General features: G+C 59.3%; 53 protein-coding genes (2 of these 53 only partly in view). 20 read left to right on the forward strand and 33 right to left on the reverse strand.

Annotation, left to right across the window (positions count from 1 at the left end; genetic code table 11):
* The 3 genes from I6E52_RS01150 to I6E52_RS01160 form a co-directional block, all read left to right on the forward strand.
* On the forward strand, positions 1-305 hold the 3' portion of the coding sequence (locus I6E52_RS01150) for a DNA polymerase Y family protein (protein WP_197154329.1). It extends 1,309 nt beyond the left edge of the window; 305 of the gene's 1,614 nt are visible here — the last part of the coding sequence; its start codon lies beyond the left edge, outside the window; it ends in the stop codon at positions 303-305.
* Positions 305-3,748, forward strand: a complete 3,444-nt coding sequence (locus tag I6E52_RS01155; protein WP_197154330.1) for an error-prone DNA polymerase — start codon at positions 305-307, stop codon at positions 3,746-3,748. Before I6E52_RS01150 ends, I6E52_RS01155 begins: the two co-directional genes overlap by 1 nt.
* Before the next feature lie 155 nt (positions 3,749-3,903).
* On the forward strand, positions 3,904-4,107 hold the full coding sequence (locus I6E52_RS01160; protein ID WP_100389010.1) for a cold-shock protein: 204 nt from the start codon (positions 3,904-3,906) through the stop codon (positions 4,105-4,107).
* Positions 4,108-4,276: 169 nt separating this feature from the next.
* On the opposite strand, the gene I6E52_RS01165 is transcribed toward I6E52_RS01160, so the two are convergent.
* The 3 genes from I6E52_RS01165 to I6E52_RS01175 all read right to left on the reverse strand — a co-directional run bounded on the left by I6E52_RS01165 (position 4,277) and on the right by I6E52_RS01175 (position 7,764).
* Complete coding sequence (locus I6E52_RS01165) at positions 4,277-6,043, reverse strand: DEAD/DEAH box helicase (RefSeq protein WP_197154331.1); 1,767 nt, start codon at positions 6,041-6,043, stop codon at positions 4,277-4,279.
* Between the two features lie 84 nt (positions 6,044-6,127).
* Entirely contained in the window at positions 6,128-7,375 is a 1,248-nt protein-coding gene (gene dinB / locus I6E52_RS01170; RefSeq protein ID WP_197154332.1) for a DNA polymerase IV, read from the reverse strand.
* 125 nt (positions 7,376-7,500) lie between these two features.
* Entirely contained in the window at positions 7,501-7,764 is a 264-nt protein-coding gene (locus tag I6E52_RS01175; RefSeq protein WP_197105618.1) for a GlsB/YeaQ/YmgE family stress response membrane protein, read from the reverse strand.
* A gap of 154 nt (positions 7,765-7,918) precedes the next feature.
* Between I6E52_RS01175 and I6E52_RS01180 the strand changes: the two genes are divergently transcribed.
* A complete protein-coding gene (locus I6E52_RS01180) occupies positions 7,919-8,680 on the forward strand; it encodes an SGNH/GDSL hydrolase family protein (RefSeq protein WP_197154333.1) in 762 nt (253 codons plus the stop codon).
* 106 nt (positions 8,681-8,786) lie between these two features.
* Here the strand turns inward: I6E52_RS01180 and I6E52_RS01185 are convergent, their stop codons facing one another.
* From I6E52_RS01185 to I6E52_RS01195, 3 genes are all read right to left on the reverse strand, one after another.
* Complete coding sequence (locus I6E52_RS01185; RefSeq protein WP_197124737.1) at positions 8,787-9,893, reverse strand: acyl-CoA desaturase; 1,107 nt, start codon at positions 9,891-9,893, stop codon at positions 8,787-8,789.
* 110 nt (positions 9,894-10,003) lie between these two features.
* Positions 10,004-11,230 (reverse strand): D-alanyl-D-alanine carboxypeptidase, encoded by a 1,227-nt coding sequence (locus I6E52_RS01190; RefSeq protein ID WP_307842308.1) that lies wholly within the window; start codon positions 11,228-11,230, stop codon positions 10,004-10,006.
* A gap of 34 nt (positions 11,231-11,264) precedes the next feature.
* Entirely contained in the window at positions 11,265-12,098 is an 834-nt protein-coding gene (locus I6E52_RS01195) for an RNA methyltransferase (protein ID WP_231601727.1), read from the reverse strand.
* Positions 12,099-12,150: 52 nt separating this feature from the next.
* Here I6E52_RS01195 and I6E52_RS01200 point away from each other — a divergent pair, with 52 nt between their 5' ends.
* Both I6E52_RS01200 and I6E52_RS01205 read left to right on the forward strand, forming a co-directional pair.
* Positions 12,151-12,981: a Sir2 family NAD-dependent protein deacetylase gene (locus I6E52_RS01200; protein WP_197154334.1), complete on the forward strand. Its 831-nt coding sequence runs from the start codon at positions 12,151-12,153 to the stop codon at positions 12,979-12,981.
* A 55-nt stretch (positions 12,982-13,036) separates the two neighbouring features.
* Positions 13,037-13,666: a histidine phosphatase family protein gene (locus I6E52_RS01205; RefSeq protein WP_197124733.1), complete on the forward strand. Its 630-nt coding sequence runs from the start codon at positions 13,037-13,039 to the stop codon at positions 13,664-13,666.
* A 7-nt stretch (positions 13,667-13,673) separates the two neighbouring features.
* On the opposite strand, the gene I6E52_RS01210 is transcribed toward I6E52_RS01205, so the two are convergent.
* Positions 13,674-14,759 (reverse strand): glycosyltransferase family 1 protein, encoded by a 1,086-nt coding sequence (locus I6E52_RS01210; RefSeq protein ID WP_197154336.1) that lies wholly within the window; start codon positions 14,757-14,759, stop codon positions 13,674-13,676.
* Positions 14,756-15,667, reverse strand: a complete 912-nt coding sequence (locus I6E52_RS01215; protein WP_197154338.1) for an alpha/beta fold hydrolase — start codon at positions 15,665-15,667, stop codon at positions 14,756-14,758. Before I6E52_RS01215 ends, I6E52_RS01210 begins: the two co-directional genes overlap by 4 nt.
* A 129-nt stretch (positions 15,668-15,796) precedes the next feature.
* Here I6E52_RS01215 and I6E52_RS01220 point away from each other — a divergent pair, with 129 nt between their 5' ends.
* Positions 15,797-16,495: an exonuclease domain-containing protein gene (locus I6E52_RS01220; protein ID WP_197154340.1), complete on the forward strand. Its 699-nt coding sequence runs from the start codon at positions 15,797-15,799 to the stop codon at positions 16,493-16,495.
* A gap of 189 nt (positions 16,496-16,684) precedes the next feature.
* Here the strand turns inward: I6E52_RS01220 and I6E52_RS01225 are convergent, their stop codons facing one another.
* Together I6E52_RS01225 and I6E52_RS01230 are read right to left on the reverse strand one after the other, a co-directional pair.
* Positions 16,685-16,936, reverse strand: coding sequence for a type B 50S ribosomal protein L31 (locus I6E52_RS01225; RefSeq protein WP_197105627.1), 252 nt, complete (start codon positions 16,934-16,936; stop codon positions 16,685-16,687).
* Positions 16,937-17,011: 75 nt separating this feature from the next.
* Entirely contained in the window at positions 17,012-17,794 is a 783-nt protein-coding gene (locus I6E52_RS01230) for an ABC transporter ATP-binding protein (protein WP_197124725.1), read from the reverse strand.
* A 130-nt stretch (positions 17,795-17,924) separates the two neighbouring features.
* Here I6E52_RS01230 and serB point away from each other — a divergent pair, with 130 nt between their 5' ends.
* Positions 17,925-18,563, forward strand: a complete 639-nt coding sequence (gene serB / locus I6E52_RS01235; protein WP_197154341.1) for a phosphoserine phosphatase SerB — start codon at positions 17,925-17,927, stop codon at positions 18,561-18,563.
* Between the two features lie 19 nt (positions 18,564-18,582).
* On the opposite strand, the gene I6E52_RS01240 is transcribed toward serB, so the two are convergent.
* The gene (locus I6E52_RS01240; RefSeq protein ID WP_197124721.1) at positions 18,583-19,305 is read right to left on the reverse strand and encodes a beta-ketoacyl-ACP reductase; all 723 of its coding nucleotides are present in this window, start codon (positions 19,303-19,305) and stop codon (positions 18,583-18,585) included.
* Between the two features lie 71 nt (positions 19,306-19,376).
* Here I6E52_RS01240 and I6E52_RS01245 point away from each other — a divergent pair, with 71 nt between their 5' ends.
* Both I6E52_RS01245 and I6E52_RS01250 read left to right on the forward strand, forming a co-directional pair.
* The gene (locus I6E52_RS01245) at positions 19,377-19,676 is read left to right on the forward strand and encodes a DUF3099 domain-containing protein (RefSeq protein WP_197154342.1); all 300 of its coding nucleotides are present in this window, start codon (positions 19,377-19,379) and stop codon (positions 19,674-19,676) included.
* Between the two features lie 235 nt (positions 19,677-19,911).
* Positions 19,912-20,748, forward strand: a complete 837-nt coding sequence (locus I6E52_RS01250) for an SURF1 family protein (RefSeq protein ID WP_197154343.1) — start codon at positions 19,912-19,914, stop codon at positions 20,746-20,748.
* Positions 20,749-20,812: 64 nt separating this feature from the next.
* Here the strand turns inward: I6E52_RS01250 and I6E52_RS01255 are convergent, their stop codons facing one another.
* The gene (locus I6E52_RS01255; protein ID WP_197105633.1) at positions 20,813-22,411 is read right to left on the reverse strand and encodes an ABC-F family ATP-binding cassette domain-containing protein; all 1,599 of its coding nucleotides are present in this window, start codon (positions 22,409-22,411) and stop codon (positions 20,813-20,815) included.
* 121 nt (positions 22,412-22,532) lie between these two features.
* Here I6E52_RS01255 and I6E52_RS01260 point away from each other — a divergent pair, with 121 nt between their 5' ends.
* Entirely contained in the window at positions 22,533-23,153 is a 621-nt protein-coding gene (locus I6E52_RS01260; protein WP_197154344.1) for a biotin transporter BioY, read from the forward strand.
* Positions 23,154-23,203: 50 nt separating this feature from the next.
* Here the strand turns inward: I6E52_RS01260 and I6E52_RS01265 are convergent, their stop codons facing one another.
* From I6E52_RS01265 to sufB, 5 genes are read right to left on the reverse strand one after another with little or no spacing between them, the layout of a single operon-like run.
* Positions 23,204-23,533 (reverse strand): metal-sulfur cluster assembly factor, encoded by a 330-nt coding sequence (locus I6E52_RS01265; protein ID WP_100388990.1) that lies wholly within the window; start codon positions 23,531-23,533, stop codon positions 23,204-23,206.
* 4 nt (positions 23,534-23,537) lie between these two features.
* The gene (sufC, locus tag I6E52_RS01270; protein WP_197124713.1) at positions 23,538-24,302 is read right to left on the reverse strand and encodes a Fe-S cluster assembly ATPase SufC; all 765 of its coding nucleotides are present in this window, start codon (positions 24,300-24,302) and stop codon (positions 23,538-23,540) included.
* A gap of 35 nt (positions 24,303-24,337) precedes the next feature.
* Entirely contained in the window at positions 24,338-24,673 is a 336-nt protein-coding gene (locus I6E52_RS01275; protein ID WP_197135538.1) for a non-heme iron oxygenase ferredoxin subunit, read from the reverse strand.
* Positions 24,670-25,857 (reverse strand): Fe-S cluster assembly protein SufD, encoded by a 1,188-nt coding sequence (sufD, locus tag I6E52_RS01280; protein ID WP_197154345.1) that lies wholly within the window; start codon positions 25,855-25,857, stop codon positions 24,670-24,672. The genes I6E52_RS01275 and sufD overlap by 4 nt, the downstream gene beginning before the upstream one ends.
* Positions 25,858-27,276 (reverse strand): Fe-S cluster assembly protein SufB, encoded by a 1,419-nt coding sequence (gene sufB / locus I6E52_RS01285; RefSeq protein ID WP_197124707.1) that lies wholly within the window; start codon positions 27,274-27,276, stop codon positions 25,858-25,860.
* A gap of 245 nt (positions 27,277-27,521) precedes the next feature.
* Between sufB and I6E52_RS01290 the strand changes: the two genes are divergently transcribed.
* Positions 27,522-28,457, forward strand: coding sequence for a heme A synthase (locus I6E52_RS01290; RefSeq protein WP_197154346.1), 936 nt, complete (start codon positions 27,522-27,524; stop codon positions 28,455-28,457).
* Between the two features lie 33 nt (positions 28,458-28,490).
* On the opposite strand, the gene I6E52_RS01295 is transcribed toward I6E52_RS01290, so the two are convergent.
* Entirely contained in the window at positions 28,491-29,411 is a 921-nt protein-coding gene (locus tag I6E52_RS01295) for a heme o synthase (RefSeq protein WP_197124704.1), read from the reverse strand.
* Positions 29,412-29,646: 235 nt separating this feature from the next.
* Between I6E52_RS01295 and tkt the strand changes: the two genes are divergently transcribed.
* The 6 genes from tkt to pgl are packed head-to-tail and all read left to right on the forward strand — an operon-like array spanning position 29,647 to position 37,820.
* On the forward strand, positions 29,647-31,740 hold the full coding sequence (gene tkt, locus I6E52_RS01300) for a transketolase (protein ID WP_197154348.1): 2,094 nt from the start codon (positions 29,647-29,649) through the stop codon (positions 31,738-31,740).
* Between the two features lie 24 nt (positions 31,741-31,764).
* Positions 31,765-32,877 carry a transaldolase gene (gene tal, locus I6E52_RS01305; protein WP_197154350.1) on the forward strand — a complete coding sequence of 371 codons (1,113 nt, stop codon included), beginning with the start codon at positions 31,765-31,767 and terminating at the stop codon, positions 32,875-32,877.
* Positions 32,874-34,472, forward strand: a complete 1,599-nt coding sequence (locus I6E52_RS01310; RefSeq protein WP_197154351.1) for a glucose-6-phosphate isomerase — start codon at positions 32,874-32,876, stop codon at positions 34,470-34,472. The genes tal and I6E52_RS01310 overlap by 4 nt, the downstream gene beginning before the upstream one ends.
* A 35-nt stretch (positions 34,473-34,507) precedes the next feature.
* Positions 34,508-36,049, forward strand: a complete 1,542-nt coding sequence (gene zwf / locus I6E52_RS01315) for a glucose-6-phosphate dehydrogenase (RefSeq protein ID WP_197154352.1) — start codon at positions 34,508-34,510, stop codon at positions 36,047-36,049.
* Positions 36,046-37,020 carry a glucose-6-phosphate dehydrogenase assembly protein OpcA gene (locus I6E52_RS01320; protein ID WP_197124695.1) on the forward strand — a complete coding sequence of 325 codons (975 nt, stop codon included), beginning with the start codon at positions 36,046-36,048 and terminating at the stop codon, positions 37,018-37,020. The genes zwf and I6E52_RS01320 overlap by 4 nt, the downstream gene beginning before the upstream one ends.
* Positions 37,017-37,820 carry a 6-phosphogluconolactonase gene (gene pgl / locus I6E52_RS01325; RefSeq protein ID WP_197154353.1) on the forward strand — a complete coding sequence of 268 codons (804 nt, stop codon included), beginning with the start codon at positions 37,017-37,019 and terminating at the stop codon, positions 37,818-37,820. Before I6E52_RS01320 ends, pgl begins: the two co-directional genes overlap by 4 nt.
* 115 nt (positions 37,821-37,935) lie before the next feature.
* Here the strand turns inward: pgl and I6E52_RS01330 are convergent, their stop codons facing one another.
* The 10 genes from I6E52_RS01330 to uvrA form a co-directional block, all read right to left on the reverse strand.
* A complete protein-coding gene (locus I6E52_RS01330; RefSeq protein ID WP_197124691.1) occupies positions 37,936-38,301 on the reverse strand; it encodes an RNA polymerase-binding protein RbpA in 366 nt (121 codons plus the stop codon).
* Between the two features lie 32 nt (positions 38,302-38,333).
* Positions 38,334-38,582 (reverse strand): preprotein translocase subunit SecG, encoded by a 249-nt coding sequence (secG, locus tag I6E52_RS01335; RefSeq protein WP_197124689.1) that lies wholly within the window; start codon positions 38,580-38,582, stop codon positions 38,334-38,336.
* 46 nt (positions 38,583-38,628) lie between these two features.
* The gene (gene tpiA / locus I6E52_RS01340) at positions 38,629-39,426 is read right to left on the reverse strand and encodes a triose-phosphate isomerase (protein WP_197154354.1); all 798 of its coding nucleotides are present in this window, start codon (positions 39,424-39,426) and stop codon (positions 38,629-38,631) included.
* Entirely contained in the window at positions 39,414-40,631 is a 1,218-nt protein-coding gene (gene pgk, locus I6E52_RS01345; protein ID WP_197154355.1) for a phosphoglycerate kinase, read from the reverse strand. Before pgk ends, tpiA begins: the two co-directional genes overlap by 13 nt.
* A gap of 12 nt (positions 40,632-40,643) precedes the next feature.
* Positions 40,644-41,651: a type I glyceraldehyde-3-phosphate dehydrogenase gene (gene gap / locus I6E52_RS01350; protein WP_197124684.1), complete on the reverse strand. Its 1,008-nt coding sequence runs from the start codon at positions 41,649-41,651 to the stop codon at positions 40,644-40,646.
* Between the two features lie 108 nt (positions 41,652-41,759).
* A complete protein-coding gene (locus tag I6E52_RS01355) occupies positions 41,760-42,386 on the reverse strand; it encodes a superoxide dismutase (RefSeq protein ID WP_197154356.1) in 627 nt (208 codons plus the stop codon).
* A 110-nt stretch (positions 42,387-42,496) separates the two neighbouring features.
* Positions 42,497-43,477, reverse strand: a complete 981-nt coding sequence (whiA, locus tag I6E52_RS01360) for a DNA-binding protein WhiA (protein WP_197154357.1) — start codon at positions 43,475-43,477, stop codon at positions 42,497-42,499.
* 45 nt (positions 43,478-43,522) lie between these two features.
* Positions 43,523-44,398, reverse strand: a complete 876-nt coding sequence (gene rapZ / locus I6E52_RS01365) for an RNase adapter RapZ (protein WP_197154360.1) — start codon at positions 44,396-44,398, stop codon at positions 43,523-43,525.
* Positions 44,399-44,419: 21 nt separating this feature from the next.
* Positions 44,420-46,369 carry an excinuclease ABC subunit UvrC gene (gene uvrC, locus I6E52_RS01370; protein WP_197154362.1) on the reverse strand — a complete coding sequence of 650 codons (1,950 nt, stop codon included), beginning with the start codon at positions 46,367-46,369 and terminating at the stop codon, positions 44,420-44,422.
* Positions 46,370-46,386: 17 nt separating this feature from the next.
* Complete coding sequence (gene uvrA / locus I6E52_RS01375; protein ID WP_197154364.1) at positions 46,387-49,260, reverse strand: excinuclease ABC subunit UvrA; 2,874 nt, start codon at positions 49,258-49,260, stop codon at positions 46,387-46,389.
* Positions 49,261-49,340: 80 nt separating this feature from the next.
* On the opposite strand from uvrA, the gene I6E52_RS01380 reads away from it, so the two are divergent.
* Entirely contained in the window at positions 49,341-50,486 is a 1,146-nt protein-coding gene (locus tag I6E52_RS01380) for a glycosyltransferase (protein ID WP_197154366.1), read from the forward strand.
* Here I6E52_RS01380 and uvrB read toward each other — a convergent pair.
* Positions 50,440-52,512 carry an excinuclease ABC subunit UvrB gene (uvrB, locus tag I6E52_RS01385; protein ID WP_197154369.1) on the reverse strand — a complete coding sequence of 691 codons (2,073 nt, stop codon included), beginning with the start codon at positions 52,510-52,512 and terminating at the stop codon, positions 50,440-50,442. The two genes, I6E52_RS01380 and uvrB, sit on opposite strands and share 47 nt — an antisense overlap.
* Before the next feature lie 60 nt (positions 52,513-52,572).
* The gene (coaE, locus tag I6E52_RS01390) at positions 52,573-53,190 is read right to left on the reverse strand and encodes a dephospho-CoA kinase (protein WP_197154371.1); all 618 of its coding nucleotides are present in this window, start codon (positions 53,188-53,190) and stop codon (positions 52,573-52,575) included.
* Between the two features lie 39 nt (positions 53,191-53,229).
* On the opposite strand from coaE, the gene I6E52_RS01395 reads away from it, so the two are divergent.
* Positions 53,230-53,820 (forward strand): DUF4126 domain-containing protein, encoded by a 591-nt coding sequence (locus I6E52_RS01395; protein WP_197154373.1) that lies wholly within the window; start codon positions 53,230-53,232, stop codon positions 53,818-53,820.
* A 150-nt stretch (positions 53,821-53,970) separates the two neighbouring features.
* Here I6E52_RS01395 and rpsA read toward each other — a convergent pair whose 3' ends face one another.
* The 3 genes from rpsA to I6E52_RS01410 form a co-directional block, all read right to left on the reverse strand.
* A complete protein-coding gene (gene rpsA / locus I6E52_RS01400) occupies positions 53,971-55,437 on the reverse strand; it encodes a 30S ribosomal protein S1 (protein ID WP_197124668.1) in 1,467 nt (488 codons plus the stop codon).
* 224 nt (positions 55,438-55,661) lie between these two features.
* Positions 55,662-57,374, reverse strand: a complete 1,713-nt coding sequence (locus tag I6E52_RS01405; protein WP_197154374.1) for a DUF885 domain-containing protein — start codon at positions 57,372-57,374, stop codon at positions 55,662-55,664.
* Between the two features lie 65 nt (positions 57,375-57,439).
* Positions 57,440-57,671 carry the 3' portion of an HPr family phosphocarrier protein gene (locus I6E52_RS01410; protein WP_197154375.1) on the reverse strand. The gene runs 38 nt beyond the window's last position, so 232 of the gene's 270 nt are visible here — the last part of the coding sequence; its start codon lies beyond the right edge, outside the window; its stop codon occupies positions 57,440-57,442.

Consider the following 57,671-nt stretch of genomic DNA (forward strand, 5'->3'; position numbering starts at 1 on the left):
CCGCTCCGCTGCCGGGAACAGTTTTCTCCACCCGTCACGCCGTGCATGTGTTTGCCGAAGATGGCACCACAGTGTCGGTGGATGAGCGTGGCCACGTTGCTGCACCGCCCGCCCAGTTTTCGACAAGCGATTCACGTTCACGCACTCTTACTGCGTGGGCAGGGCCGTGGCCACTCGCCGAACGATGGTGGGAGGCAGAATCCCCCGGGCGTTCGTGGCGCTTTCAGGCTGTTGACGACACCGGATGCGCGTGGCTGTTGGTGCTTGATGACGGCGGTTGGTGGGCTGAAGCGAGGTATGACTAATGGCGTGGTCTAACCCTCCCATCCCGTGGCGGCAGTTGGAGCGTACGCTGTCGGGTTTTGGTACCGTCACGCCGATTGGCGAAGCCGGTGACGGTCGAGCCATGTCGCTCGTTTCCAGCAAGCGCGCCCCCTACATCGCTCCCAGCGCGCCGCCGAATGACGTGGCGTCAGGAGCGAGCCTGGCCGCCACGGTCGTGCCGTATGCAGAGCTGCACGCCCATTCGAGTTTCAGCTTTCTCGATGGCGCGAGCATGCCCGAAAAGCTCGCAGAAGAAGCAGCGCGGCTGGGGCTGAGCGCTCTCGCCCTCACCGATCACGACGGGCTCTATGGCATTGTGCGCATGGCCGAAGCAGCCGCCGAGTTGGGATTACGCACCCTGTTTGGCGCCGAGCTCTCGCTCGGATTGAGCGGGCCCCAAAACGGCATAGCCGATCCCGAAGGCGATCACCTTCTCGTGCTTGCTCGAAAAGAGGAGGGCTACCACCGTCTTGCCTTGGCCATTACGCGAGCCCAACTGGCCGGTGGCGAAAAAGGTCGCCCGCGTTACAACCTCGATGAACTCGCTGAGCTGGCATCCGGACACTGGTTTGTGCTCACGGGCTGCCGCAAGGGAGTGGTTCGTCGCGCCCTCAGCGGCTCCGAGGGTAATAGCGCTCCCACGACGGAATCCATGCGTGCGGCAGGGGCAGAGCTTGATCGGCTCAGTGAACTGTTCGGGGCGGAAGCGGTGATCGTTGAACTCTTCGACCATGGTTACCCGCTCGACTCTGCTCTCAACGATGCTCTTGTCTTGCTGGCCGCCGAACGCGGACTGCGGGTGGTCGCGACGTCCAACGCTCACTATGCGACCCCTCGCCAGCATCACTTGCATTCAGCGATCTCAGCGGTGCGTGCTCGTCGCAGTCTCGACGAGATGGACGGGTGGCTTCCGGCTGCGGGCACAGCCCATTTGCGTTCGGGGGCTGAAATGGCTGTGCTTTTTGCGCGCTATCCCGAAGCAGTTGCTAACACCGTCGAGATCGCGGACGAGGCTGCGTTCGAGTTGAGGCAGGCGAAGCCGGCACTTCCCGATCAGGCTGTCCCCGAAGGGCACACCCCGGCGAGCTGGTTGCGAGAGCTGACGTGGGCAGGAGTGAAAGATCGCTCTATTGATCTGTCAGACGCCAACCGGGCGCGCATTCAGCGAGAACTCGATGTCATCGAAGAGAAAAACTTTGCCGGCTATTTTCTGATCGTGCACGACATTGTGGCCTTTGCGCGCGGGCGCGGCATTCTCTGTCAGGGGCGCGGGTCGGCCGCCAGCTCTGTGGTCTGTTACCTGCTCAAGATCACGGCGGTTGACCCTCTGCGTTACAAGCTCCCTTTCGAGCGCTTCATCTCAGCGATGCGAGAAGAGGAGCCAGACATCGATGTCGACTTCGACTCCGAGCGTCGTGAAGAAGTTATTCAATACGTATTCGAACGGTATGGGCGCGAGAATGCGGCGCAGGTCGCGAACGTGATTCAGTACCGTCCCCGGTTTGCCGTGCGCGATATGGCGAAAGCTCTCGGGCATAGCCCAGGGCAGCAAGATGCGTGGTCGAAACAGATGGAGCGCTGGGGCTCCGACGTCTCCGGAGTTGACCACGACATCCCCGATTCGGTCTTGGATCTTGCCCAACAGGTGATGAAATTTCCGCGGCACCTCGGCATCCACTCGGGTGGCATGGTGCTCACCCAACGGCCGGTCGGTGAGGTCGTTCCCATTGAGCACGCACGCAAAGACAAACGCACCGTGGTGCAGTGGGATAAAGACGACTGCGCCTGGATGGGGCTGGTCAAGTTCGACCTGTTGGGCCTCGGCATCCTGTCGGCGATGCAATACAGTTTCGATCTCGTTGATGAGGCCCTCGGCGAACGGTGGGATCTTGCGACCATCCCTGCCGAAGAGCAGGGCGTCTATGACCAACTGTGTCGAGCGGATGCCATCGGCGTCTTCCAAGTCGAGAGCCGTGCTCAGATGGGGTTGCTGCCGCGCCTTCAGCCGCGCGAGTTTTATCACCTCGTGGTCGAGATCGCGCTCGTGCGCCCCGGACCCATTCAGGGCGGTGCAGTGCACCCCTATGTTCGCCGCAAAATGGGTGCCGAACCGATCACCTACCTGCACCCCAACCTTGTAGAGCCTCTCGAACGCACCCTCGGCGTTCCCATTTTTCAAGAGCAACTCATGCAAATTGCGGTTGCGGTTGGCGGCTGTTCGGCTGACGACGCCGATCTTCTACGGCGCGCAATGGGCTCGAAGCGAGGAATTGAACGCATCGACAAGTTGCGCACCAAGCTGTATGCGGGAATGGCCAGCAACGGCATCGTTGACGCGGATGCCGACCGAATTTACGAAAGCATCCAAGCCTTTGCCGGGTTCGGCTTTGCTGAGAGCCACGCCTTGAGCTTCGGGCTGCTCGTGTATGCCAGTGCGTGGGTGCGGCTCCACTACCCCGCGGCGTTCTTGGCTGCGCTCCTGCGGGCGCAACCGATGGGTTTCTATTCGCCGCAATCATTGGTGGCGGATGCCCGCCGTCACGGTGTGGTCGTGCTTGGTCCTGACATCCAACGTTCGGGGGTCTTTGCCGGATTGGAAGCATTGGGCGATGGAGTCGCGGCTACGGGCACTGATCGTTGCCTCGATGCTGAACAGCCTCCTGTGGGACCGTTCGATCGTTCAGCACCCTTTGACACCGACGACCACCGCCGCGATGGAGCCTTTGCCGTGCGCCTGGGATTTGATGAAGTAAAAGGCGTCGGAACAGTGATTGCCGAGAAAATTGTGGCCGCCCGGAAGTCCGGCGAGTTCGTGTCGATGAATGATCTGGTTCGGCGGGTGGGTCTCACGACGAAACAATTGGAGGCTCTGGCAGCAGCGGGAACTTTCGACTCTCTCGAACTCACTCGTCGCGAAGCGATGTGGAATGCGGGTAACGCGGCACAGGATCGCGAGGAGTATCTCCCCCACAGTATGGTCACCGTTCAGCCGCCGCTCTTTTCAATGTCGAGCCCGGTGGATGACCTGATGGCCGACCTCTGGTCCACAGGAATTTCACCGGGCAGCCACCCGGTCGCCCACCTAAGGTCAGCCCTGAGTGCGCGGGGAATCCTGAGCGCAACCGACCTAATGACCGCTGAATCCGGGCGTCGTATCGAAATTGGGGGTGTTGTGACGCATCGTCAACGCCCCGCAACGGCCAGCGGAATCACCTTCATGAACATTGAAGATGAGACAGGTCTTATCAACGTGATTTGCAGTGTTGGAGTCTGGGGGCGCTACCGCCGAGTCGCTCGAGACAGTGCAGCGCTCATCGTTCGTGGTGTCCTCGAACGCTCCGTTGACGGCGTAATTAATGTTGTCGCAGACCGCTTTGAACCGCTTTCGGGGCTTCCCCGCACCCAATCTCGAGATCTCCACTAATGACGACTTCATTACCGTTATGTGTCTTTTTCGAAATAGATGACACATGCAGGGCTTTCCTGCTATAGCCTTATCCCATCGTTCATGTTCTAGACAAAGGCATGAATGCGGCCTCGACTGTCGGGGCCTGAGGAACGCTCCTGGAGGAGTTTTAAATGGCACTAGGTACCGTCAAGTGGTTCAACGCAGAAAAGGGCTTTGGCTTCATCGCCCCCGAGGACGGAAGTCCTGATGTGTTCGCCCACTACTCGGCCATCGCAACAAATGGCTACAAGTCGCTCGACGAGAACCAAAAGGTTGAGTTTGACATCACACAGGGACCCAAGGGTCCCCAGGCGGAGAACATCCGCCCCCTCTGATCTTGATAGTTCAGTAATGAGAACGCCCCCGGTCCTATACCGGGGGCGTTTTCTTGTTAAAAGACGGATGCACGGCTGCGCGCTTGAGGGTATGTGTGCGTGCAGCACCCGGCAGGCTGTGTGTTTCGCACGGTGAATCATAAAGCGCGTACGGCCCAGCTGTTGGCGACTAGTGCATGCCCTTGCGCAAGTAATCGATGCGGGTCTGCAATTGCGTCACCGTAGCCTGAGCGACCGCAGGACCGCCACAGACGCGACGCAACTCCGCGTGGATCAATCCGTGCGGTTCGTCAGAAAGCTTCGCTCTACGGCCCACGAGGTTGTTGAGCAGGGTCCGCTGCTCTTTGAGCGTGCGATACAGCGGCGGCGGCTGTTCTTCCTTGGGGCGACTCTCTGCGCGCTTTGACTGGCGCTTCTGGCGCTGCAGCAACAGTTCTCGTACTTGCTCAGGCTCGAGGATGCCGGGAAGCCCAATGAAGTCGAGCTCTTCGTCACTGCCCGGTTCGGCGGCGAAACCGAACTCTGCGCCGTCGAACAGCACGCGATCGAAGTTCGCTTCAGACTCGATGGCTTCCCACGTGAACTCGTCAGCAAGTTCATCGCTCGTCTTCTCTTCACGGTTCTCCGCATCGAGGAGGCTGTCATCGAGCAGATCATCAGGCGATTCCTTGCGATCGAGCGCGTGGTCACGTTCCTTCTCGAGCTTGCCGGCGAGATTCATGAGGTTGGGAACGCTCGGCAAAAAGATCGATGCTGTCTCACCGCGGCGACGAGTACGCACGAAACGACCGACAGCTTGGGCGAAGTACAACGGGGTGGATGCCGACGTTGCGTACACCCCGACGGCAAGGCGAGGAACGTCAACACCCTCCGACACCATGCGCACGGCCACCATCCACCGGCTATCGTTTTCGGCAAATTTTTCGATGCGCGACGATGACTCTTTCTCGTCGGAGAGCACAATCGTGGCGGACTCCCCCGTGATGTCTTTGATGAGCTTGGCGTAGGCCCGAGCCGCGAGTTGGTCGGTCGCGATGACGAGTCCTCCGGCATCGGGAACCGAATGTCGTACCTCGCTGAGGCGACGATCCGCAGCCCGCAGCACTGCCGGCATCCATTCGCCTTTGGGGTCAAGGGCGGTGCGCCAGGCTTGCGCGGTGACGTCTTTGGTGTCTCCTTCGCCGAGGCGAGCTTCCATCTCATCGCCCATGCGGGTGCGCCAGCGCATCTTGCCGGCATAGGCCATGAAAATAACGGGTCGAACAACACCGTCTTCGAGCGCACGACCATAGCCATAGCTGTAGTCGGTGACCGAAGTGCGGATGCCCTCATGGTTGGGCGCATAGGTCACGAATGGAATGGGCGCGGTATCGCTGCGGAACGGTGTACCCGTGAGTGAGAGCCGCCGAGTGGCACGACCGAAAGCCGTGTGGATGGCGTCGCCCCAGCTGAGAGCGTCGCCGCCGTGATGCACTTCGTCAAGGATCACGAGCGTGCGGGCAGAGTCGGTGATCTCTTGATGAAACGAGGCCTTCATGGCCACTTGCGCATAGGTCACAGCAACACCGTGGAAACGTCGACCGCCCCAGGCATCGCCGTTGGAGAACGACGGATTGACCCGAATTCCGACACGGTTGGCGGCATCCGCCCACTGGCGTTTGAGGTGATCGGTTGGCGCGACGACCGTGACGCGATCGATCTCCCGGCGAGCGAAAAGCTCAACAGCGAGACGGAGAGCGAAGGTGGTTTTGCCGGCGCCAGGTGTTGCAGCGGCAAGAAAGTCGCGGGGTTCTTTCTCGAAGTAAAGATCGAGGGCTTCTGCCTGCCAGGCCCGCAGCTTAGATGCGGTGCCTCGGGCGGCGCGCTCGGGGTACGACGGTGAGAGATGTTCCGCCGCGAAGGTGCCCACGGTGGGGCCAGGCAATGGAGTGCTCACTTGATAAGACTTTACCGTTCTCTACTGACAACCGAGTTCGTGACTGCTGTGTTTTGGCCGTGCGGGCAAAAACTTTGCGAACGACTAGTCACGTTGTCCGAGGCGGGGCCGTTCCGATCGCTGTGATCCCAAGAGGCGCGCTGGTCCTATCGCGCCGGTTCCGAAGCGAGCGGATGCCGCCTCCATAGCTTCTTCGGCGTCGCGCCACCCGTCGGTGGTGTCCCACAAACTCAGCTGCCCGCCGCCCGGTTCGACGAGTTGCTCGCCGCGCACGCCCACGAGACGCACCGGCCGACCTTCGCGAGCAAAGTCGGCATAGACATCTCTGACGGTCTCGTAGATGGTGCGGCCGAGGTCGGTGGGGTCGGGCAGCTTGCGCGAGCGAGTAATGGTGCTGAAGTCTTCGAACCGGATTTTCAGCACCACGGTGCTCGCTTCCATGCCGGCGCCACGCAAGCGTGCGGCGACCTTTGCGGAGAGCCGGAGCAGTTCGCGGCGGATCTCGTTGGCATCCAACACGTTGTATTCAAAGGTGGTCTCGTGGCCGATACTCTTCTCGGCGGCCCGTTCGACGACGCTGCGGGGATCGTTGCCCCAGGAGAGGTTGTGCAGCTTTACCGCGCCAGCCTCGCCGACCGCGCGCGTGAGGGTTTCCCGATCTGCGTGAGCAATATCGGCAATCGTGCTGAAACCGCGGTGCTGCAGTGATTCAGCCGTCTTGCCACCGACGCCCCAGAGGGCGGTGATGGGCAGCGGATGCAGGAATTCGATTGTCTTGTCGGCCGGGATGACGAGCAGTCCATCGGGCTTAGAGAGGCCAGATGCGACTTTCGCTACGTACTTCGAGGCTGCGGCGCCGACAGAACAGACGAGCCCTGTTTCCGCGAAGACTCGACGCCGCAGCAGTGCCGCCACCTCGAGGGGTGACCCGTAGATGGCCCGCGCTCCAGCAACATCCAGAAACGCTTCGTCGATGCCGAGTCGTTCTACCTTGGGGGTGAGTTGGTCGCAGATGTCGAAAACAATGGACGAAAAGTATTGATAGCGCTCGAAATGTGGCTCAAGCACGATGGCGTTGGGACACCGGCGCAGGGCGAGGGCCATGGGCATCGCTGAGTTCACGCCATACTTGCGGGCCTCGTAAGTAGCTGCGGTGACCACCGAGCGAACTGAGTTGTGCCCCACAATGACGGGTTTACCGATGAGCTCAGGGTGATCGAGGAGTTCGACGGAGGCGAAGAAGGCATCCATGTCAACGTGCAGGATCGTCGCGGTGCTGTCGTCGACTCCCGGTGCGGTCACATGTCGCGTGCGACCGTCTTGCTTACCCATAGCGCCATTGTCGCAGGTGCCTCTGACGATAACTGCGGAACACGACACGCTGCGGGGAGGAACCGCTGAACCCACAGAAAAGGGGCGGTGCACCGAAGTGCACCGCCCCTTTTACCCAAGAGTGTTTAGCGACGTGAGCCGCGCGTGATCAACCCGTAAAGGAAGAGCACGAGCACTGAGCCGCCAATGGCTACGAGCCACGTTTCGATGGAGAAGAACTCTTCGAGGCCAATGCCAAAGATGGCGCCTCCCACGAATCCTCCGACGAGTGCTCCAACAACACCGAGAAGAAGTGTTGCGAGCCAACCGCCGCCTTGCCGTCCGGGCAAAATAGCCTTTGCGATAGCTCCGGCGATGAGTCCCAGTACGATCCAGCCGATGATTCCCATTGTGTGTTCTCCAAACGGTGGTTAAGTGGTCTTCGGTGTGAAAACCAACAGAGAAAATACAACCACGTGCCCTATCCGGGGGTCAAAGTAATTCAGTTGGCTCACAGGAATCACCCGGGTATCGCACAGGCAAATTTTTAGACAGGCTAGACGTATGCAAGAACAACACCCGTGGAGCAGATACGTCGCTATCGGCGATTCCTTCACAGAGGGCATCGGCGACCCCGAACCCAATTCCCCCGGCGGCAATCGAGGCTGGGCCGACCGAGTCGCGGAAGTGTTGGGAGACCGTAAACCCGACTTTGCCTACGCGAACTTAGCTATCCGAGGCCGACTGCTTGACCAGATATCGAATGAACAGCTTGAGCCCGCGATGGAACTCAAAGCAGATCTCATCACTGTCTCAGCCGGCGGTAACGACATCATCCGGCCCGGTTCTGATCCCGACGAAGTCGCCCAGCGCGTCGACGCGCTCGTGGCACAACTGCGACGAGATGGCGCAACCGTGGTGCTTTTCACCGGACCCGACATCGGAATGACTCCCGTGCTCAATCGCATGCGCGGCAAGGTGGCGATCTACAACGAGAACATTCGTGCTGTCGCACAGCGCCATGATGCCGTTGTTGCTGACATGTGGTCCCTACGCGAGTTATCAGATCCGCGGATGTGGTCGCGAGATCGTCTTCACTTCTCCCCCGTTGGTCACCATACAGTCGCTCGCATGGTGCTCGATTCCCTGAACGTGGCGAATGAACTTGAGCCCTTCAATCCTGAGCCGCTTCCTCCACGTCGCTGGCGCGAGGCGCGCGTCGAGGACATTGGCTGGGCTCGCGAGCACTTGGTGCCATGGGTCTTGCGTCGAGTTCGCCACCAGTCGTCCGGAGACAACGTCACAGCCAAACGGCCCGGCTTCTAACGCGCTCAGCGGCACCACGGCCGCACTGAGGCTCTACATGGCTCACATACGCGAAGAGGGCCCCTGCCAATGCGGCAGGGGCCCTCTTCGTACGTTTCGCGGCTGACTATCCGGTGTAACCGGTGCGACCGGCTGCGGGGCAGTCAAAAGGATCTCCATCGGCACTGAGACCGACTTCGTTGAGGTGGCGAATCACGATGCCGTACGACGTGACGAGTCCGACCTCGGTGTACTTGATGTCCTTCGTCTTGCAGTACTCCTTCACCATTTCTGCAGCGAGAGGCAAATGCGGCCGCGGCATAGTGGGGAAAAGGTGGTGCTCGATCTGGAAATTGAGACCGCCCATGAAGTGGTTCATGAAGACACCACTACGAATGTTGCGGCTTGTCAGCACTTGACGGCGCAGGAAGTCAACCTTCGAGCCCTTGGGCAAGATCGGCATTCCCTTGTGATTGGGAGCGAATGACGCGCCCATGTAGAGCCCAAAGATTCCCATTTGAACGCCCAGGAAGGCAAATGCCATGCCGAGCGGGAGAAAGCTGAACACGACGGCGAGGTAGCCGATGTTACGTACGAGCAGAAGCGTGATCTCGAGCCAGCGCTTGTCGACCTTCTTCTTGAAGTTGAAGACCTCTTGGAAGGCGTGCGAATGAAGGTTGAAGCCCTCAAGCAAGAGCGCGGGGAAGAACAGGTAGCCCTGGCGTTTCGCCATGAACTTCGTAATCCCCTTGAGGCCGACAGTCTTTTCCTTCTGGAAAATAATGAAGTCAGTCTCGATATCAGGGTCTTTGTCGACCGTGTTGGGGTTCGCGTGGTGACGCGAGTGCTTGTTCATCCACCAGGCGTAGCTAATTCCGACGATGAGGTCGGACATGAGCCGCCCCAGCGTGTCATTGAGCTTGCTGGACTGAAAAACTTGGCGATGCGCCAGTTCGTGCGTAAGAAATGCGTATTGCGTAAAGATGATGCCCATCGCCGCGGCGATCAACAAGATGTACCACGTGCCGGCAAGCATCGCGAAACCAACCCAAGCGGCGGCCATAGCGACGGTAATCACGGCAAAAGTGATGATGTAGAAGCGTCTGTTGCGACGCAACAACCCTGCTTCGCGAACGGTGCGCAACAATGCTGCGAATTCGCTCATCGGGCTACCGACTCCGCGGGGCCCAGTCTTGATGATTCGTGTGGGATCGGCTGAGAGAGAACTACTCACGTGACCTCAGATGTTTTGAATGACTTCCCAGCCATTTGTCAATCGAGCAGGTGCTCCAGATGCACTCCACCTTATCGCGGCCTCCTGTGAGTGCCGTGTCTATTCCATAACTAAAACAAACTTTGTGGGTTGGTGAGCCTCCACCACGCCCCCGGGTCATCGATCTCCTCACTGAACACCAGAGGAATGTCGAAGGTTTCTGATCCGATCTGCACGTGGAGCGTGCCCGCATTTTCCCCGGATTCTGCAAGGCGCACAGGGACGGCCTCCACCGTGACAGAGATCTCATCTTCGCCCCACACGACCGCCTTCACGGTCGAGGCAGCCACCGCGGCCGACTCATCGCCCCACGGCGTGTCATAGTCAGCGAACTCCTCGCCGTCTGTTGCAACCGCTACCTCGGAGAACCCGGCAGTGGCATCCGCAATCAGCTCGCGGATCGCGGCGTTAATCGTGGGATGGTCTGGCCCACCCACGACCGCGCCCACGAGGGTGATGACTTCGTCGCCGACGGTCACGTCAGCGGAGAACAGCAGGCACGACCAGCCGACGACGAGGGTTCCTGTCTTGATTCCATCGACGCCATCGATTCCGAGGAGTGCGTTGCTGTTGCTCACTGCTCCGATGCCCGGAATCTCTGCGGACGACGTGGAAACAATGTCTGCGATGACCGGGTTTCCTATTGCCAGCCGCGCCAGTTCAGTGAGGTCAGCAGCCGTGCTTCGATTCGTATCTTGGATTCCGGAAGGCTCGGTGAGAGTCGTGTTCTCGAGCCCCTGTTCTTGAAGCCACACCGCAGCGGCCGCGACAAAAGCGTCTTCGGAGCCGAAAGCCCAGTTCGCTAGAGATTGCGCGTAATTATTTGCCGAAGGCAGCAGCACGACCGTCATAGCATCGCGCTGGGAGAGTTGGAGACCGTCATACACCGGTGATACTGACCCATACTGCGCGACCTGAGCGTTGTAGAAGTCCACGTCGGTTTGCCCGAAGGTAATCGTCGGGCCCGCTTCGTCCACCTCAAGCGGTTTGGCGTCGAGCACCACAAGGGCTGTAATAATTTTCGTGATCGACGCGATGGGAATCGGGTCAGTGCTGCCGGCTTGCGCGAGCACCCCGGGGCGGTCGAGTGCCCCAATCGCGGACGCCCCGTAGCTCGGCAAGGTCAGTTCGGGCTCAGCCGCTACCGGGGTTTCGACCGCAAGAACCTGGGCCGAAACTTCGTCAAGGGGCGCGAGAAGCGTCAGCGGCAAGTAGAACGCAGTTGCAAGCACAACACCGACAACAGAGAAGACGACGATACGGCGACGGCGAAAAATTTGGCGTTGAGTCAGCGGCACCGGATAACGCTAACAGGTGAATCTATGGTGGCGGCTAGCGTGCTCGAAGCATGTACATCCCCACCGCGCTAGCGGCAGCAACATTGAGCGAATCAACGCCGTGCATCATTGGAATCTTGACCACGGTGTCGGCGGCCTCGATCGTGCTGCGCGAGAGGCCATCTCCTTCAGTTCCCAAGATCAGGGCGACCTTCTCGGGGGCGTTAGCCGCAAAGGTGTCGAGGTCGACCGAGTCGTCGTTGAGAGCGAGAGCGGCCAAGTGGAATCCCGCCGCCTTCAGATCCGCGGCGTCGGCAGGCCAATTCTCGAGGCGGGTCCACGGCACTTGCAGCACTGTTCCCATGCTGACGCGTACACTGCGCCGGTAGAGCGGGTCGGCACAGCGTGGCGTAATGAGCACAGCATCCGCACCGAGCGCTGCAGCCGAACGAAAAATGGCACCGACGTTAGTGTGATCAACGATGTCTTCCAAGATGACGATGCGGCGTGCATCCGCCACCAGCTCAGCAACGCTGGGGAGCACCGGGCGGTGGATGGATGCCAGAGCCCCGCGGTGCAGATTGAACCCGGTGAGCTGTTCTAGTAGCGCTGACTCCCCCACGTAGACAGGAACCGGGGAATCCCCGAGTAGTTCTGCCACGTCATCGAGCCACTGTTCTAGCACGAGTACTGCGCGCGGCTGGTGTCCGGCTCTCAGCGCCCGCGCAATCACTTTGGATGATTCGGCAATGTAGAGGCCGCCGGCTGGTTCTGTACGGCGGCGCAGAGCGACATCCGTGAGGTTGGCGAAGTCGCTGAGGCGGGGATCGGAGAGATCGGTGACCCGGATGACGTTCACGGTGTGTTCCCAACTGTGCGGTTTCGCCATCAGGTGAATCTGAGATGGCAGTGGATGAGCCCGAAGTGCTTACGCTTGGAGAGTGAACACACTCCCGATCAGCAACGACATTGATCGTGCTGCCGAGCTTCTTCAGGGCAAGCTCATTAGCGTACTCACCGGCGCTGGGATTAGCACCGATTCAGGCATACCTGATTATCGCGGTGAAGGCGCCGCGGTGCGCAATCCGATGACCTTCCAACAGTTCCAAAGCTCGCCCGAATTTCGCCAACGCTATTGGGCAGGCAGTCATCTTGGCTGGAAACGTTTTGCCGCGTCGACTCCCAACCAGGGTCATGACGCTCTCGCGGAGTTCGAACGCCGCGGCATCAGCAACGGCATCGTGACTCAGAATGTCGACGGCTTGCACTTGCGCGCCGGCTCCACACGGGTTGTTGACGTCCACGGCAGCATCGACCGTGCGCGGTGCCTGCGGTGCGGACAGTACTTTGCTCGCACTCCCCTAGCCGCCCGCATCTCTGCGCTGAACCCGTGGCTCGAAGCAGATGACTCCCACACGCTCAACCCCGACGGCGATGCTGACGTGCACAACGTTGAGGACTTCGTGATTCCCGACTGCACCGTCTGCGGTGGCGTTCTGAAACCGGATGTCGTGTTCTTCGGCGAGTTCGTTCCGACCCGAAAGTTTCAACTTGGCGCGTCGCTCGTGGACCAGTCGGATGCCATGATCGTCGCCGGTTCGTCTCTCGTCGTCAATTCCGGCATCCGCCTCGTTGAGCGAGCGATGCGCAAGCAGATCCCGCTCGTCATCATCAATCGCGGAACGACCAAAGCCGATAAACGCGCCGACGTTAAGATCGATGGGGGCGCTTCCGCAGTTCTTGGTGAACTTGTCGAACGCCTAGCTGCTTAGCAGCGCAGATCGCCCGAGTGTTCTGTGCTGGTCATTGTGTTGTGAACGGAGCGTTGTGTTCATTTATCTTGTGCGACATGGAGAGACTGACTGGAATCTCGAACGTCGCATTCAGGGCAGTACTGACATTCCCCTCAACGAGACCGGGCGCGCGCAGGCACGCACCACGGGAGAACTCTTAGCCCGCCGGCAGTGGAACGGAATCTTTGCCAGCCCTCTTTCCCGGGCGATGGAAACCGCAGAAATTATCGCGGGCATTGTCGGGCTTGCCGCCCCTGAACCTGTAGCGGCGATTGTTGAACGAAACTATGGCGTCGCCGAAGGCTGCACCGATAGCGAAATTGATGCGCTGTATCCGGCTGACGTTGACGTTCCCGGCCGGGAACCGCGCGAGGCTGTCGCACAGCGTGTCGTTCCTGCCCTCGTGAGCCTTGCCGAGCAGCATCACGGTGAGTCGATCATTGTGGTGGCCCACGGTGGTGTCATTGCGACGGTGCTTGCGACAGTCGCTCCGGGGCATCCGCACGGACGAATCGCCAACGGCTCCGTGCATAGCTTCCGTCATGACGAAGGCACGCTGACGCTCATCGATTTCGATGACCCCATCGAAGAAGAATCAGAACGCCACGGCGGCGACGACTTCGATGAGCAAAACGCGTTAGCCCGACGCGAGAGCGGCGCGTAGGTCGCCGCTAGCGATTCTTCTTCGCTTCGCGGGCCGCAACGGCATCCTGAAGCACTTGGTAGAGCGTCGCGGCACCCTTCTCCCACGTGAACTCTGCTGACCGCGTGCGAGCGGCAGTCGAGCGCGCCTGCCATGTTGCGGGGTCCTCGAGCGCGTGTACTTCGCGAACCAGCTCGGCAGGCTTGTCTGGGTTGAAGAATCCGCCAGCGGGGCCGGAGATCTCACGGAAGATCGCAGTATCGCTGACGAGCACGGGCGTGCCAAGCACCATCGCCTCAACCTGAGGTAGGCCGAAGCCTTCATCACGGGATGCGGTTACGAGAGCGGTTGCCCGCGACAAAGTCTCCGAATAGACCTCGTCGCTTGCTCCGTTGTGGAAGATGAGGCTCGACTCTGGTGCGAGTGCCGTCAGCTCCGCCTTCGACCTCTCGTCGACTCGGCTCATGAGATGAAGGGTGTAGCCGGGCAAATCGTGGAGCGCCCGAGCAATGAGCCCCACATTCTTGTACGGCATGTAGGAGCCCATGTAGACGAGCTCCCGTGTCGTTGGTGCCGCCCGGGGCACGTAATCGGCTGGGCTATCGGTTCCCAGCGTGACGACGGCAATGGGATTGCGCGTGAGGTTGTGCTCCACCATCTGATCACGCGTCGTCTGGGAATCGGAGACGTGGGCATCTGCCCTGTTCAGAAGTGCCCGTTGGAACGCCCAGGTCAGATGATACGCACGCCACATCACACGCACTGCCCACGGCAGGTTGTGAGGCGGAGTGGGGTGCTTGTAGTAGATGAGATCGTGCACTGTCGTGACGAGAGCGTACTTGCGACCGAACGGGCCCATTGTTTGCATGGGAGTGAACACGACATCCGGCTTGAGCTTGTTGACCTGAAGAGCAACTAAGGGCTCCAGGATGCCGGTGGGTGACGACGCCATTTCCCAGGGCAGGTCTGGCAAAAGCTCGAGCTGGCGCTTATCGGAAACCAGCATGGTCACGGGGTGTAGTTTGCTTAGCTCCTCGACGAGGCGAGAACCATAGCGACTGATTCCATCGTGGCGGCCGATGCGCGTATAGCGACAATCGAAAACGATCTTCATGAGAGGGGCTCCGCAACTGTTCCCGCGTTCAGGAACCTAACAATCAGTTCGGCAGCTTCGCGCGGCCGTTCATAGTGGATGAGATGGCCAACGTCGTCGAAAATTTCGAGCTGTGAGTCGGCGAAGAGGGTGTGCAGTCGCTCCTGTGCTGGAACCGGGCTGATGGGGTCATTGCGAGCCCCGATCAAGAGCGTGGGAATGGTTATCTGCGGCGCGAACATGCTGACATCCGACCCGATCGATGCCTCGAAGGCTTCAAGCAGGCTGTCGCGATTGGCATAACTACTGAAGTGCGCATGGTGCTGTTGGTGAACCCAGCGCCGAAGTTCGGGGTCGTGAGTCTTCACCATGGCAAGACTCATCACCCGCACGACGAGCCAGTTGCTGAGCATCGGCGCACCGATCGCATGCGGCAGAGCCCGGGCGAGTTGATAAAACCAGAGTGTGATCGTGCTGAGCACGCCATTCGGGCCCGAGAGCGCCGGCGCCGCGATGGGATTGACGAGAATGAGCCGCGGCGTGACAAGGCCACGGGCAAGGGCGGCAGAGACGACAATCGATCCGAAGGAATGCCCGAGAATAATTGCGCGCCCGTCGAGGCCGAGTGCTTCGACGAAGCTCTGAAGCCAGAGCGCATACCCCTCGATGTCGTGTGCCCGACCGCTGAGCGGCTCGGAGGCGCCAAAACCCGGAATGTCGGGACTGATGATGCGGATGCCACGAAGGTGAGCGCAGACGGCCTCGAGGCCGTGATGGTCGCCCCGAAAGCCATGCACGAGAACCAGAACGGTCTCGGCGTCATCGGGGCCGTATTCCCAATAGTGGGTTGCAGCGCCGAGTACATCGACAACGGAGTGCCTCGCCGGGGTGGCGTCGAGCAGTGCTCCATAGGGCGATGCGGGTCTCATTCGAACAATCTTATGCAGTGCGCCGCTCGTTGCTGACATCCTGGTTTCAAATGGGTTGCCGCTCCAGTTCGACGCCGTAACTCCGCGAGCCGAGTTCCCGGTGTCAGTGTCTCGCCCTACGCTGAGTTCATGAGCAATTCCGGCACCCTAGCCACCTTCGATCTTGAAACCACCGGCGTCGACGTAGAGACCAGTCGCATCGTTTCCGCCTGTATCGCCCTCATCGACGGGTCGGGAGCGGTGACTTCTCGGTGGGATTGGCTTGCAGACCCCGGGGTTGAGATTCCGGATGGCGCTGCCGCGATTCACGGAATTACTACCGAGCGTGCACGGGCTGAGGGGCGCGACGCGGCCCTTGTCGTGGCAGAAATTGTCAACACGCTCAGAGACACCTGTGCCCGTGGTATCCCCCTCGTTGTTTACAATGCTCCCTACGATCTCTCGCTGCTCGACCGTGAGTGCCGCCGGCACTCGGTCGATGGTCTCGCAGAGCCCTACATCGTCATCGACCCCCTCGTTATCGATAAAGGCGTTGATCGTTACCGCCGCGGCAAGCGCACCCTCGAAGCGACTTCGGCGCTGTACGGTGTCGCTTTGGACGATGCCCATGATGCTGGTGCCGACGCGATCGCCGCTGCCCGAGTCGCGCAAGCGCTCCTGCTGAAGTACACGGAGCAGCTCAGCATTCCCTTCGGCGAATTGCACGCGATGCAACAGCGCTGGTACGCCGAGCAGTCGGCAAGCTTTCAGGAGTTCATCCGCAGGTCTAAGGGCGACGAGAGCTTCGTGGCGAACTTGGAGTGGCCAGTACGCTCGTTCCCGCAGTAGCGCTCCCCCAGCCTCGATCAGCAATGCGCGACGTTCCACGGAACGTCGCGCATTTTCTGTTGTTGCCGTTGCCGTTGCCGGTGCACAGTGATGGTGACGTTGCACGGTGACGGTGCGCGAATGCGATCGTGCCGTTAACGACTGAAGGCGGCCGGATAACCGGTCGCCTTCAGGAAAAACTGGGTGTTACTAGTTGCCGAAGCCCTTGTAACGGTTCTTGAACTTCTCAACGCGTCCTGCGGAGTCCATGATGCGCTGCTTACCCGTGTAGAACGGGTGCGACTCGGAGGAGATTTCGACGTCGATGACCGGGTAGGTGTTTCCGTCTTCCCACTCGATCGTCTTCTCGCTCGTCACAGTTGAACGAGTGAGGAACGTGGAGCCAGACGCGAGGTCGCGAAAGACGATGGGCATGTATGTGGGGTGGGTCTCGGACTTCATTGGATTTCCCTGGGTTCTTGAATAAATAAAAGACGTAGGCGGTCACGCGGACCGACACACAAGCCTATCAGAGGATTAGGCAGCACGCGCGGTGTAGCGGCCGGAGTCTTTTGTGATGATGAGTTCGAGACCGAAAGCGGCACTCAAGTTCTCTGACGTAACAACGTCATCGATCTTACCCGCGCTGTGCACGGAACCCTTGGACAAAACCAGCGCGTGGGTGAATCCTCGCGGAATCTCTTCCACGTGGTGTGTCACCATTACGATTGCTGGCGCGGTATCTGCCTGAGCGTATCCGCTCAGCAGTTGAACCAGTTCTTCCCGTGAGCCGAGGTCGAGGCTCGCTGCAGGCTCGTCGAGCAAGAGCAGTTCTGGGTCGGTCATCACGGAGCGCGCAATCTGCACGCGCTTTTGTTCGCCATCGCTGAGATCACCGAAGCGACGTTCTTCTAAGTGCGAGAGACTCCACTCGGCGAGGACACGACGTGCACGGCGCACATCGACATTCTCATACTCTTCATTCCAGCGACCCGTTACGGAATACGCAGCGGTCAAGACAACGTCAAGAACACTCTCGTTGCCGGGGACCCGGCGGGCAAGAGCGGTTGAGGCAAAACCAATGCGCGGGCGCACGTCGAAAACGTCGGACGCGCCAAGAGTGCTGTCGAGCACGGTGACTTCGCCCGAGCTCGGATGAATCTGAGCCGCGGCCAGCTGCAACAGCGTGGTCTTGCCTGCCCCATTGGGGCCGAGAATCACCCACCGATCGGAAGCTTCCACACTCCAAGAAACAGAGTCGAGGATCGTATTGCCACTACGAGTGACGGTGACGTCGGAGAAGGTGAGAACGCTAGCCATGATGTCATCATCCTATTGCCTTGCTGGCTCCCGTGGGCGAGGCAACGAGGGCGATCCCGATAGTCTGACGAGTGAAGTCGTGCGGTTCTCGAGACCGACGACGTGAACCGTCGATTGAAGGGTCATCGCCTTGGCACAATTTCTCGTAGTTTTTGACGTCGACTCCACGTTGATTGAGAACGAGGTAATCGAATTACTCGCTGCGCGTGCAGGCTCCGAGCCAGAGGTGACAGAGATCACGACGCGTGCGATGAATGGGGAACTCGACTTCGAAGAGAGCCTTCGGGCGCGAGTAGCAACCCTGGCTGGGCTGCCCGAGGCAGTGATTGCCGAGTGTGCTCGCGACATCCGCGTCACGAACGGCGCTGAGGAGCTCATCGCTGGTGTTAAAGCAGCCGGCGGGCACGTGGCAGCAGTTTCTGGCGGTTTCCATGAGCTTCTTGATCCTCTTGCCGTGCGTCTCGGTCTGGACTACGCCCGAGCTAACCGTCTCGAAGTGAAGAACGGTGTGGTCACGGGAGCCGTCCTCGGCCCGGTGATCGACGCTCAAGCCAAAGCAGACTCATTGCGGGAGTGGGCGGCCGCCTCCGACACTCCCCTGTCTCGCACCATTGCGGTTGGTGACGGCGCCAACGATCTATTGATGATGGATGCAGCAGCACTGTCGGTCGGCATTACAGCCAAGCCGATTGTGCGCGCCAATGCTGACGTACACATCGACAGCCGTGACCTCAGCGCGGTGCTTGCGGTAATGGGGCTTCGGGGCTAAACGCCCAAACAAGAGCTGGCTAGTGGCCCATTCCTAGTCCACCATCGACGGGGATGACCGCGCCTGAGATGTAGCCGGCATCGTCGCTCGCAAGCCACGCGATCGCTTTCGCGACCTCGGCCGGGTGGGCAAAACGGTTGGCAGGAATCTGCTTGAGATACGCGTCCTGTTGCTCGACTGGCAGCGCTGCGGTCATATCGGTTTCGATGAACCCTGGAGCTACAACGTTGGCGGTGATTCCGCGGCTGCCGAGCTCACGGGTGAGAGAGCGGGCGAGTCCAATGAGTCCGCTCTTGGAAGCGGAATAGTTGACCTGGCCAGCCGAACCGAGAAGGCCAACAACACTCGAAACGAGAATGACACGGCCGAAACGGGCCTTCATCATGCCTTTGGAAGCGCGCTTCACGACGCGGAAGGCTCCGGAGAGATTGGTGTCGATGACATCGGTGAAGTCGTCATCACTCATACGCATGAGGAGCATGTCCCGGGTGATTCCCGCGTTCGCTACAACGATTTCGACGGGACCGAGTTTGGACTCTACCTCGCTGAACGCAGCGTCGATACTTGCGGGATCGGTGACGTCCGCGGTTACCGTGAGGGTTCCTTCTGGGCCCGTGCCCGAGCGGGCGGTAACGGCGACTCGGTAGCCCTGAGCCACAAACTCTTCGGCAATTGCCCGGCCAATGCCGCGATTGCCGCCGGTGACAAGAACGATTCGTGATTCAGTTGCTGTGCTGCTCATGGTTCCCAGCATATAGTCGCCAGCACGGGCGTAGGCTTAGGTGTAGTCACCTCGGCAACCTAAGAAAGCCCATGAACACTCCTGAGTCGATCACGTCGCTCCCTGAGCGGCCCGATGCTGAACGCCGTCGCCGCGTCATCAACTACTCCATAGCTATGGGGATACGAATTGTGTGCGTGTTGCTGTGCGTCTTCGTGCGGGGGTGGTGGCTTGTGTTGCCCGTGCTTGGCGCCGTCGTGTTGCCCTACGTTGCCGTCGTGCTGGCCAACGTCAGCACTCAGCGCGCTGGCGTTGTGTCCACGCCTGGCCAATTCGCATTGAAATCGGGTGACTCCTTCGCTTCACGCGGAACGGACGAGGCGGCTCGGTGATCGGTGAGAGTGGCCCGAGCACACAACGGTGCTCGCGCGCAGGGTGCACAGCGCCCGCGCAGTGGAACGTCAACTGGCGAAACCCGCGTATTCACGGGCTTGAGCGGGTGAAGGTGTGGTTGGCCTGCGCTGACCACGTGGACTACTTGCGCGAATACTTGACGACCCGCAACTTCCCTGTCGTGGTTAGCGACCTCTCGGATGACGTTTCAGTGGTTCCTGATGGGAGCGGCGCGTGAACCGGTGGCGTTTCGCATTTTCTCGTCGGTGGTTTGGGTATTTGGCCTTGGTCATCGCCTTCGCAATTGGCTGCGTTTTTCTCTCGCATTGGCAGTTTGACCGGCGCGCGGAAGCGGCCGCGGAGGTCGCTCGCGTTAGCGACAACTGGGATGCAGCCCCCCAAGACCTCGAGAGTGTGATGCCCGAGCTCGACGAGTTCGATGTCGACAACAAGTGGAAGTCTGTGGCCGTTACCGGGGAGTACCTGACTGCTGAGCAACTCCTTGTGCGCGGGCGGCCGTACGGTGGTCAGCCAGGCTTCGAAGTGCTTGTACCTTTCAAGCTCGACAGCGGCGAGATTGTTGCTGTTGACCGTGGATGGGTTCCCTCGGGAAACAGCCAAGATGAACCCGATTTTGTGCCCGCTGCTCCCACGGGGCAGGTGGAGCTCGTTCTACGACTCAAGCCGAGTGAACCAACGGTCTACAACCGCTCAGCACCCGAGGGACAGATCGCAACCATTCACTTGCCGACCGTCGCGGAACTTGTGGGCGAACCAACCTACGTTGGCGCGTATGGCCTGTTGGCGTCTGAGTCCCCCGCGGTCGCCGATATGCCGCTGGCATACCCGAAACCGCTACTCGATGAAGGCGCCCATCTCTCCTACGCCTTCCAGTGGGTCGCTTTTGGCGTGCTTGCTTTCATCGGGCTCGCCTGGGCTGTGCGTCAGGAGTATCGTCTCGTCAACGAGGAGGATCCCGCTGAACGGGAGCGCGCTAAGAAGCGTCGCGACAAGGCAGTGAAACGCGGTCCTACTGACGCAGAAATCGAAGACGCAATCCTCGATTCCTAACCAGCGCCCAACGCTTCCGCTCGCGACGTAAGCGGGATGCGGCGTCGTCGCCACGCTCCCCTAGCTAGGCGAGGCTGATGAGGTCGGCGTAGTCCTTGTTCCAGTGGTCCTCGATGCCGTCAGGCAAGATCAGAACTCGTTCAGGGTTCAAGGCTTCGACAGCGCCCTCATCGTGGCTTACAAGTACAACAGCGCCCGTGTAGCTCGCGAGAGCACCAAGAATCTCCTCACGGCTGGCCGGGTCAAGGTTGTTAGTGGGCTCATCGAGGAGGAGCACGTTGGCGCCACTCACGACGATCATTGCGAGAGCAAGACGAGTCTTCTCTCCACCCGAAAGCACGCCGGCTTGCTTCGTCGCGTCATCCCCACTGAACAGGAACGAGCCGAGAACCCGACGCGCTTCCATCTCGGTGATGTTAGGCGACGATGAGACCATGTTTTCGAGAACAGAGCGCTTGACGTCGATGGTTTCGTGCTCTTGAGCGTAGTAACCGATGCGCAGGCCGTGACCAGCTTCGACTTCACCAGTGTCTGGCTCATCGACGCCGGCGAGCATTCGGAGCAGGGTTGTCTTTCCTGCACCGTTGAAGCCGAGGATGACAACCTTCGAACCGCGGTCGATCGCGAGGTCGACGGACGCAAAGATTTCGAGCGAGCCGTAGCTCTTGCTGAGGTTGTGGCCCATCAACGGCGTACGACCACAGGGTGCAGGATCCGGGAAGCGCAGAGCGGCAACGCGATCAGCGGTCCGAACGTCGTCAAGACCGGCAAGCAGTTTCTCGGCTCGAGCCACCATCTGGTGGGCAGACGCCGCCTTGGATGCCTTGGCGCCGAAGCGAGCAGCTTGAGCCTGAAGGGTCGATGCCTTCTTCTCGGCGTTGGCACGTTCCTTCTTCCGGCGTTCCTCATCGGATTGGCGCTGGCGCAGGTAATGCTTCCAGCCCATGTTGTACTGATCGATAAGTTGACGGTTCGCGTCGAGGTAGAAGACCTTGTTAACAGTGTCTTCGACTAGCTCAACATCGTGGCTAATCACGATCAGGCCGCCGCTGAAGTTCTTCAGAAATTCTCGCAGCCAGACAACAGAGTCGGCATCGAGATGGTTAGTGGGCTCATCAAGGAGCATGGTGTCTGCGCCCGAGAACAAGATTCGAGCAAGTTCGATACGGCGGCGTTGACCACCGGAGAGCGTCGAGAGCTGCTGGTCGAGAATGCGGTCGGGAAGGCTCAGGTTGCTCGCGATGGAAGCTGCCTCAGCCTCAGCGGCGTATCCGCCCAATGCCATGAACTGATCGTCGAGCTTGCCGTAACGATCCATGGCAGCGGTGCTCACCGCTGCATCGCTGCTGCCCATCTCATCCTGTGCCTGACGCATCTTCAGTACGATGCTGCCGAGGCCGCGAGCATCGAGGATCCGCGTCCGGGCAAGGTCTTCGGGGTTGCCAGAGCGGGGGTCTTGCGGGAGATATCCGATCTCACCGGTGCGCTCAATCTTGCCGCCTGTGGATTCGAGTTCCCCGGCGAGCGTCTTAGTGAGAGTGGTCTTGCCAGCGCCGTTGCGGCCAACCAGCCCAATTTTGTCTCCGCGATCTACACGGAAGTTGACGCCCTGCATCAGCATGCGTGCGCCAACGCGCAACTCGAGATCATGCACAGCAAGCACGGCAAAACGTCCAAATCTTGGGGGTTGGGGTTAGTGGGCGACAGCACCAACCAACTAGTCTACTTCCTACCGTCGACTGCGCAGTGCAGTTCTGAGAATAGGGAAGCGAGAGGCCGCCACCGTGAGCATCGCTACTCGATTGTTCAAACCAACGATTGTTGATCTCATCTTTGGGCCAAATTGGGCTGCGAGCGTGATCTTTGTTGCCGCCGGAGCAGGGTTCACTGCCCTCGCAGCGCAATTCGTCGTGCCGCTCTATCCGGTGCCCATCACTGGACAAACGCTGGCCGTCATGATCGTTGGTCTGTCTTTGGGGGCAACGCGCGCCGCCCTGGCGATGACGCTTTACGCGCTCCTCGGCGCAGTCGGACTCCCCGTGTTCAGCGACTCCAGTGGAGGCCTAGAGGTGCTGACCGGAACCGGAGGCGGGTACATCGTCGGATACATTGTCGGCGCTTGGATCATGGGTGCGCTAGCCGAACGACACTGGGATCGCCGATTCTGGAAAGCGGTAGCGGCCGCGGCAATCGGAACCGCGGCGATCTACGCAGCGGGCCTGATTGGACTGGCGCGAGCGTTAACCTCGATGGGGCGTGACTACACCATTTCGAGTCTCCTCGACATCGGCGTTGCACCATTTCTGGTCGGCGCTGCAGTCAAAGTGATCGTTGCCGCAACTTTGCTTTCCTACGCTTGGAAAAAGGCAACCCAGCACGATCCTCAGGCTGCAGGGCAGCGTTAAGCCACAGCCGACAACCTGGGATGCAGGCCCCGACTAGATCGAGAAGCCGACTAGATCGAGAAGCCGAGAGCCCGCATCATGTCGCGGCCGTCGTCAGTAATCTTTTCAGGACCCCATGGCGGCATCCACACCCAGTTGATGCGGAACGCTTCTACGACGTTATCGAGAGACTGAGCGATTTGCTCCTCGATAACGTCAGTCAGCGGGCAACCAGCTGAGGTAAGCGTCATGCTGATAATCAGCGCGTTGTTCTCGGGATCCCAGCTGAGGTCGTAGATGAGTCCGAGGTCAACAATATTGACCCCGAGCTCAGGGTCTACGACATCTTTGAGAGCCTCTTCAACCTCGTCGAAAAGGGCGGGCGCCAAAACAGTAGACATACGCCTACGCTACGCTCGTGTCGGTCAAAAATCGATCGTAACCTTCGTTTTCAAGGCGATCTGCAAGCTCGGGGCCACCCTCTTCTGCAACGCGGCCGTCAACGAAGACGTGAACGAAGTCCGGCGTGATGTAGCGAAGAATGCGTGTGTAGTGGGTGATCAACAGCAGACCAAGGCCTGTCGATTCCTGTGCGCGGTTGACACCCTCTGACACGATCTTGAGCGCATCGACGTCGAGGCCGGAGTCGGTCTCGTCAAGAATCGCGAATCGAGGCTTGAGGAGTTCCAGCTGAAGGATCTCGTTGCGCTTCTTCTCTCCGCCGGAGAAACCTTCGTTGACGTTGCGGTCGGAGAAAGTCTTGTCCATGCGGAGAGCCTTCATCGCACCGTTGACTTCTTTGATCCAGGGACGAAGCGCGGGGGCCTCTCCGGCCAGAGCGGTCTTCGCGGTGCGCAAGAAGTCAGCAACCTTAACGCCGGGAATCTCAACCGGGTATTGCATGGCAAGGAAGAGGCCTGCGCGAGCGCGCTCGTCGATGCTCATGTCGAGCACTTCTGCACCATCAAGCGTGATCGAACCGCTCTCGACGTGGTACTTGGGGTGCCCCGCGATTGTGTAGGCAAGGGTCGACTTGCCCGAGCCATTGGGGCCCATGATGGCGTGGGTTTCGCCCTGTTTGATCTCAAGGTCCACTCCCTTGAGGATCTGCTTCGTGCCCTGCTCGGTTTCGACGCTGACGTGCAGGTCTTTGACTGACAGTACTGACATTATTTCTTTCCTTAATGGTCTCGTATGGAGAGCGATTAGCTCTCGATGGCGACGGTGTCCTCGGGGTCGATGTGAACCCCTCCGTCGTCGTCGATCTTCACTACAAAGACCGGTACAGGTTCATAGGCGGGCAAGCTTAAGGGCTTACCGGTGTCGAGCGAGAAGAGCGAGCCGTGGGCCCAGCACTCAATAGCGCCGTCTTCGACGAAACCCTCCGCAAGCGAAATGTCGCCGTGTGTGCACGTGTCGCCGATCGCATGAACATCGCCAGCAGAATCTTTGACGACACAGATTGCGGTGCCGTCTAGTTCCACCCGATAGGCCTTGTTGGTCTCGAGTTCATCGATACCGCAGACGCGCTGAGCGGTCACGAGATGGTTCCTTCCAGCTCCGCTTCGATAGCGGTGTGGAGACGAGCTTCGAGCTGCTCATCGCCGACTTTCTGCACGATCTCAGAGAGGAAGCCGATGACGACAAGACGTCGAGCTTCTGCTTCGGAGATACCGCGAGCCTGCAGATAGAACAGCTGCTCGTCGTCGAAGCGACCAGTAGCGCTGGCGTGGCCGGCACCCTGAATATCGCCAGTCTCAATCTCAAGGTTCGGGATCGAGTCTGCACGAGTTCCCTCGGTCAAGACGAGGTTGCGGTTCTGCTCGTAGCTATCGGTACCGGCTGCGTGCGGGCCGATCAGGACATCTCCGACCCAAACCGTGCGCGCTCCGGCACCCTGAAGGGCACCCTTGTAGTTCACTCGACCGCGAGTCTGCGCTGCTTCGTGGTGAAGGTACACACGCTGCTCGAGGTGTTGTCCCGCATCCGCAAAATAGAGACCGTAGAGCTCGCCGTCGGCGCCTTCCCCCGACAAGTGCACCGACGGATTGACGCGAACAACCTTGCCCCCAAGCGACACAATCGTGTGCTTGAGGGTGGCTGAGCGGCCGACCTGTACGAAATGACTCGCGAGGTGGATGGCGTCGTCTGCCCAGTCCTGAACACTGACAAAGTTCAGCGTCGCGCCTTCTTCAACAACAACCTCAACGTTCTCGCTGAGAAGTGCCGAGCCAGACGACTCCACAAGGACGGTGCCGTTGCTATGGGCGCGCGCGGTGATCACAATGTGGCCGGCACGTGCTGTGTTGCCCAACTCTGAGCGAGAGATTCGCACTGTTGAGTGCTCTTCGCCCGTAATGGTGATGGCGAGGGCCTGCTCGAAGTTGGTCCAAGCATTGGCGGAGGCACGCTCTTCTGGCGCGCCTGCCGAAGCAATGCGCGCGTCGTCACGCGCTACCCACTCGACACTGATGCCCTCAGGGGCATCCGTGTCGATCGCGTAGGGAGCGCCGTCAAGAGCGTCGTCAAGAAGCGGTTTGATGAGCTTGACTGGCGTGAGCTTCCACTCAGCTTCTAGTCCATTGACGGGAGCGAAATCGGTGTGTTCGAAAGACCGAGGGCGTGCTGAGCGAGTCTGAACGGGAACGAAGCCTTTTTCGCTTGCGTCCCATCCGCCGTCGCTATGAGCCTTGAGTCCGTGCTGTTCTGGTGTAACGACGGTCATTTAGCCGACGGATCCTTCCATGCTCAGTTCAATGAGCTTATTGAGTTCGAAGGCGTACTCCATGGGCAGTTCGCGCGCGATGGGTTCGATGAAGCCACGCACGATCATGGCCATCGCCTCATCTTCTTCCATGCCGCGCGACTGAAGGTAGAAGAGTTGTTCAGCGCTGACTTTGGAAACAGTTGCTTCGTGACCAAGCTGAACGTCATCCACTCGGATGTCAATCGACGGATACGTATCCGAGCGCGAAATCGTGTCAACCAAGAGAGCATCACAGCGAACAGTGTTTGCTGAGTGATGGGCCTTCTCGTCAACGCGGACTTCTCCACGGTAGCCAGCGCGACCGCCACCACGGGCGACAGACTTCGAGACGATCGATGAGGTCGTGTATGGCGCCATGTGGATCATCTTGGCTCCGGCGTCTTGGTGCTGACCGGGGCCCGCGAAGGCAACGGAAAGGGTTTCGCCCTTGGCGTGCTCCCCCACCAGGTAGATCGACGGGTACTTCATCGTGACCTTGGAACCGATGTTTCCATCGATCCACTCCATGGTTGCGCCCTCGTGAGCGATCGCACGCTTGGTGACGAGGTTGTATACGTTGTTCGACCAGTTTTGAATCGTCGTGTAGCGAACGCGAGCGTCCTTCTTCACGATAATTTCGACAACCGCAGAGTGCAGGGAGTCCGACTTGTAGATCGGAGCGGTGCAGCCCTCGATGTAGTGAACGTACGAACCTTCATCAGCGATGATCAGAGTGCGTTCGAACTGGCCCATGTTCTCCGTGTTGATACGGAAGTAGGCCTGAAGCGGGATCTCAACGTGGACGCCCTTGGGCACGTAAACGAAGGAACCACCCGACCACACGGCGGTGTTCAGCGCAGCGAACTTGTTGTCGCCGGCGGGAATCACAGTGCCGAAGTACTCCTCAAAGAACTCGGGGTGCTCGCGCAGCGCCGTGTCGGTGTCCATGAAGATGACGCCCTTGGCTTCAAGCTCGGCGTTGATGGAGTGGAAGACAACCTCCGACTCATACTGTGCAGCAACGCCGGAAACCAGACGGTTGCGCTCAGCCTCCGGAATACCCAGCTTCTCGTAAGTATCGCGAATATCGGCGGGAAGGTCTTCCCACGTCTGCGCCTGCTTTTCAGTGGAGCGGACAAAGTATTTGATGTTGTCGAAGTCGATGCCCGACAAGTCGGCGCCCCACTTCGGCATCGGTTTGCGACCGAAGAGCTCAAGGCCCTTGAGACGCAATTTGAGCATAGATTCGGGCTCATTCTTAAGCGTAGAGATGTCGCGAACGACCTCTTCGTTGATGCCCCGTCGCGCAGAGGCTCCCGCAACGTCGGAGTCAGCCCAGCCAAACTCATACTGGCCCATGCCATTGAGTTCCGGACGATCGATCAGCACGTCGGACATTGGTACCTCTTTTCCTGCCCCTATCAACCAAGGTGGCTGCGTTGGCATTCCTTCGCACAGCACTTTGCCGGGAATATTTAGTGGGGCCGCGTGCGCTGTGTCACAACACTGCGCGGGCGAACTTAGACTGAAACAGGACAAGCGAGAGATTATCCCGCTGTCAACATTGACTTCCCGGCGTGGGCTGTGTTCCTGAACGCAATCCATTCTACAGGCAGAAGCCCGAAATAACAGGAGGTACGGCCGTGAACGCCGTCATCGCACGATTGCCCCAATCTGTAGACGCTCGAGTGAAATTTTTTGCGGTGGCTACGCTCGTCATTCAAATACTGATCGTGGCGACGGGCGGGGCCGTTCGATTGACCGGTTCGGGGCTCGGATGCCCCACCTGGCCGCTCTGTACCGACGCCTCTCTTATCGCAACCCCGGAGATGGGGGTGCACGGCGCCATCGAGTTTGGTAATCGGCTGTTGTCGATAATCGTGGGATTCGTCGCAATTCTCATGGTTCTGATGCTGCTGCGAATCCGCCGTGAACGTCGCGACCTGATGACGCTTGCGCTCGTGATTCTCGGCGGCACAGTGTTGCAGGGCCTCATCGGTGGCCTTTCCGTGCGAGTTCAGCTCGATCCCAGCATCGTGGGCGTGCACTACGCCATCTCAGCAATCCTGGTCGCCGTGAGTGCTGCACTTGTGTACCGAGTCTGGACCGGATTGCGCGGAAGCACGCTTGAAGTGTCGCGCCCCATCATGATCCTGACCCATGTGACCAGCATGTTTGTTGCGCTCACGATCATTGCCGGCATCCTGACGACCGGTGCTGGACCGCACGCGGGTGACGACGGCACAGCGCGCAATGGTTTGGATGCGGGCATCCTGCAGCATGTACACAGCTGGCCTGGCTACGCGCTACTCGCTGCGACCCTCGCGTTGGTGATTCTGCTCGCCAAGGGCGGCCACCGTCGCATCCTTGACTTCGCAGTGATTCTGCTCGTGCTCGAAGTCGTTCAGGCCACAATCGGAATCATCCAGTCGCGCAGTGGGCTGCCGATCCTATTGGTTGGCAGCCACATGGTTCTTGCCTGTGCAATTGCTGCCGCTATGACGGCCGTAGTGCTCTCGCTTCGCCCGAGCGTCAATCAACGGGCAGCAACCGAAGAGAAAACCGTGGCCGCACGCTAGTTCGTCACGCGTGACTCGCTGGTGCTGCGTTCGCTAGAACGGCAGCAGCGGGTCAATGCCGACGGCAAGGAATACCAGCGTCAGGTAGCTGATCGAACTGTGGAATACACGCATGGCCTTGACCTCGCCGTGGCGGATCGCCGTCGAGTACAACCGGTGCGATTCGATGATGAACCACGCACCGCTCAGGGTCGCAACGAGCGTGTAAACGATACCCATGTCAGCGACAGGTACCAGCAGAAGTGAACACGCGACGGTTGCCCACGCGTAGAGGATTACCTGAAGGCCGACGGCCGCACGGCCACGAACAACGGCAAGCATGGGAACGCCGACCGATTGGTACTCAGCGCGGTATTTCATTGACAGCGGCCAGTAGTGCGGCGGCGTCCACAAGAAGACCACAGCAAACAGGATCCAGGCTGCCCACGAAAGATCGTTGGTGACGGCTGCCCAGCCAATAAGTACGGGCATGCAGCCAGCGATGCCGCCCCAGATAATGTTCTGTGGAGTGCGACGCTTCAAGAGGAGCGTGTAAACGAAAACGTAGAAAAGGATCGCGAACAGCGACAGCGCGGCTGCAAGCCAGTTGGTGAGCACGCCAAGCCATACAACCGAGCCGACCCCGCTGATCCACGCAAAGAGAAGAGCTTCGCGGTCGCTGAGTTCGCCCGTCACGAGCGGTCGGTTCTTGGTGCGGGCCATGATGCGATCGATGTCGCGGTCGATGTAGCAGTTGAACGCATTAGCCGAGGATGCGCTGAGAATTCCGCCGACCAACGTGGCCAATACCAGCCACAGATTAGGGATGCCGCCAGCGGCAAGCACCATGACAGGCACCGTGGTGACGAGCAGAAGCTCAATAACCCGCGGTTTCGTGAGCGCAACGTAGGCGCGAATCTTGCGAAGGATGCCAATGCGTTGCTGCTGCGTGGGGGCTTCTAAAGTGACATCCATATCTACGATTCTAAACCGCATATCAAAATGTGCTGACCGTCACCGTAGTAAGGGAGCGATCGTGTACCGGGTTCCCTATACTTGGGGTGCCCGCCTGTCGGTGGCATGCTCGCGCGCACCACCAGTGCACTACGGCAAAACCGCTGACCGAGCCAATGATGGTATGTGGCGGGTCGTTCACGTGCCCTAGTCATTTCTGGCTAGGCACTTCGCTTGCAGAAGGGTCATTATTCTCATGGCAGCTTTTCAATGGGATCACATCGACAACAAAGCGGTAGACACCGCTCGAATTCTGGCGGCAGATGCTGTTGAGAAGGTAGGTAACGGTCACCCCGGTACCGCGATGAGTTTGGCGCCTGCAGCGTACTTGCTCTTTCAGAAGGTGATGCGTCGCGATCCAAGCGACGATCAGTGGATTGGCCGTGACCGGTTCATCCTCTCGGTGGGCCACAGCTCGCTCACTCAGTACGTTCAGTTGTACCTTGCCGGTTATGGGCTTGAACTCGATGACCTCAAGGCTCTACGCACGTGGGGTTCGCTCACTCCGGGACACCCCGAGTACGGCCACACCAAGGGCGTAGAAATCACCACCGGCCCTCTCGGTCAAGGCATCGCCTCGTCTGTCGGCTTCGCTTACGCGGCACGCTACGAGCGTGGATTGTTTGATCCCGAGGCCGAAGCGGGCACGAGCCCCTTCGACCACTTCGTCTACGTGATCGCGGGCGATGGCGACCTTCAAGAAGGCGTGTCAGCAGAAGCTTCCTCGCTTGCCGGTCACCAGAAGCTCGGCAACCTCATTGCTATCTACGACAGCAACCAGATCTCTATTGAAGACGACACCAACATCGCTTTCACTGAAGATGTGCAGATGCGCTACGAGGCCTACAACTGGCACGTGCAGGTCGTTGACTGGAAGAAGACTGGCGAGTACGTCGAAGACGTCGAGGCGCTCAACGCCGCGATCGAGGACGCCAAGGCCGTCACCGACCAGCCGTCGCTCATCATTCTCCGCACCATCATCGGTTGGCCAGCCCCCAGCAAGCAGAACACCGGAAAGATCCACGGATCCGCCCTAGGCGCTGAAGAACTTGCTGGCACTAAGAAGGCTCTTGGCTTCGACCCCGAGCAGAGCTTCGTCGTCGACGACGACGTTATCTCTCACACGCGTCAAGCTATTGACCGTGGAAAGCAACAGCGCGCTGAGTGGACAGAATCCTTCGACAAGTGGGCTGCGGCAAACCCCGAGCGCAAGACTCTGCTGGACCGTGTCCTCTCTGGTGCATTGCCTGAGGGCGTCGAAGAAGCACTCCCCCAGTTCGAAGCAGGCAAAGATGTCTCGACTCGTGCAGCAAGCGGCAAGGTACTCGGCGCAATCGGCGCCATCATGCCCGAGCTGTGGGGCGGCTCTGCTGACCTCGCCGAGTCGAACCTCACCACCATTGCCGGAGCGAAGTCGTTCGTTCCGAGCGAGCACTCCACCGGCGAATGGAGCGGAAACGAGTACGGTCGCGTACTTCACTTCGGCATCCGTGAGCACGCCATGGGCGCAATCATCAATGGCATTGTTCTTCACGGAAACACTCGCGCTTTCGGCGGAACGTTCCTGATCTTCAGCGACTACATGCGTCCGGCTGTTCGACTGGCCGCTCTCATGGGGGTGCCGTCGATCTTCGTGTGGACTCACGACTCGATCGCGCTCGGCGAAGACGGTCCTACTCACCAGCCGATCGAGCAGCTTGCCAGCTTGCGAATGATTCCTGGCATGGATGTTGTTCGCCCAGCCGACGCCAACGAGACCGCGTGGGCGTGGAAGACGATCCTTGAGCGTCGTAACGGCCCAGCGGGTATCGCCCTCACCCGTCAAAACGTGCCCACATTCGATCGTGGGGACGCAGACGCGACCGGTGAGACCTTCGCTTCCGCTGCGAATGTAGCCAAGGGAGCCTACGTGCTCGCTGAAGCGCCCAACGGAACTCCGGACGTCATTCTGATTGCCACCGGTTCTGAAGTGCAGCTCGCTGTGGAAGCCCGCGAGACGCTCAAGGCTGACGGAATCAACGCGCGCGTCGTGTCCGCTCCTAGCCTTGAATGGTTCGCGGAGCAGACCGCGGAATACCGCGAGTCCGTTTTGCCTTCTACTGTGCGTTCACGTGTATCGGTCGAAGCAGGAGTATCCACCGGATGGCGCGAGTACGTTGGCGACGCAGGTCGCAGCATCTCAATCGATCACTTTGGAGCATCCGCCGACTACAAGACTCTGTTCCGTGAGTTTGGAATCACCACCGAGGCCGTTGTGGCCGCTGCACGCGATTCTCTGGACGCCGTCTAGGCGCCCCAGATAAGGAGACAAGAAATGACTAACGAAACACCTACCGCAGCGCTCTCGGGCCTCGGCGTAAGCATCTGGCTTGATGACCTCTCGCGTGAGCGAATCAACTCGGGCGGACTCCAGTCGCTCATTGCATCACGCAACGTTGTTGGCGTCACGACCAACCCCACGATTTTTGCTACCGCTTTGGCAAAGGGTGAGGCCTATGACGAGCAGGTTGCAGCTCTGGCTGCCAAGGGCACGAGCGTCACTGATGCTGTGTTCGAGATCACGACTGACGATGTTGCTGCTGCCAGCGACATTTTCCGCCCCGTCTATGACGCCACTGAGGGCCGCGATGGCCGGGTCTCTATCGAGGTCGAACCTGGACTGGCCCATGATGCCGCCGGCACGATTGCTCAGGCTCAGCAGCTCTGGGCGAAGGTTGCTCGCGAGAACGCGATGATCAAGATTCCCGCGACCGTTGAGGGCCTCGAGGCCATCACTGCAACGATCGCAGCCGGAATCAGCGTCAACGTCACCTTGATCTTCAGCTTGGCGCGTCACCGCGAAGTTATCGAGGCTTACCTCACTGGCTTGGAGAAGGCGAAGGCTGCCGGCCATGACCTTTCAAAGATTCACTCGGTCGCATCGTTCTTCGTCTCCCGCGTAGACACCGAGATCGACAAGCGTCTTGACGCGATCGGTACGGATGAGGCCAAGGCCCTCAAGAGCAAAGCTGGCGTCGCAAACGCACGACTCGCCTACGAGGTTTACGAGAATGCTTTTGCTACCGATCGCGCTCAGGCTCTCATCGCCGCTGGTGCGAACAAGCAGCGTCCGCTCTGGGCTTCCACCGGCGTGAAGGACCCGAGCCTGCCTGACACGCTGTACGTCACCGAGCTTGCCGTTGGCGAGACCGTGAACACGATGCCCGAGAAGACGCTCGAAGCGACTTTCGACCACGGCGTTATCGAAGGCGAGCAGGTCACCGCTAACTACGATGCAGCCAACTTCACCCTCGATGCGCTTACGGCGCTGGGTATTTCCTACGACGAGGTGACCGCGCTTCTCGAAAAAGAGGGCGTTGAGAAGTTCATCGTCTCCTGGAACGAGCTGCTCGACACCGTGTCAGCCGCTCTTGAGGCCGCAAAATGAGTGTAAAACTCGCAGTATCGGGCGCGGCGGCGGAGGCCGTCGACCGCATCGTTCCGCAGCTGGTCAACGATCTCGTTGCCAGTCGCATCACCGGCGGCGACGCGACGCTCTGGGGCCCCGCCGCTGAAGAAGAGTCGGCCAAGCGCTTGGGCTGGGTCGAGGCTGTTTCGGTCGGTCGTCCGATGATCGAAGACATCTACGCCCTGCGCGACAAGCTGCGCGCCGACGGCGTGAATCACTTTGTCTTGGGCGGCATGGGCGGTTCGTCGCTTGCCCCTGAGGTCATCACTCGCACGTACGGAGTTGAACTCACAGTTCTCGACTCGACAGACCCGGCACAGGTGCAGGCTGCCCTCGCGGATCGTCTTCAGTCGACGGCCGTCGTCATCTCCTCCAAGTCGGGCTCGACGCTCGAAACCGATTCGCAGAAGCGCATTTACGAAAAATTCTTCACGGATGCCGGAATCGACCCTCGGGAACGCATCGTGATCGTCACTGATCCCGGTTCGCCGATGGATGTCGCGGCTCGCGCTGCGGGATACCGCGTGTTCAACGCTGACCCCAACGTCGGCGGCCGTTATTCGGCACTCACCGCCTTCGGACTCGTTCCGTCTGGACTTGCCGGCGTCGACCTGGCCGAGCTTCTCGATGAAGCCGAGGCTGTCATGGTCGAGCTTGCTGTCGACAACGAGAGCAACCCGGGTCTCGTGCTTGGCGCTGCGATTGCCGGAACCGATCCCCTCAAGGACAAACTCGGCATCGTGACCGACGGAACCCACATCCTTGGGTTCGGAGACTGGGCAGAACAGCTCATCGCCGAATCCACGGGAAAGCTCGGCAAGGGACTTCTTCCGGTCGTGCTGCAGACCAACTCGCCCGAGCTCACGGAAGGTTTGGATGACCTCCAGATCGTTCGACTCGTTGGCGATTGGGATGACACCAAAGAGGTAGCAGAGGGCGAGATTGAAATCGCTGGTTCGCTCGGCGGACAGTTGCTGCTCTGGGAGTACGCCACGGTCGTTGCTGGTCGAATCCTCGGGATTAACCCGTTCGATCAGCCAGACGTTGAAGCTGCGAAGAACGCAGCGCGCGAGCTCATTGATAACCCGACTCCCCCGCAGGCCCCGGCCTTCTCGGTCGGCGATATTGAGGTTCGCGGCACGGACGGCGTGGTGGCTGACAGCAGTGACCTCGCTGGAGTTGTTTCGTCGCTACTGTCGTATCTGGCTGACGACGGTTATGTCGCGATTCAGGTTTACGCCGACCGCACTGGTTACCCGGAACTCCCCGAGCTTCGTGAGCGGGCAGCAGCCCGCGCAAAGCGCCCGGTGACATTCGGTTGGGGACCACGGTTCCTGCACTCCACCGGCCAGTTCCACAAGGGTGGCCCGGCAATCGGAGTGTTCCTTCAGATCATTGTTGTCGAAGAAACTGATTTGCAGATTCCTGACCGTCCGTTTACGTTTGGGCAGCTCATCCGGGCACAGGCCGCCGGCGACGCCAGCGTTCTGGCCGAACATGGCCGCCCTGTCCTGAGTCTCACGGTGTCGAACCCAAAGGTTTCGTTGCCGCAGGTTCTCGACGCGATCGGCTAGCTGCAGCACCTACGTGCCGCACATAGAGGAGAAGTATGTCCCCCGTTGACATCAGTGCTGAGTTCAATCCCCTGCGGTTGAGTTCTGACCGCAGGCTTAATCGCATTGCTGGTCCGAGCGCTCTGGTCATTTTTGGCGTAACCGGCGACTTGTCGCGCAAGAAATTGATGCCGGCTGTCTACGACCTCGCCAATCGGGGGCTACTTCCCCCAGGCTTCGCCCTTGTCGGGTTTGCCCGCCGAGATTGGGAAGATCAAGACTTCGAAAAGGTCGTTCACGATGCCGTTAAGCAGTACGCGCGCACGCCCTTTGATGAAGACGTCTGGAAACAACTCGCTCAAGGCATCCGTTTCGTGCAGGGCGAGTTTGACGATGCTGCGGCCTTTGAACGACTGAAGGAAACGCTGTCCGCCCTGGACAGTGAGCGCGGCACGATGGGCAACCACGCGTTCTATCTTTCGATCCCTCCGAAGTCATTCCCGCAGGTAACGGAGCAACTCCGCAACTCAGGCCTCGCAGAACAGCGTGATGGCCAGTGGAGCCGCGTGGTCATCGAAAAACCATTCGGTAGCGATCTCACCACTGCTCGTGAACTCAATGACGTGGTGGAGTCAGTGTTCCCGCCCGATAGCGTGTTCCGCATCGACCACTACTTGGGCAAAGAGACTGTTCAGAACATTCTTGCGTTGCGCTTCGCCAATCAGCTTTTTGAGCCGATCTGGAACTCCAACCACGTTGATCATGTTCAGATCACGATGGCGGAAGACATTGGAGTTGGCGGCCGGGCCGGCTACTACGACGGCATTGGTGCCGCTCGCGACGTCATCCAAAACCACCTGTTGCAGCTCCTCGCTCTGACCGCGATGGAAGAACCTGTTTCTTTCGATGCCGCTGACTTGCGCGCCGAGAAGGAAAAGGTTCTCTCGGCTGTGCGTCTGCCTGAGAACCTTGGCGAGCACACCGCGCGCGGTCAATACGCCGGCGGTTGGCAGGGTGGCGAGAAGATCACCGGCTTCTTGGCTGAAGACGGGATGAACCCCGAATCTGAAACAGAAACCTACGCTGCGATCCGCCTCGACATTGGTACGCGCCGCTGGTCTGGGGTGCCGTTCTACCTGCGCGCTGGAAAGCGCCTCGGACGACGCGTCACCGAAATTGCCGTGGTTTTCAAGCGTGCTCCGCAGTACCTCTTCGAAGAGAGCCGCACGTCGGCACTCGGGCAAAACGCTCTCGTTATTCGCGTGCAGCCCGATGAGGGAGTCACAATTCGCTTCGGGTCGAAAGTTCCCGGCGCCGAAATGCATGTGCGCGACGTCACCATGGACTTCGGCTATGGCCACGCGTTCACCGAGGCCAGCCCCGAAGCTTACGAACGACTCATCCTCGACGTATTGCTTGGCGATCCGCCGCTGTTTCCCCGTCATGAAGAGGTCGAGCTCAGCTGGAAGATTCTTGACCCCATTGAAGAGTTCTGGGCCACGCAGGGCGCCCCGGAACAGTACCGGCCTGGCACCTGGGGCCCGAAGTCCGCGGATGACCTCATGGAACGCGATGGACGAGTCTGGAGACGACCATGATTGTTGATCTGCCCAACACCACTACCGCGAAGATCTCGAAGGCGCTTGTACGGATCCGTGAAGATGGCGGAGCCGTCGCGCTCGGCCGCGTGCTCACGCTGATCATCGCTACCGAGTTCGGTAACGAAGAAGAAGCGATCGCAGCAGCTAACGATGCATCCCGGGAGCACCCGATGCGCGTGCTGGTCGTCTCGACGAGTAGCGCGTCATCCGCTCGTGATGAAGAAGCTCGCGTCGATGCACAGATTCGTGTCGGTGGAGATGCCGGCGCAAGCGAGGTAATCGTGGTTACCGCGCATGGGGACGCGGCTCTCGATCAAGAAAGCCTCGTTACCGGTCTACTGCTACCCGATGCTCCCGTCGTCGCGTGGTGGCCCGGCGAAGGCCCCGCAAGCGCCTCCCAGTCGCCACTGGGACGCATCGCGCAACGTCGCATTACGGATGCTGCTGCCAGCGCTAATCCACTCGATGCGATGCATCGCATGTGCAAGACCTACGTGCCCGGCGACACTGACTTCGCCTGGACGCGGCTCACGCTCTGGCGCGCGCAGCTTGCTGCCGTACTCGACCAGCCTCCCTACGAATCGATCACTGCGGTTACCGTCAGCGGTGCAGCAGATTCCGCATCGACGATGCTGCTTGCCGCGTGGTTGCAGATGCAGCTCAAGGTCAAGGTGACCCTGCACGTAGCCGAGGGCTCCCCCGTACCCACCGGTATCCATGCTGTGATTTTTGAACGAGCGTCAGGAACGATAACGCTCGAGCGCAACATCGCCAACATCGCGACGTTGACACAACCCGATCAGCCCGTTCACGACATCTCGTTGCCGCGTCGCAGTCTTCGCGACTGCCTCGCGGAAGAACTTCGTCGGCTCGACCCCGACAGCCTCTTCGGTGACGTGGTTCGTCACGGCGTCAGCGAGATTACGGGCGTTCAGATCAACAACTCTACGAAGGCGAAGAGCGAATGAGTAACGAACGTCGTGCGATAGTTCACACCGACAAAGCAAAGCTGGCGAAAGCGGTCGCGGCGCGATTCCTTTCGAAAGTGCCGCACATCATCGCCGAGTTCGATGAAGCAACCGTTGTCCTTACCGGTGGAACCATGGGGCAAGCAGTTCTCAAAGCCATCAACAAGTCATCTAAGCGGGATGCCGTCGACTGGTCACGCGTTAACTTCTGGTGGGGCGACGAACGCTGGCTCCCCGCGGGAGATCTTGAGCGCAACGATGTGCAGGCGCGTGAAGCGTTGCTTGACCACATTCCTATCGACCCGCGGCGCGTTCACGCTGTTGCGGCATCCGACGCAGGTCTCACCCTGGATGACGCGGCCCAGGCTTATGAGAACGACCTTGCGGCTCATTCCGCTCGAAATGGAAAGTACCCGAACTTCGATATTGTTTTTCTCGGAGTCGGCCCGGATGGTCATATCGCGTCGCTCTTCCCTGAGCGCGAGGGAATCCGTGAGACGGAACGCACGGTGATTGCCGTTCGCAACTCCCCTAAACCCCCGGACGAACGTGTCAGCCTCACGTTGCCCGTGATCAATTCTTCAGTACGAATCTGGGCCGTTGTGGCCGGCAGTGACAAAGCTTCAGCGCTTGGGCTAACGCTCGCCGGTGCAAGCTATAACGAAGTTCCTGCAGCGGGTCTTGAAGGCCGGCGCAAGACACTCTTCTTCGTCGACTCGGATGCTGCAGCCCAAGTTCCTGCATCGCTGATTGATCCAGGACAGTTTTGGACCAGCGCCGACTCCACTGACGAGCACTGAGTCTCAAACGCGCTTTAACGGGTAAAGGCCCCGACCGAAACGGTTGGGGCCTTTACTCGTGAGGCTTGTGTTCATTCAGAATGCGGCCTTAGGCGCGGATGCGAAGAACAGATAGCTACTCTGCAGTGGCGGTGCCACGACGAGTACGCAGCTGCAGCAGCGCCTCATCAAGGAGCTCAGTCGCTTCGTCATCGCTGCGGCGCTCTTTGACGTAGGCAAGGTGAGTCTTGTAGGGCTCTAGCTTCGAAGCCGACGGCGGATTCTCCTTGTCACGCCCCGCGGGGAGACCCGACGACGGGCAATCAATCGTCTCGGGAATCTCCTCGTCGGGAACGTTCGCAGAGAACGACCTTACAGTTTCGTTTCCGAGAGCGTCCCAGTAGGAGATTTGCACGCGTTCAGCGTGAAAACCACGATCTTGTTCGCCCATGGGGCCCGAGCCAACGCGTGACCCACGAATTGCACTTCCGCCTGCTGCCACTGTGTTCCTTCGTTTGCTAAAACTGGAGGTTCTTAGGCGCCGTCGAATTTGGTGATGAGACCAAGAACCACGATGCAACTGATCCACACGACGCCCAGAATCACCGTGATGCGGTTCAGGTTACGTTCTGCAACACCCGATGCGCCAAGATTGGACGTGGTTCCCCCGCCGAACATGTCGGAGAGACCTCCACCGCGCCCGCGGTGAAGAAGGATGAGAAGTGTGAGCAGCAAGCTCGTAATGCCGAGCAATACCTGCAGCACAACTTGGAGAATTTCCACAAAGAACCTTTCGAACAGGCCGTTCCGGCCTCGAACAGTATAACGGCTAGGTGCCGACGTGTTTGGAGAAGCGCGAGATGCTGGCGAATTCCGCCACATCAAGGCTTGCACCGCCCACAAGAGCGCCGTCAATATTGGGTTCGCGCATGAGGCTCGCAATGTTGCCAGACTTCACGGAACCCCCGTAGAGGATTCGTGTGGCCGCAGCGACGTCGTCGCCAAGCACCTCGGCGAGCGTTTCGCGCAGTCGCGCTGCAACTTGCTCAGCCTGTTCCGGCGTCGCGGCCTTGCCCGATCCGATTGCCCACACGGGCTCATACGCAACGACGAGCTCCGGCGTGCCCGATACCTCAGCGAGTCCAGCTTTCAGCTGAGCGACGGGAACGGCGCTAGGGCCGTGAGCTTCAAGATCATCGGCCGTCTCTCCGACGCACAATACCGGCACCAGTCCGTGCTTCACAGCTGCGGCGACCTTCCGAGCGAGTTGCTCGTCCGTCTCGCCATGCATCGTGCGACGCTCGGAGTGACCGACCAGTACGTAGCGGCAGTCGAGTGAGGCCAAAAATGCGCCCGAGATTTCTCCCGTGTACGCGCCTGAATCGTGTTCTGAAAGATCTTGGCCACCGAAACGTACCTCGAGCTTGTCGGCGGCGACGAGGGTCTGCACCGATCGCAGATCCGTGAAGGGCGGGAATACCGCTACCTCTGCCCCTTCAACACCAAAGTCATGGTTCGCGTCTTTCAACGTCCATGCCAGCTTCTGCACGAAAGCGATCGACTGAAGATGGTCAAGATTCATCTTCCAGTTTCCCGCGATAAGCGGGACGCGCTTTACCTTTGCCATCCGAGTACCTCCAGTCCGGGAAGCTGCTTGCCTTCGAGGAACTCGAGGCTCGCACCGCCACCCGTAGAAATGTGACCAAACTGGTCGTCGTCAAAACCTAATGCGCGAACGGCTGCAGCAGAATCGCCACCGCCGACAACGCCGAATCCATCTGTCTCAGTGAGCGCTTGCGCGACTGCCTTTGTTCCTGCCGCAAAAGCTGGGAACTCGAACACGCCCATCGGGCCGTTCCAGAAAACAGTCTTGGAGGCGCGAATCACTTCCGCGAATCGTGCCGCAGTGTCCGGCCCGATGTCGAGTCCAATACCAGCAGCACCGAACTCGGTGTCTTCAATCGCATGAGCCGGCGTTACCGTGTGAGCGGCATCCGGTCCAAACGAAGCGGCAACCGCAATGTCTGTCGGGAGAACAATCTCGACACCCAGCTCTTCAGCCTGGCTGATATATCCCCGCACCGTCTCGAGCTGGTCGCTCTCGAGGAGGCTAGCTCCGACCTTGTAGCCCTGCGCGGCAAGGAAGGTGAAGAGCATTCCACCACCAACGAGCAGCGTATCGACGCGCGGAAGAAGCGCGCCGATGACGTCGAGCTTGTCGGAAACTTTGGACCCGCCCAGCACGACCGTGTAAGGACGCTCTGGGGTGACCGTAAGGCGTTCGAGAACGCCAAGTTCAGTTTCGATGAGCAAACCAGCAGCGCTCGGGAGGGCCTTGGCCAACTCGAACACGCTTGCCTGCTTGCGATGAACTACTCCGAAACCGTCAGAGACGAACGCGTCGCCAAAGCGAGCGAGCTTGGCGGCAAACTCTTCACGTTCCGTCTCTGACTTTGAGGTTTCACCGGAGTTGAACCGCAGATTCTCCAACAGCGCTACGCCGCAATCGTCGAGCTCAGCAACCGCTTGTTCAGCGGATTGCCCGACGGTGTCCTTAGCAAACACAACGGCTTTGCCCAACAGCTCCGAGAGACGCTGCGCGACTGGCTCAAGGCTGTACTGAGCATCGGGCTCACCACCGGGGCGACCCAAGTGAGACACGATGACAACGCGAGCACCCTCATTGATGAGGGCGTTAAGCGTGGGCAGCGATGCACGGATGCGGCCGTCATCCGTAATCTGACCGTCCTTGAGAGGTACGTTCAGATCACAACGGACGATGACACGCTTGCCGCGCAAGTCGGGAAGCGTTGAAAGAGTTCTGAGGCTCATAATCGTTGGATGTTAGAGGCGGGCGCCGACGTATTCTGCAACGTCAACGAGACGGTTCGAGTAGCCCCACTCGTTGTCGTACCACGAAGCGACCTTGACCTGGTTGCCGATGACCTTCGTCAGACCAGCGTCGAAGATCGACGAGTGCGGGTCGCCAACGATGTCGGTGGAAACGATCGGGTCCTCGGTGTACTTGAGGATGCCCTTGAGGGGGCCTTCAGCCGCTGCCTTGTATGCAGCGTTGACCTGCTCGACCGTAACCTCAGACGAAGTCGTGATGGTGAGGTCAGTGATCGATCCAGTGATGACGGGAACGCGAAGGGCGTAACCATCGAGCTTGCCGACGAGCTCAGGAATGACCAAGCCGAGCGCCTTTGCTGCACCAGTCGACGTCGGGATGACGTTCTGTGCTGCTGCACGAGCGCGACGCAGGTCTCCGTGCGGACCGTCCTGAAGGTTCTGGTCAGCGGTGTACGCGTGAACAGTGGTCATGAACCCGGTGTCAATTCCGAAGTTGTCCATGAAGACCTTGGCCAACGGCGCGAGGCAGTTCGTCGTGCACGATGCGTTGGAGATGATGTTGTGGACGGCGGGGTCATAGACACCCTCGTTGACGCCAAGCACCAGAGTTGCAACATCGTCGCCAGAAGCCGGAGCCGAAACGATGACCTTCTTGGCGCCTGCAGCGATGTGCTTCGCGGCATCCGCCGACTTGGTGAAGTGACCGGTCGACTCAATGACGATGTCAACACCAAGCTCACCCCACGGGAGGTTCGAGGGATCGCGCTCAGCGAAAACCTTGATTGCCTTGCCATCGACGACGATTTGCTCGTCATCAAACGTAACCTCAGCGTCTAGACGACCAGTGATGGTGTCGTACTTGAGGAGATGAGCGAGGGTCTTGTTGTCTGTGAGGTCGTTGACCGCAACAATTTCGATGTTGCTGTCCTTGGCCATTGCCGCTCGAAAGAAGTTGCGACCGATGCGACCGAAACCATTAATACCGATTTTTACGCTCACTGTTGCTCCAGAAAATCAGGCGTCTAGGACGCGTCGTGCTGTAGTGGTGGGGGTGTTGCTGTGGTGGAGACTGGGCTAAAGCCGGGGCCTAACCCGGCCACGATGCCGCTACGAGAGTAGCAGCAGACCGTTTGTCTTCGAGCGCGCTGCGCTGAAGCGGTCCTGAACGTTAGCCCAGTCAACGATGTTCCAGAACGCCTTGACATAGTCAGCACGCACGTTCTTGTAGTCGAGGTAGTAGGCGTGCTCCCACACATCAAGCATGAGGAGAGGAACAATGCCCGCGGGCAAGTTGCCCTGCTGGTCGAAGAACTGAACGATGATGAGGTGCTCTCCGATGGAGTCCCACGCCAATACTGCCCAGCCTGAGCCCTGCACGCCCATAGCGGTTGCTGTGAAGTGTGCGGTGAACTTATCGAACGAGCCGAAGTGGTCGTCGATTGCACTCTCGAGGTCTCCGGTGGGCTTGTCGCCACCGTTCGGCGACATGTTGGTCCAGAAAATGGAGTGGTTGATGTGTCCGCCCAAGTTGAACGCGAGGTCCTTCTCGAGCTTGTTCACATTGGTGAGATTTCCGGAATCGCGAGCTTCAGCAAGCCCCGCGATCGCAGCATTCGCACCAGTGACATATGCCTGGTGGTGCTTGCTGTGGTGTAACTCCATGATCATGGCGCTGATGCTTGGTTCAAGCGCGGAGTAGTCGTACGAAAGTTCGGGAAGCGTGTAATCAGCCATCGGAAGTCCTCCTAGGATCGTGATTCCTGCGCCGGCTGGCGAGCACGGTCAGGCGAGATACATCCAGTCTAACCACGTCCATCCGACGCACGTGCCGTATGGAGGGAACGCTAAGCCTCGTCCAACTCAGCGGGAAGGTTTGCTTCAGTACCGGCTACGCCGAGGTCGCTTGCGCGCTTGTCGGCCATAGCCAGCAGCCGACGGATGCGCCCAGCAACAGCGTCCTTAGTCATCGGTGGATCCGCGTGGTGGCCTAATTCGTCCAAGCTTGAGTCTCGGTGTCTGAGACGAAGCTCGCCCGCGTAGCGCAGGTGCTGCGGCACGTCATCCCCCAGGATCTCAAGAGCGCGTTCGACTCGGGCACACGCGGCAACAGCAGCTTGCGCCGAACGGCGAAGGTTTGCATCGTCGAAGTTCACTAGACGGTTGGCGGTGGCACGAACTTCGCGACGTTGACGCAATTCGTTCCAGCTCACGACAGTCGTCTCAGCGCCCATGATCGTGAGCATGGCGCTAATCGCCTCGCCATCGCGAACAACGACACGGTGAACACCGCGAACCTCGCGTGCCTTTGCGGCGACGCGGAGTCGACCTGCAGCGCCAACCAATGCCATTGCAGCTTCGTTGCCGGGGCACGTTACTTCGAGCGCAGCGGAACGGCCGGGGTCAGTGAGAGAACCCGCGGCGAGGAAAGCACCACGCCAGACAGCCGCCAACTCGCCGCGGCCACCGGTCGTGACACGGTTAGGGAGACCACGGATGGGGCGCCGACGGGCATCCAAGAGCCCCGTCTGTCGCGCGAGGGTTTCTCCCCCATCAAGCACGCGAACAAGCAGATTGTTCGTGCGGCGGCCGCCGGAAGACGCGACGCGCGAAATCTCCGAACGAACGCCGTAGAGCTCAGCAATGTCGCGACGCACCCGGCGCGCGAGCAACTCACTTTCGAGTTCCGACTCGACCGCGATACGGCCAGAGATCAAATGAAGACCGCCCGAGAATCGCAAAATTGTCGCGAGCTCTGCAGCGCGCTCAGTCGTCTTGCCCAACTGAATTCGTGCCAGTTCGTCTTTGACTTCAGCAGTTAATGCCACTAACTGGCCTTCCTTCCATGATGACGGTTCCGTTGGATGAGCAATCTATTCTCGTCCGCGGTCCCGATGTTTAATGCTTACGGCGACACCTGGCAGGCCACTAAGAATAGCTGACAGTTCTTCGGCAATAGCGACTGACCGGTGTTTGCCACCCGTGCAGCCGATCGCGATCGTTGCGTGTCGTTTATTCTCGCGTTGGTACCCGGCGAAAACAGGTTCGAGGGCTCGTGCATAATCTGCGACGAATTCCTTTGCTCCGGGCGCCCCGACCACGTATGCACGAACTCGTTCATCGAGTCCGTCTAACGCTTTGAGCTCGGGAACCCAAAATGGATTAGGCAAGAATCTGCAGTCAGCCACCATGTCGGCGTCTGCTGGGAGACCATACTTAAATCCGAAGCTCTCAATAGTAATACGTAAACCGGCGTCGCTCTCCGCAGAGAACTTCTCGATGATTGTCATCGCCAATTGGTGAATGTTCAGGTCTGTGGTGTCGATAATGATGTCGCTACTGGAACGAATCTCTGCCATGCGGGTGCGCTCCGCCGCAATGCCATCAAGTGGGGTGCCCTCGTCTTGAAGCGGATGGGGCCTGCGAACCTGCTCGAACCGGCGAACGAGCGCGGCATCTTCAGCATCAAGAAACAGCACACGGAGCGACGTTGAACCACGGAGAGCTTCTATGGCATTCTGGGCATCCGAGAAAAGCTTGCCGCCGCGCACATCGATTACCGCTGCAACACGTGGGAGCGAGTCTCCGGCCCGGTGAGCTAGGTCGACAAGAGGCAAAAGCATCTGAGGCGGCAAGTTGTCTACGACATACCAGCCGAGATCTTCTAGCGCGTTGCCGACCGTCGAACGACCGGCGCCCGACATTCCAGTCACGATAAGAACTTCTTGCTGCTCTGTCACGGGTTTCATGGTGGCTTCAGACTACCCGAGCTAGCGCTGACCGAGCTTCTCGATGATCGCCGCCGCTGTTGACTCCCCCACGCCCGGCACTTCAACGATCTGTTCCGCCGTCGCGGCCTTGAGCCTCGCTACAGAACCGAAGTGCTGCAAGAGCGCTTTGATGCGTGACGGGCCGAGACCGGGAACCGTGGAAAGAATCGACGAAATATCTTTCGAGCGTCGTTGACGCTGGTGGGTAATCGCAAAGCGATGCGCTTCATCCCTGATGCGTTGAATCAAAAACAGGGCATCGCTATTGCGCGGAAGAATCACCGGATAGTCGGAGTCCGGCAACCAAATCTCTTCAAGACGCTTAGCAATTCCGGCGAGTTGGATGCCGGAAACGCCAGACTCTTCGAGGGCCCGCTTTGCTGCAGATACCTGGGGTTGCCCACCATCGACAATGAGCAATTGAGGCGGATAGGCAAACTTGTGCGAGGGCACGACGACATCAGTCTTAGGCTCTGCGGCGTCGGAAGCTGCGGCACCCGGATGCTCAGCGTTGAGCATCTCGTCGGCCGGCGTCTGTGCTTCAGCGGCAGTGGGAACGGCGTCTCCCGCGGCCAGATAAGCAAGGCGGCGCTTGAGCACTTGATAGATAGAATCAGTGTCATCGGTGGTGTCAGCAATGTTGAAGCGTCGGTAATGCTGCTTCTTCGGCAAACCATCCTCAAAGACGACCATCGACGCCACCACGTTCGTTCCTGACAGGTGCGAGACGTCGAAGCACTCCATTCGAAGCGGAGCTTCCGGCATTCCTAGCGCCTCTTGGATATCGGCGAGAGCCTGCGACCGAGCGATGAAGTCACCGCTGCGCTTCGACTTGTAGAGCATGAGCGCGTTCTTAGCGTTTGTCTCTACCGTCTGAGCAAGCGACGCCTTCTCGCCGCGCTGTGCGACCCGTAGTCGCACACGCGCACCAGGCCCACGCCGCTGCGCAAGCCACTCTTCGAGCGCGGTGCTGTCGTCTGGCAATGCGGGCACGAGGACATCGCGCGGTGGGACGGTGTCGTCGTAGGCATTCTGCAAAACGGACTCGACCAGTCCCCCGAGTTCGACATCGAGTTCTTTGTCGACTACCCATCCCCGCACACCTCTGATTCGGCCGCCACGTACGATGAACTGCTGGACTGCAGCAGCAAGTTCATCATGCGCAATGCCGAAGAAGTCAGCATCCACGTCTTCAGAGAGCACAATCTGATTCTTTGCGAGAGCTGTCTCCATCGCCCCGATTTGATCGCGATAGCGTGCGGCAGCTTCATAATCCTGCGTAGCGGCAGAATCGGCCATCTTTACTCGGATTGAGTCGAGCATGCGGGAGTCGTTCCCCGCCATGAAGGACGCAAAATCGAGGGCAATCGATTTATGTTCCTCAAGAGTCACACGCCCTACACAGGGTGCCGCGCACTTGCCGATGTCACCGAGCAAGCACGGGCGGCCCGTTTGCTGAGCGCGCTTGTAGACAGACGTGGAGCAACTGCGCATGGGGAATGCTTTGAGCATCACATCGACAGTGTCGCGGATGGCCCACGCCCGAGAATACGGGCCGAAATATCGCGCGTTGGGAAGGTTGCGATTGCGAGTCACTAGCACCCGCGGAACAGGGTCCCCCATCGTGATTGCCAAGTAGGGATAGGACTTGTCGTCTTTGTACTGAACGTTAAACGGCGGGTCGAACTCTTTGATCCACGTGTATTCCAGCTGCAGCGCTTCGAAGTCGTTGCCAACTATCGTCCACTCCACGTTGGTTGCGGTGAGCACCATCCGTCGAGTGCGCTCGTGAAGCGTCGTTAACGGTGCGAAATAGTTGCTCAGGCGAGCCCGCAAGTTTTTCGCTTTGCCCACGTAGAGCACGCGCTTGTTGTCGTCAGTAAACCGATAAACGCCGGGCTGGTTGGGAATGTCGCCTGCGCGCGGGCGCCACGCAACCGTGTTAGCCACGAGTAGCCCCTGGCGGCCTAGACACGATTGCCACTCAGCACTTCAGCCAAGAACTGACCAGTGTGGCTTCCAGCGACCTTGGCGACCTTCTCCGGGGTTCCGACGGACAGCAACTCGCCGCCTCCAGAACCGCCCTCGGGGCCCAAGTCGATGAGCCAATCGGCGGACTTGATGACGTCGAGGTTGTGCTCGATGACGATGACTGTGTTTCCCTTATCGACGAGTCCGTTGAGCACGAGCAGAAGCTTGCGAACATCTTCGAAGTGCAAGCCTGTAGTCGGCTCGTCGAGCACATACACGCTTCGCCCCATCGAGCGACGCTGAAGCTCGGTAGCAAGCTTCACTCGCTGAGCCTCGCCGCCCGAGAGCGTGGTTGCGCTCTGGCCAAGACGAACATAGCCAAGACCAACTTCTTCAAGCGTCTTCAAGTACCGGTGAATGCTTGTGATGGCCTCGAAGAAGTCAGCGGCTTCGCTGATCGGCATATCGAGCACCTCGGCGATATTCTTTGCCTTGTACTTCACCGCGAGAGTGTCGCGGTTGTAACGCGCTCCCCCACACACTTCACACGCGACATAGACGTCGGGCAAGAAGTTCATCTCGATCTTGATCGTGCCGTCACCGGAGCAGTTCTCACAGCGACCGCCCTTTACATTGAAACTGAACCGACCGGGAAGGTAACCTCGCGCCTTCGCGTCAGCGGTCTCAGAAAATAGCGTGCGAATTTTGTCGAAGACACCCGTGTACGTGGCAGGGTTCGATCGTGGAGTGCGCCCGATCGGGTTTTGATCGACGTGCACCACCTTGTCCAGGTTTTCGAGACCGGTGACTCGCGTGTGCTTTCCGGGAATCTGGCGAGCACCGTTCAGTTCGTTAGCGAGAACCTTGTAGAGAATGTCGTTGACTAGGCTCGACTTTCCGGAGCCACTGACACCGGTGACGGCCGTAAACGTTCCTAACGGGAATTTGACGGTGAGGTTCTTGAGGTTGTTCGCCTTCGCGCCCTCGACGACAATCTGGCGCGCCTTATCGATCGGGCGACGCTTCTTCGGAGTTTCGATGGCTTTGCGACCCGACAAGTAGTCAGCAGTAATCGAGTTTGTATTGGTGAGAAGGTCTTCATACGACCCAGAGTGAACGACTTCACCGCCGTGTTCGCCGGCGCCCGGGCCGATGTCGACGACCCAGTCGGCCGTACGAATCGTGTCTTCGTCGTGCTCAACCACAATGAGCGTGTTGCCGAGGTTCTTGAGTTTGACGAGTGTCTCGATCAATCGTCGGTTGTCGCGCTGGTGCAGCCCGATGCTGGGCTCGTCGAGCACATAAAGCACTCCAGTAAGCCCGGAGCCGATCTGGGTCGCCAAACGGATGCGTTGCGCCTCTCCACCGCTCAACGTCGCGGCAGCGCGGGCCAAGTTGAGGTAGCTCAGGCCGACTTCCACCAAGAACTCGAGTCGCAAGCGGATCTCACGGAGCACTTGGGCAGCAATTCGCGCGTCGCGCTCAGAGAGAACTAACTCATTCATAAAGCCGTAAGCATCGATCAGGCTGAGCTCGCAGATGTCAGAAATGCTGTTGTCGGCGACAGTTACGGCCAAGACCTCTGGCTTCAACCGCTTTCCATCACACACGGGGCAGGGAATCTCGCGGAGATACGCAGCGTAGCGCTGACGCTGCACATCAGTCTCTGCTTCGAGATACTTGCGCTCGATGTAGGGAATCACACCCTCGAACCCCGTCGAGTACTTCATCTCGCGCCCATAGCGGTTCTTCCACTTGACCGACACCTTGAAGTCGTTGCCGCGAAGCACAGCTTCGCGGACATCTTCGGGCAAGTCGCCCCAGGGCGTGTCGAGGGAGAAATCGAGGTCGAGTGCGAGCCCGCCGAGCAACTTCTCGAAGTAGTTGTAAAGACCCTTGCCCGAGTTCGTCCACGGCAAGATGGCGCCTTCGGAGAGACTGACCGAGTCGTCGGCGATGAGGAGCTCTGCGTCGATCGACATGCGCGTGCCGAGACCGGAACATTCCGGACACGCGCCGAAAGGGGCGTTGAACGAGAAGGTGCGTGGCTCGATTTCAGTGAGCTGAATGGGGTGATTGTTGGGGCAGGACAGCTTCTCGGAGAAAGAACGCCATGCGGCATCCCCCTCTTCGTCAACGAAATTGATCGCGACGGTGCCGTCAGTGAGCCGCAGCGCCGTCTCGAGCGAGTCGGTGAGGCGAGTGAGGATGTCATCGCTCGCCACCAACCGGTCGACGACGACCGAAATGTCATGTTTGTACTGCTTCTTCAGCTTGGGAGGGTCACTGAGTTGAATGACGTCGCCATCCACGATGGCACGGGAATACCCGCTCGAGGCGAGCTCCGCGAACAAGTCGACGAACTCACCCTTTTTCTGCGAGACGACCGGACTGACGATCTGATAGCGCGTGCCGCTCTCGAGCTTCATCAACTGGTCAGCGATCTGCTGGACTGATTGACGTTCGATTTTCTCGCCACAGACAGCGCAGTGCGGAACGCCGATACGCGCCCACAGCAGTCGCATGTAGTCGTAGATCTCAGTGATCGTACCTACTGTTGACCGCGGGTTTCGGTTGGTGGACTTCTGGTCAATCGAGACTGCGGGGCTGAGTCCCTCAATGAAGTCGACGTCTGGCCGATCGACCTGACCTAGAAACTGACGCGCATAGGCCGAAAGCGATTCGACATAGCGTCGCTGGCCCTCTGCGAAAATTGTGTCAAACGCGAGGCTCGATTTGCCTGACCCGGAGAGACCAGTGAAGACGACAAGAGAGTCGCGCGGAATCTCGAGGTCAACGTTCTTGAGATTGTGAACCCGAGCGCCACGGACGCTGAGGTGAGAATTAGGGATCGACTGTGCTGTAGTCACTCTTCCTATTCTACGGAGGCCACTGACATTGTCTGAACGTACGCCCAGCGCCGAACGCCCATCACCCGAGATAATGGCGTATGCACATTGCGCACGTCACCGGCTTCTACTCGTCACCAGCGCTACTGCCCTCCAGCGTGGTGCGTTCTCGTGGCTTGGCCTACCGAGCTGCCGGGCATGAGTTCTCGATCATCATTCCCGGAGTCGATTCATCGGTAACGTGGACCGAATACGGAACCGTCGTTACCGTCCCGGCGCGCGGACGAGCACTTTCTCGCGGCTTCGTTCCGATCGCCAAAGCTGTGCGCCGCGCTGTGGACACACTCGCTCCTGATCAGATCGAGGTTGCTGACCGTCTCAGTGCACGCGAATTGGGATCCTGGGCACAGCACAATCGTGTACCCGCAGTGCTGCTCATAGACGACGGTGCTGCGGAGTGGGCCACCGGGCGTACTCCCCGAGGTTTCGACCAGATAGTTCATACCGGTGCGGCGAACTTAGAGCGTCACGGTTCGTCGGGGACCGAAGAAGTACACTCTCCCGCGATTGACTCCGACGCCCTGGAGGCTGACGATCGTGTGCTGAGCGTGCCATCCGGAGTGAACCTCGAAGTCTTTTCTCCTTTGCGGCACAACAGCACGCTCCGTGATTCAAGCGGAGCCGATCTGATCGTCGTGTGTGCGGCACCACTCACCGCCGCTGGTTCGGTGTCCGCGGCGATCGAGGTTGTGCGTGAGCGAGTTTCTCAGGGTGAAGACCTTCACTTGGTGGTGTTAGGAGACGGACCGCTGCGTGCACGGCTCGAACGAAGCGCACTCGGGATGCCGGTTCAGTTTCTCAGCGCCCACGATCTCACCTTGATCGAGAGAGCAGAAGTCTTTGCAACGGCGGACGTAGCCATCGTGACAACGAGTGGATCGTGGGGACACGCCAGCGCATTGGAATCGCTCGCGGCTGGTACTCCCACAATTCTCACTACCGCGTGCAACGAACGCTTGGCGTTTGTGGACGGAGGCGGACTTACGGTAGCTCCGGATATCACTCACATCGCTCACGCTCTCCGGATTCTCACCGACATCCCGGTAGAAGAGCGCAGAAGCTCCGCGAGAAAAACCGCACTCCCCCATGATTCCCTCGCTCAGGAGCGTCGCATGATTTCGCTGCACGAAACTTTGGCGGCTACTTCAAATGGCCAGCCTGCTCCATCTGACGCAGTTCCTTCTTGAGTTCCTGAACTTCGTCTCGCAATCGAGCGGCAAGCTCGAACTTCAACTCGGATGCCGCTTGAAGCATCTGTTCGTTGAGATCGCCAATGATATTTTCAAGATCATTTCCGCCGGCGGCAGCGATTCCTTCCCGCGCCAGTTTGGGCGTCGGAGTGCGTTTTTTGCCGTCACGGCTGCGAGTCGCGAGCAGCTCGGCAGTATCGGCGCCCTCCCGGAGAAGCGCGTCAGTGATATCTGCGATCTTCTTGCGCAGTGGCTGCGGGTCAATACCGTGCTCGGTGTTATAGGCGACCTGCTTCTCCCGGCGACGATCGGTCTCCTCAATCGCGAACGCCATCGAGCGCGTGACGACGTCGGCGTACATGTGCACCTCGCCCGAAACGTTTCGAGCGGCTCGTCCGATGGTTTGGATGAGCGACGTCGATGACCGCAAGAAGCCTTCTTTGTCGGCATCCAGAATTGCCACAAGCGATACCTCGGGAAGGTCAAGGCCCTCGCGAAGGAGGTTGATGCCAACCAGCACGTCATAGACGCCCTGGCGAAGTTCCGTAAGCAGCTCGACTCGACGCAGCGTATCGACGTCGGAGTGCAAGTAGCGCACCCGCACGCCATTCTCCGAAAGGAATTCGGTGAGTTCTTCGGCCATCTTTTTCGTGAGCGTAGTGACGAGAACTCGCTCGTTTTTCTCGACGCGAAGCCTGATCTGTTCGAGAAGGTCGTCGATCTGACCCTGAGATGGCTTGACCACGATTTGCGGATCGATGAGTCCTGTCGGGCGGATAACCTGCTCAACAACGGAGTCAGTGATACCCATCTCATATTTGCCCGGAGTCGCAGAAAGGTAGACCTTCTGGCCGGCCCGCTCAAGAAACTCTTCCCATTTCAACGGGCGATTGTCGAGCGCGCTAGGGAGGCGGAACCCGTGTTCCACGAGAGTGCGCTTTCGTGAGGCGTCGCCCTCGTACATGGCGCCGATCTGAGGCACCGTGACATGCGACTCATCGAGCACCACGAGAAAATCATCCGGAAAGTAGTCGAGCAAACAGCTTGGTGGTTCGCCCGGTTGGCGGCCATCCATGTGGAGAGAATAGTTCTCAATGCCGTTGCAGAAACCGATCTGCTCCATCATTTCGATGTCGAAGGTCGTGCGCATACGCAAGCGTTGAGCTTCGAGGAGCTTTCCTTGACGCTCCAGCACGCCAAGCCGGTCGGCGAGCTCTTCCTGAATGGACACGATTGCGGTTTTGATTGTTTCGGGGCTTGCCGAATAGTGGGTGCCAGGGAACACCGACACCGAATCCATCTTTTTGACGATGTCGCCGGTTAACGGATGCAGCGAGTAGAGCGCTTCGATCTCGTCTCCGAACATCTCGATTCGGATAGCAAGCTCTTCATACACTGGAATGATTTCAATGGTGTCGCCACGCACGCGGAAGTTTCCCCGCGAGAAGTCGTAGTCGTTGCGCTGATACTGCATTCCCACGAACTTGCGGATGAGCGTCTCACGATCGATGCGCATCCCCACCTGCAGGGCGATCATCGCTTCAAGATAGGACTCAGCAGCACCGAGCCCGTAAATGCTCGAGACGGTGGACACCACCACGGTGTCGCGGCGGCTGAGCAAAGAATTGGTAGTGGAGTGTCGCAGCCGCTCGACTTCAGCGTTGACCGACGAGTCCTTCTCAATGAAGGTATCTGTCTGAGGGATGTAGGCCTCGGGCTGGTAGTAGTCGTAGTACGAAACGAAATACTCCACCGCGTTGTTGGGCATCAGGTCTCGGAACTCGTTCGCCAGTTGAGCAGCAAGAGTCTTGTTGTGGGACATGATCAGCGTTGGACGCTGCACCTGCTCGATTAGCCACGCGGTCGTTGCCGACTTTCCCGTGCCTGTGGCACCGAGCAGCACAACATCTGTCTCGCCAGCATTGATTCGCTGAGCTAGCTCGCGAATAGCCTGAGGCTGATCTCCGGAAGGTGAATACTCGCTAATTACCTCAAAAGGACGTACTGAGCGAGTTGGTTCCATAGCTCAAGTGTAGGCACCGGCACTGACAACGACCCGAAAACCGAGTCGCTAGGCCAACGCTTAGCGCGAACTCACTAGTTGGTCGCGAAGCAACTGCCACACGTTGTCAGCGTGACGTTCTGTATCCGCCAATTCAGCTCCAGAATCCACGACGAAGTCGGCCACCGCTCTACGATCGCCGCTCGACGCTTGAGACGCGACGCGCCCTTCTGCCTCGCTACGCGGCATATTGCGGTGCTCGATCAACCGCTGAATGCGAGTTTCTGGATCAGCCTCAACCGTCACTACTGCCGAGAACTTATCGACGGGTTGACCCGACTCCACCAGTAAGGGGATGTCGTACACAATCAGCGCTTCAGGGTCGCGCTCGAAGGCGGCCGCGAAACGTTGCTTGGCGAGCCGACTGATCGCCGGATGGGTGATGCTGTTAAGAGCCTGACGGGCATCCGAGTCACCAAAAACGATACTGCCTAGAGCCTGGCGGTTGAGAGATCCATCGTCGTTCAGGACGTCTGCGCCAAAATGATCAACGATCGCGGCCAGCGCCGGGGAGGCTGGCTCCACCACTTCGCGGGCGAGAGCATCCGCATCGACGACGACAGCCCCGTGTTCGGCCCACCGCTTAGCTACAGTCGACTTTCCCGAAGCAATCCCACCGGTGAGCGCTATCAAGTGCATTCCTCAATGCTAACCTCAGCGTGTCGAAAGGGAGAGCGGATGTTCGAAGTACTCACCGGCAGCGGCCTCGCCGTCGCGGCTGGCCTCAACGCTTATATTCCGCTTCTCATACTGGGCCTTGCCGGTCGCGTTTTCGACTTTGTAGAACTGCCCGCCGTATGGGCGTGGCTCGAAAACCCGTGGGTGATCGCCGTTCTCGGTGTGCTGCTCGTGCTTGAAGTCATCGCCGACAAAGTGCCCGTCGTGGATTCCGTCAACGATTGGATTCAGACCATCGTGCGTCCCGCAGCAGGCGGCATTGCCTTCGGCACGGGCTCCGCTTCTGAGACAGCAGTGGTCACTGATCCAGCATCATTCTTTACGTCAGATGCGTGGGTGCCCGTCGTCATCGGAATCATTCTCGCGTTCGGAACCCACGCCACCAAAATGGCTGCACGCCCTGTGCTGAACGCCGCCACCGCCGGCGCGGCTGCCCCGGTTGTGAGCGCCGCAGAAGACATCAGTAGCGTTCTGCTCAGCCTGATGGCGCTTATTGTTCCTGTCATCGGAACGCTTGCCCTCATCGGGCTCATCGCGTGGCTCGTAGTGCGAGTTCGACGAGCGCGACGCACCATAAAACGCCCAGCCTAGGCGCCCCCAGCTCCGGCGCCGGCTCGTCAGCTGAGCAGAGATATGCCCCGTCCGCTTGCGGTGCGATGATTCATCCGACGATCGTGGCTTGTTAACTGAGTGTGGCCAGCCTCCCGAAGGAGACTGGCCACACTGTTCAGCTAAGTGTTACTAGTTGTTGCTCGAGAGCTTCTCACGCAGAGCGGCGAGAGTCTCGTCGTCTGCGAGCGTTCCCGCGCCTGCACTAGCTGCAGCGTCATCGTTGGAGAACGACGATGCTCCGGCGGGTGCACTGCTGATCGACTCTTCCTGAATCGCGGCAGCAGCAACCTGCTTCTTGTGCTGTTCCCAACGCGCCTGGGCTGCAGCGTAGTCCTGCTCCCACTTCTCGCGCTGTGACTCGAAGCCGTCTTTCCACTCGTTGGTCTCGGGGTCGAAACCATCGGGGTACTTGTAGTTGCCCTGGTCGTCGTACTCGGTGAGCATTCCGTAGAGTGCCGGGTCGAACTCGGTACCTTCGGGGTCAACGCCCTCGTTAGCCTGCTTGAGGCTAAGCGAGATGCGACGACGCTCGAGGTCGATGTCGATGACCTTGACGAATACTTCGTCGCCAACCGAAACAACCTGCTCGGCGAGTTCAACGTGCTTACCCGAAAGCTCGGAGATGTGCACGAGACCCTCGATGCCGTCTGCGACGCGAACGAACGCACCGAACGGAACGAGCTTGGTGACCTTACCGGGAGCAACCTGTCCGATTGCGTGGGTGCGGGCGAATACCTGCCACGGGTCTTCCTGCGTTGCCTTGAGCGACAGCGACACGCGCTCGCGCTCGAGGTCAACCTCAAGGATCTCAACCGTAACTTCCTGGCCAACTTCAACAACTTCTGAAGCGTGCTCGATGTGCTTCCACGAGAGCTCAGAAACGTGGACGAGGCCGTCTACGCCACCAAGATCAACGAATGCACCGAAGTTGACGATCGACGACACGACACCCTTGCGAACCTGGCCCTTGGCGAGGTTGTTGAGGAACGAAGTGCGGCTAGCCGACTGCGTCTCTTCGAGGAGTGCGCGGCGCGAAAGAACAACGTTGTTGCGGTTCTTGTCGAGCTCGAGGATCTTGGCTTCGATCTCCTGGCCGAGGTACGGCGTGAGGTCACGAACGCGGCGAAGCTCGATGAGCGATGCGGGGAGGAATCCACGAAGTCCGATGTCGACGATGAGTCCACCCTTGACAACCTCGATGACCGAACCGGTGACAACGCCATCCGATTCCTTGATCTTCTCGACGTCGCCCCAAGCACGCTCGTACTGTGCGCGCTTCTTGGACAGGATGAGACGACCTTCTTTGTCTTCCTTCTGGAGAACGAGGGCCTCAACGGTGTCGCCAACGTTGACAACCTCAGTGGGGTCAACGTCGTGCTTGATGGAAAGTTCACGAGAGGGGATAACACCCTCAGTCTTGTAACCGACGTCGAGGAGAACCTCGTCACGGTCGATCTTGACGACGGTACCTTCGATAAGGTCACCATCGTTGAAGAACTTCAGCGTCTTTTCGACTGCGGCGAGGAAATCTTCAGCAGATCCGATGTCATTGATGGCGACCTGCTTGGGTGCCTTGTCAGTCGTTGCGATTGTCATGTAGTAGTTGCTCCGGTATGGGTCACGCTTCGAAAAGCGCATAATTGGGCCGACGGCGAAATGAATCTGTGTGCTCGCCGTAGGCAGGCGAATAAGAAGTCACGAATGCGACACTCCAGCCTAGCGCTTCGACGCCACTAAAACCAACCACTTATCCGCCGTGTTTCGCGGTATTTTGGCGGGTTGAGGCCTCTCGCCCTCGCGCGCGAGAGACCCGTCAAACGTTAGCTCGCGGCGTAGGGAGCCAGAAGAGCCGAGCGCAAGGTATCTAGCCCCACCCCACCGACGTTCAGCGCACGGCGGTGGAACTCTCGAAGCGAGAAGTCAGCACCCTCGATAGCGTGGCATTCATCACGCAACTGCTCCCAGATGCGCTGCCCCACCTTGTACGACGGTGCCTGTCCCGGCCAACCGAAATAGCGGTTCACTTCGAAGCGAACGTTGGCGGGATCCAGCGTGACGTTGTTGGTCATAAAGTCGAGAGCGTAATCCCAATCCCACACACCCGAACCGGTGAGCTTGGGCTTGCCGAGATGAACACCGATGTCGAGAACGACGCGGGCCGCGCGCATCCGCTGACCATCAAGCATTCCAAGGCGATTTGCCGGGTCATCAAGGAAACCAAGATCAGCCATGAGGCGCTCAGCATAAAGTGCCCACCCCTCGGCGTGTCCAGACGTGCCCGACATTTGCCGACGGTAGGTATTCAGCTGATCGCGGTTATAGACAGCTTGGGCGATCTGAAGGTGATGCCCGGGGACGCCCTCGTGATAAACGGTCGTTGCCTCGCGCCACGTCGTGAACTCCGTGACCGACTCGGGCACCGACCACCACATGCGACCAGGACGCGAAAAGTCGTCACTCGGGCCCGTGTAGTAGATGATCCCGTCGTGCGTGGGTGCGATCATGCACTCCAACGCGCGCATCGGCTCCGCGATGTCGAAGTGTGTGCCAGCCAACGCTTCGATGGCTTCGTCGCTGAGCTTCTGCATCCATTTCTGCAGGGCATCAGTGCCGTGTAGCGTTCGCGAAGGGTCAGAGTCAAGAAGCTCGATTGCTTCGGTGATGGATGCTCCCGGCTTGATTTCGTGCGCGATCTTCTTTTGCTCGGCAGTCATGCGCGCCAGTTCTTCAATCCCCCACTCATAGGTTTCATCGAGGTCGACCGTGGCGCCGAGGAAGCGCTGAGACTGCAACGCGTAGAGCTCGCGGCCAAAAGCATCCTGAGGCGTCGCCCGCGGAGCAAGCTCGTCACTCAGAAAACGCTCGAGTTTCTGATAGCTGGATGCCGCAACAGCAGCCCCGTCAGCCAGGGCTGATTGGAGAGAACTGTCGCCGCCCACAGCCTCAGCTTGCGCAATGAACGACTCGAAGAATCCTCCGGGTGCTGAGATTTGGCGGGCTTGCGCCACAACTTCCGCAACCTGACGCTGCGCAGGCACCACTGCCCCATCAATACCGTGACGAAGGGTCGCGATGTAGCCATTGATCGCCTCCGGAATATTGTGCAGGCGCTCCGCAATCACAGACCAGTCTTCGCTGGATGCGGTCGGCATGAGATCGAGAACGCCACGAATCTCCTGGGCGGGACTCGCCAAATTATTGAGATCACGCTTCCACAATTGCGCGGCATCGGACTCTAGATCTAGCTTCAGAGTGGAAACCATGTCCGACTTTGTGACGAGGTCGACGTCGTCCATGACTGGCGCAGCTTGTAGCCGAGCAAGAATTTCCCTGGTCGACGCCACAACATGAGCATGCCCTTCGGGCGAATAGTCGGCATACCCCGAGTGCTGTCCCGGCGAACCGATGTAAGTTCCGATGGTCGGATCAAGTTCAACCAGAGTGGTGACCCATTCCTCGGCAATCGCATCGAGCGGAGTAGCCTGCCGCCCCGAGGGTGCAGCAGCTGAAGTAGAGGGCGTCATATCGGACATCGTTGTCTGGCTCCTTGATTGATCGTCGGGAATTGATGGGGCGGGAAAGCCGCCCCGAGGTCGCGCTAAGGCTTATCGAGTTCGCGGCCGAGCAGCTCGGCGAGAGACGCCAGCACGGGCTCGGACCCCTCATCGTCCGAGCTGAGCGTGATGACATCCTGATAGCTGATGCCCATCGCGAGCACGCCGAGGATGCTGCCGGCGTTAATCGTGGAGCCCGCGGCATCCGTCAGCATCACCGTGATTCCGCACTCGGCGACGGCATGAGCGAACACCGAAGCGGGACGCGCGTGCAGC

This window comes from Salinibacterium sp. NG253 (assembly GCF_015864945.1).
Taxonomy (GTDB): domain Bacteria; phylum Actinomycetota; class Actinomycetes; order Actinomycetales; family Microbacteriaceae; genus Rhodoglobus.

What these genes read in the sequence shown, in the direction of transcription:
- tpiA (WP_197154354.1), bottom strand. Translation starts at nt 39,426, where the DNA reads ATGGCAAAGGTAAAGCGCGTCCCGCTTATCGCGGGAAACTGGAAGATG.
- I6E52_RS01355 (WP_197154356.1), bottom strand. Translation starts at nt 42,386, where the DNA reads ATGGCTGATTACACGCTTCCCGAACTTTCGTACGACTACTCCGCGCTT.
- dinB (WP_197154332.1), bottom strand. Translation starts at nt 7,375, where the DNA reads ATGGGTAAGCAAGACGGTCGCACGCGACATGTGACCGCACCGGGAGTC.
- sufD (WP_197154345.1), bottom strand. Translation starts at nt 25,857, where the DNA reads ATGACCGTCGTTACACCAGAACAGCACGGACTCAAGGCTCATAGCGAC.
- I6E52_RS01210 (WP_197154336.1), bottom strand. Translation starts at nt 14,759, where the DNA reads ATGAAGATCGTTTTCGATTGTCGCTATACGCGCATCGGCCGCCACGAT.
- pgk (WP_197154355.1), bottom strand. Translation starts at nt 40,631, where the DNA reads ATGAGCCTCAGAACTCTTTCAACGCTTCCCGACTTGCGCGGCAAGCGT.
- I6E52_RS01395 (WP_197154373.1), top strand. Translation starts at nt 53,230, where the DNA reads ATGTTCGAAGTACTCACCGGCAGCGGCCTCGCCGTCGCGGCTGGCCTC.
- I6E52_RS01230 (WP_197124725.1), bottom strand. Translation starts at nt 17,794, where the DNA reads ATGGCTAGCGTTCTCACCTTCTCCGACGTCACCGTCACTCGTAGTGGC.
- I6E52_RS01215 (WP_197154338.1), bottom strand. Translation starts at nt 15,667, where the DNA reads ATGAGACCCGCATCGCCCTATGGAGCACTGCTCGACGCCACCCCGGCG.
- I6E52_RS01265 (WP_100388990.1), bottom strand. Translation starts at nt 23,533, where the DNA reads ATGTCTACTGTTTTGGCGCCCGCCCTTTTCGACGAGGTTGAAGAGGCT.
- I6E52_RS01225 (WP_197105627.1), bottom strand. Translation starts at nt 16,936, where the DNA reads ATGAAGTCCGAGACCCACCCCACATACATGCCCATCGTCTTTCGCGAC.
- I6E52_RS01240 (WP_197124721.1), bottom strand. Translation starts at nt 19,305, where the DNA reads ATGAGCAGCACAGCAACTGAATCACGAATCGTTCTTGTCACCGGCGGC.
- tal (WP_197154350.1), top strand. Translation starts at nt 31,765, where the DNA reads ATGACTAACGAAACACCTACCGCAGCGCTCTCGGGCCTCGGCGTAAGC.
- pgl (WP_197154353.1), top strand. Translation starts at nt 37,017, where the DNA reads ATGAGTAACGAACGTCGTGCGATAGTTCACACCGACAAAGCAAAGCTG.
- sufC (WP_197124713.1), bottom strand. Translation starts at nt 24,302, where the DNA reads ATGTCAGTACTGTCAGTCAAAGACCTGCACGTCAGCGTCGAAACCGAG.
- rpsA (WP_197124668.1), bottom strand. Translation starts at nt 55,437, where the DNA reads ATGACAATCGCAACGACTGACAAGGCACCCAAGCAGGTCGCCATCAAT.
- rapZ (WP_197154360.1), bottom strand. Translation starts at nt 44,398, where the DNA reads ATGAAACCCGTGACAGAGCAGCAAGAAGTTCTTATCGTGACTGGAATG.
- sufB (WP_197124707.1), bottom strand. Translation starts at nt 27,276, where the DNA reads ATGTCCGACGTGCTGATCGATCGTCCGGAACTCAATGGCATGGGCCAG.
- I6E52_RS01180 (WP_197154333.1), top strand. Translation starts at nt 7,919, where the DNA reads ATGCAAGAACAACACCCGTGGAGCAGATACGTCGCTATCGGCGATTCC.
- I6E52_RS01160 (WP_100389010.1), top strand. Translation starts at nt 3,904, where the DNA reads ATGGCACTAGGTACCGTCAAGTGGTTCAACGCAGAAAAGGGCTTTGGC.
- I6E52_RS01195 (WP_231601727.1), bottom strand. Translation starts at nt 12,098, where the DNA reads ATGGCGAAACCGCACAGTTGGGAACACACCGTGAACGTCATCCGGGTC.
- I6E52_RS01405 (WP_197154374.1), bottom strand. Translation starts at nt 57,374, where the DNA reads ATGTCCGATATGACGCCCTCTACTTCAGCTGCTGCACCCTCGGGGCGG.
- coaE (WP_197154371.1), bottom strand. Translation starts at nt 53,190, where the DNA reads ATGCACTTGATAGCGCTCACCGGTGGGATTGCTTCGGGAAAGTCGACT.
- I6E52_RS01155 (WP_197154330.1), top strand. Translation starts at nt 305, where the DNA reads ATGGCGTGGTCTAACCCTCCCATCCCGTGGCGGCAGTTGGAGCGTACG.
- uvrB (WP_197154369.1), bottom strand. Translation starts at nt 52,512, where the DNA reads ATGGAACCAACTCGCTCAGTACGTCCTTTTGAGGTAATTAGCGAGTAT.
- I6E52_RS01310 (WP_197154351.1), top strand. Translation starts at nt 32,874, where the DNA reads ATGAGTGTAAAACTCGCAGTATCGGGCGCGGCGGCGGAGGCCGTCGAC.
- I6E52_RS01320 (WP_197124695.1), top strand. Translation starts at nt 36,046, where the DNA reads ATGATTGTTGATCTGCCCAACACCACTACCGCGAAGATCTCGAAGGCG.
- I6E52_RS01295 (WP_197124704.1), bottom strand. Translation starts at nt 29,411, where the DNA reads ATGGATGTCACTTTAGAAGCCCCCACGCAGCAGCAACGCATTGGCATC.
- I6E52_RS01245 (WP_197154342.1), top strand. Translation starts at nt 19,377, where the DNA reads ATGAACACTCCTGAGTCGATCACGTCGCTCCCTGAGCGGCCCGATGCT.
- I6E52_RS01220 (WP_197154340.1), top strand. Translation starts at nt 15,797, where the DNA reads ATGAGCAATTCCGGCACCCTAGCCACCTTCGATCTTGAAACCACCGGC.
- tkt (WP_197154348.1), top strand. Translation starts at nt 29,647, where the DNA reads ATGGCAGCTTTTCAATGGGATCACATCGACAACAAAGCGGTAGACACC.
- I6E52_RS01175 (WP_197105618.1), bottom strand. Translation starts at nt 7,764, where the DNA reads ATGGGAATCATCGGCTGGATCGTACTGGGACTCATCGCCGGAGCTATC.
- I6E52_RS01380 (WP_197154366.1), top strand. Translation starts at nt 49,341, where the DNA reads ATGCACATTGCGCACGTCACCGGCTTCTACTCGTCACCAGCGCTACTG.
- zwf (WP_197154352.1), top strand. Translation starts at nt 34,508, where the DNA reads ATGTCCCCCGTTGACATCAGTGCTGAGTTCAATCCCCTGCGGTTGAGT.